At 39.2% G+C, this 57,671-nt stretch carries 41 protein-coding genes and 2 pseudogenes (1 of these 43 running past the window's edge); 22 read left to right on the top strand and 21 right to left on the bottom strand.

The annotated features are described in order from the left end of the window. The 3 genes in view from ORQ98_RS14230 to bioB are tightly spaced (at most 15 nt apart) and all read right to left on the bottom strand, a layout consistent with a single transcriptional unit that may run on beyond the window. A protein-coding gene (locus ORQ98_RS14230; RefSeq protein WP_274689476.1) for an alpha/beta fold hydrolase crosses the window boundary here: on the bottom strand, window positions 1–507 show its 5' portion. The gene continues 393 nt to the left of window position 1, outside the view; the window shows 507 of its 900 coding nt (coding positions 1–507); the start codon lies at window positions 505–507; the stop codon falls past the left edge of the window. A gap of 10 nt (window positions 508–517) precedes the next feature. Next, window positions 518–1,708 (bottom strand): 8-amino-7-oxononanoate synthase, encoded by a 1,191-nt coding sequence (gene bioF, locus ORQ98_RS14225; RefSeq protein WP_274689475.1) that lies wholly within the window; start codon window positions 1,706–1,708, stop codon window positions 518–520. 15 nt (window positions 1,709–1,723) lie between these two features. Further along, on the bottom strand, window positions 1,724–2,794 hold the full coding sequence (gene bioB / locus ORQ98_RS14220) for a biotin synthase BioB (protein ID WP_274689474.1): 1,071 nt from the start codon (window positions 2,792–2,794) through the stop codon (window positions 1,724–1,726). A 277-nt stretch (window positions 2,795–3,071) separates the two neighbouring features. Here bioB and ORQ98_RS29610 point away from each other — a divergent pair. The 6 genes and pseudogenes from ORQ98_RS29610 to ORQ98_RS14195 all read left to right on the top strand — a co-directional run. Beyond that, window positions 3,072–3,257: pseudogene (locus tag ORQ98_RS29610) on the top strand (double zinc ribbon domain-containing protein); the annotation flags it as partial. Between the two features lie 78 nt (window positions 3,258–3,335). Beyond that, the gene (locus ORQ98_RS14215; RefSeq protein WP_274689473.1) at window positions 3,336–3,794 is read left to right on the top strand and encodes a ComF family protein; all 459 of its coding nucleotides are present in this window, start codon (window positions 3,336–3,338) and stop codon (window positions 3,792–3,794) included. 157 nt (window positions 3,795–3,951) lie between these two features. Further along, a complete protein-coding gene (gene modA, locus ORQ98_RS14210; RefSeq protein WP_274689472.1) occupies window positions 3,952–4,719 on the top strand; it encodes a molybdate ABC transporter substrate-binding protein in 768 nt (255 codons plus the stop codon). Between the two features lie 54 nt (window positions 4,720–4,773). Next, window positions 4,774–5,481: a molybdate ABC transporter permease subunit gene (gene modB, locus ORQ98_RS14205; RefSeq protein ID WP_274689471.1), complete on the top strand. Its 708-nt coding sequence runs from the start codon at window positions 4,774–4,776 to the stop codon at window positions 5,479–5,481. Beyond that, complete coding sequence (gene modC, locus ORQ98_RS14200) at window positions 5,468–6,568, top strand: molybdenum ABC transporter ATP-binding protein (protein ID WP_274689470.1); 1,101 nt, start codon at window positions 5,468–5,470, stop codon at window positions 6,566–6,568. The genes modB and modC overlap by 14 nt, the downstream gene beginning before the upstream one ends. Before the next feature lie 60 nt (window positions 6,569–6,628). After that, the gene (locus ORQ98_RS14195) at window positions 6,629–8,653 is read left to right on the top strand and encodes a methyl-accepting chemotaxis protein (RefSeq protein ID WP_274689469.1); all 2,025 of its coding nucleotides are present in this window, start codon (window positions 6,629–6,631) and stop codon (window positions 8,651–8,653) included. Between the two features lie 212 nt (window positions 8,654–8,865). Here ORQ98_RS14195 and ORQ98_RS14190 read toward each other — a convergent pair whose 3' ends face one another. From ORQ98_RS14190 to ORQ98_RS14165, 6 genes are all read right to left on the bottom strand, one after another. Continuing rightward, on the bottom strand, window positions 8,866–9,831 hold the full coding sequence (locus ORQ98_RS14190) for an LD-carboxypeptidase (RefSeq protein ID WP_274689468.1): 966 nt from the start codon (window positions 9,829–9,831) through the stop codon (window positions 8,866–8,868). A gap of 148 nt (window positions 9,832–9,979) precedes the next feature. After that, window positions 9,980–12,142 carry a TonB-dependent receptor gene (locus ORQ98_RS14185; protein WP_274689467.1) on the bottom strand — a complete coding sequence of 721 codons (2,163 nt, stop codon included), beginning with the start codon at window positions 12,140–12,142 and terminating at the stop codon, window positions 9,980–9,982. 122 nt (window positions 12,143–12,264) lie between these two features. Continuing rightward, the gene (fecE, locus tag ORQ98_RS14180; protein ID WP_274689466.1) at window positions 12,265–13,029 is read right to left on the bottom strand and encodes a Fe(3+) dicitrate ABC transporter ATP-binding protein FecE; all 765 of its coding nucleotides are present in this window, start codon (window positions 13,027–13,029) and stop codon (window positions 12,265–12,267) included. Next, on the bottom strand, window positions 13,029–13,952 hold the full coding sequence (locus ORQ98_RS14175) for a FecCD family ABC transporter permease (RefSeq protein ID WP_274689534.1): 924 nt from the start codon (window positions 13,950–13,952) through the stop codon (window positions 13,029–13,031). The genes fecE and ORQ98_RS14175 overlap by 1 nt, the downstream gene beginning before the upstream one ends. 32 nt (window positions 13,953–13,984) lie before the next feature. Then, window positions 13,985–14,995 (bottom strand): FecCD family ABC transporter permease, encoded by a 1,011-nt coding sequence (locus ORQ98_RS14170; RefSeq protein ID WP_274689465.1) that lies wholly within the window; start codon window positions 14,993–14,995, stop codon window positions 13,985–13,987. Continuing rightward, window positions 14,992–15,867, bottom strand: coding sequence for a Fe(3+) dicitrate ABC transporter substrate-binding protein (locus tag ORQ98_RS14165; RefSeq protein ID WP_425347690.1), 876 nt, complete (start codon window positions 15,865–15,867; stop codon window positions 14,992–14,994). Before ORQ98_RS14165 ends, ORQ98_RS14170 begins: the two co-directional genes overlap by 4 nt. A 919-nt stretch (window positions 15,868–16,786) precedes the next feature. Here ORQ98_RS14165 and ORQ98_RS14160 point away from each other — a divergent pair. Beyond that, window positions 16,787–17,626 (top strand): type 2 periplasmic-binding domain-containing protein, encoded by an 840-nt coding sequence (locus ORQ98_RS14160; protein ID WP_274689463.1) that lies wholly within the window; start codon window positions 16,787–16,789, stop codon window positions 17,624–17,626. 26 nt (window positions 17,627–17,652) lie between these two features. On the opposite strand, the gene ORQ98_RS14155 is transcribed toward ORQ98_RS14160, so the two are convergent. Continuing rightward, the gene (locus ORQ98_RS14155; RefSeq protein ID WP_425347689.1) at window positions 17,653–19,551 is read right to left on the bottom strand and encodes an extracellular solute-binding protein; all 1,899 of its coding nucleotides are present in this window, start codon (window positions 19,549–19,551) and stop codon (window positions 17,653–17,655) included. Window positions 19,552–19,715: 164 nt separating this feature from the next. Continuing rightward, the gene (locus ORQ98_RS14150) at window positions 19,716–19,877 is read right to left on the bottom strand and encodes a hypothetical protein (RefSeq protein ID WP_274689461.1); all 162 of its coding nucleotides are present in this window, start codon (window positions 19,875–19,877) and stop codon (window positions 19,716–19,718) included. 313 nt (window positions 19,878–20,190) lie between these two features. Between ORQ98_RS14150 and ORQ98_RS14145 the strand changes: the two genes are divergently transcribed. From ORQ98_RS14145 to ORQ98_RS14135, 3 genes are all read left to right on the top strand, one after another. Further along, window positions 20,191–21,201: a serine/threonine protein kinase gene (locus ORQ98_RS14145; RefSeq protein WP_274689460.1), complete on the top strand. Its 1,011-nt coding sequence runs from the start codon at window positions 20,191–20,193 to the stop codon at window positions 21,199–21,201. A 282-nt stretch (window positions 21,202–21,483) separates the two neighbouring features. Further along, the gene (gene mscK, locus ORQ98_RS14140) at window positions 21,484–24,819 is read left to right on the top strand and encodes a mechanosensitive channel MscK (protein ID WP_274689459.1); all 3,336 of its coding nucleotides are present in this window, start codon (window positions 21,484–21,486) and stop codon (window positions 24,817–24,819) included. A gap of 243 nt (window positions 24,820–25,062) precedes the next feature. Beyond that, window positions 25,063–26,514 carry a hypothetical protein gene (locus tag ORQ98_RS14135; RefSeq protein WP_274689458.1) on the top strand — a complete coding sequence of 484 codons (1,452 nt, stop codon included), beginning with the start codon at window positions 25,063–25,065 and terminating at the stop codon, window positions 26,512–26,514. A 95-nt stretch (window positions 26,515–26,609) separates the two neighbouring features. Here the strand turns inward: ORQ98_RS14135 and ORQ98_RS14130 are convergent, their stop codons facing one another. Both ORQ98_RS14130 and nfi read right to left on the bottom strand, forming a co-directional pair. Beyond that, a complete protein-coding gene (locus ORQ98_RS14130) occupies window positions 26,610–27,173 on the bottom strand; it encodes a 3'-5' exonuclease family protein (RefSeq protein ID WP_274689457.1) in 564 nt (187 codons plus the stop codon). Continuing rightward, entirely contained in the window at window positions 27,166–27,852 is a 687-nt protein-coding gene (nfi, locus tag ORQ98_RS14125; protein ID WP_274689456.1) for a deoxyribonuclease V, read from the bottom strand. Before nfi ends, ORQ98_RS14130 begins: the two co-directional genes overlap by 8 nt. Before the next feature lie 103 nt (window positions 27,853–27,955). On the opposite strand from nfi, the gene ORQ98_RS14120 reads away from it, so the two are divergent. From ORQ98_RS14120 to ORQ98_RS14110, 3 genes are all read left to right on the top strand, one after another. Next, window positions 27,956–28,549 carry a LemA family protein gene (locus ORQ98_RS14120; RefSeq protein WP_274689455.1) on the top strand — a complete coding sequence of 198 codons (594 nt, stop codon included), beginning with the start codon at window positions 27,956–27,958 and terminating at the stop codon, window positions 28,547–28,549. A 47-nt stretch (window positions 28,550–28,596) separates the two neighbouring features. Next, window positions 28,597–30,555 (top strand): M48 family metallopeptidase, encoded by a 1,959-nt coding sequence (locus tag ORQ98_RS14115; protein WP_274689454.1) that lies wholly within the window; start codon window positions 28,597–28,599, stop codon window positions 30,553–30,555. A gap of 255 nt (window positions 30,556–30,810) precedes the next feature. After that, entirely contained in the window at window positions 30,811–32,688 is a 1,878-nt protein-coding gene (locus tag ORQ98_RS14110; RefSeq protein ID WP_274689453.1) for a ricin-type beta-trefoil lectin domain protein, read from the top strand. Between the two features lie 266 nt (window positions 32,689–32,954). Here ORQ98_RS14110 and ORQ98_RS14105 read toward each other — a convergent pair whose 3' ends face one another. Next, the gene (locus tag ORQ98_RS14105; protein ID WP_274689452.1) at window positions 32,955–34,271 is read right to left on the bottom strand and encodes a phage tail protein; all 1,317 of its coding nucleotides are present in this window, start codon (window positions 34,269–34,271) and stop codon (window positions 32,955–32,957) included. A 442-nt stretch (window positions 34,272–34,713) separates the two neighbouring features. Beyond that, window positions 34,714–36,972 (bottom strand): acyl-CoA dehydrogenase, encoded by a 2,259-nt coding sequence (locus tag ORQ98_RS14100; RefSeq protein ID WP_274689451.1) that lies wholly within the window; start codon window positions 36,970–36,972, stop codon window positions 34,714–34,716. A gap of 518 nt (window positions 36,973–37,490) precedes the next feature. Between ORQ98_RS14100 and ORQ98_RS14095 the strand changes: the two genes are divergently transcribed. The 5 genes from ORQ98_RS14095 to ORQ98_RS14075 all read left to right on the top strand — a co-directional run bounded on the left by ORQ98_RS14095 (window position 37,491) and on the right by ORQ98_RS14075 (window position 45,866). Next, the gene (locus tag ORQ98_RS14095; protein ID WP_274689450.1) at window positions 37,491–38,423 is read left to right on the top strand and encodes a GGDEF domain-containing protein; all 933 of its coding nucleotides are present in this window, start codon (window positions 37,491–37,493) and stop codon (window positions 38,421–38,423) included. A gap of 616 nt (window positions 38,424–39,039) precedes the next feature. Then, complete coding sequence (gene betB / locus ORQ98_RS14090) at window positions 39,040–40,497, top strand: betaine-aldehyde dehydrogenase (protein ID WP_274689449.1); 1,458 nt, start codon at window positions 39,040–39,042, stop codon at window positions 40,495–40,497. A gap of 16 nt (window positions 40,498–40,513) precedes the next feature. Further along, window positions 40,514–42,259, top strand: coding sequence for a choline dehydrogenase (betA, locus tag ORQ98_RS14085; protein ID WP_274689533.1), 1,746 nt, complete (start codon window positions 40,514–40,516; stop codon window positions 42,257–42,259). A gap of 50 nt (window positions 42,260–42,309) precedes the next feature. Then, window positions 42,310–44,589 carry a CehA/McbA family metallohydrolase gene (locus ORQ98_RS14080; RefSeq protein WP_274689448.1) on the top strand — a complete coding sequence of 760 codons (2,280 nt, stop codon included), beginning with the start codon at window positions 42,310–42,312 and terminating at the stop codon, window positions 44,587–44,589. Between the two features lie 137 nt (window positions 44,590–44,726). After that, window positions 44,727–45,866: a BCCT family transporter gene (locus ORQ98_RS14075; protein WP_274689447.1), complete on the top strand. Its 1,140-nt coding sequence runs from the start codon at window positions 44,727–44,729 to the stop codon at window positions 45,864–45,866. A 209-nt stretch (window positions 45,867–46,075) separates the two neighbouring features. Here ORQ98_RS14075 and ORQ98_RS14070 read toward each other — a convergent pair whose 3' ends face one another. Both ORQ98_RS14070 and ORQ98_RS14065 read right to left on the bottom strand, forming a co-directional pair. Beyond that, a complete protein-coding gene (locus ORQ98_RS14070; RefSeq protein ID WP_274689446.1) occupies window positions 46,076–46,369 on the bottom strand; it encodes a MarR family winged helix-turn-helix transcriptional regulator in 294 nt (97 codons plus the stop codon). 222 nt (window positions 46,370–46,591) lie between these two features. Continuing rightward, a pseudogene (locus ORQ98_RS14065) lies at window positions 46,592–46,969 on the bottom strand (SGNH/GDSL hydrolase family protein); the annotation flags it as partial. 432 nt (window positions 46,970–47,401) lie between these two features. Here ORQ98_RS14065 and ORQ98_RS14060 point away from each other — a divergent pair. After that, a complete protein-coding gene (locus tag ORQ98_RS14060) occupies window positions 47,402–48,436 on the top strand; it encodes a hypothetical protein (RefSeq protein WP_274689444.1) in 1,035 nt (344 codons plus the stop codon). A 481-nt stretch (window positions 48,437–48,917) separates the two neighbouring features. Next, window positions 48,918–49,691: a methyltransferase domain-containing protein gene (locus ORQ98_RS14055; RefSeq protein WP_274689443.1), complete on the top strand. Its 774-nt coding sequence runs from the start codon at window positions 48,918–48,920 to the stop codon at window positions 49,689–49,691. Window positions 49,692–49,820: 129 nt separating this feature from the next. On the opposite strand, the gene ORQ98_RS14050 is transcribed toward ORQ98_RS14055, so the two are convergent. Together ORQ98_RS14050 and ORQ98_RS14045 are read right to left on the bottom strand one after the other, a co-directional pair. Then, window positions 49,821–50,870 (bottom strand): aspartate carbamoyltransferase, encoded by a 1,050-nt coding sequence (locus tag ORQ98_RS14050; protein WP_274689442.1) that lies wholly within the window; start codon window positions 50,868–50,870, stop codon window positions 49,821–49,823. Window positions 50,871–50,972: 102 nt separating this feature from the next. Further along, window positions 50,973–51,677: a class I SAM-dependent methyltransferase gene (locus ORQ98_RS14045; protein ID WP_274689441.1), complete on the bottom strand. Its 705-nt coding sequence runs from the start codon at window positions 51,675–51,677 to the stop codon at window positions 50,973–50,975. A 506-nt stretch (window positions 51,678–52,183) separates the two neighbouring features. Here ORQ98_RS14045 and ORQ98_RS14040 point away from each other — a divergent pair. Next, the gene (locus tag ORQ98_RS14040) at window positions 52,184–52,969 is read left to right on the top strand and encodes a hypothetical protein (RefSeq protein ID WP_274689440.1); all 786 of its coding nucleotides are present in this window, start codon (window positions 52,184–52,186) and stop codon (window positions 52,967–52,969) included. 275 nt (window positions 52,970–53,244) lie between these two features. Here ORQ98_RS14040 and ORQ98_RS14035 read toward each other — a convergent pair whose 3' ends face one another. Beyond that, window positions 53,245–54,216, bottom strand: a complete 972-nt coding sequence (locus ORQ98_RS14035) for a class I SAM-dependent methyltransferase (RefSeq protein WP_274689439.1) — start codon at window positions 54,214–54,216, stop codon at window positions 53,245–53,247. Between the two features lie 378 nt (window positions 54,217–54,594). On the opposite strand from ORQ98_RS14035, the gene ORQ98_RS14030 reads away from it, so the two are divergent. After that, window positions 54,595–56,322, top strand: a complete 1,728-nt coding sequence (locus ORQ98_RS14030) for an amidohydrolase (RefSeq protein ID WP_274689438.1) — start codon at window positions 54,595–54,597, stop codon at window positions 56,320–56,322. A 71-nt stretch (window positions 56,323–56,393) separates the two neighbouring features. Here ORQ98_RS14030 and ORQ98_RS14025 read toward each other — a convergent pair whose 3' ends face one another. Then, window positions 56,394–57,314 (bottom strand): hypothetical protein, encoded by a 921-nt coding sequence (locus tag ORQ98_RS14025; RefSeq protein ID WP_274689437.1) that lies wholly within the window; start codon window positions 57,312–57,314, stop codon window positions 56,394–56,396. Window positions 57,315–57,671 lie beyond the last annotated feature (357 nt).

Below are 57,671 nucleotides of genomic sequence, written 5' to 3'. Positions count from 1 at the left end.
GGTTGGTTGAGCCATGCCAAAAGGCCAGTCTTGGTTAGCAACAAAACAAGGGTTACTGGCCAAGGTAACTAAGGCCGCTTGCCCCCTCCTCTCCCTCTGGGTGAGGGTAGATGATGCTAGATTCAGTGTCTGATATGGAATAACAGCGCATTCTTCCACCGCTCTAAAAGGCCATCCTTGGCCTTTAGAGCTAAAGCTGTTCCAGACAGCAGCTTCAGAATACCCTGTTACCCCATACCCATTGGCTTTAGTTATAAGCCCAGCCAACAAACTCGCTAGTTGCCCTCCCAATGACCAGCCCACCAATACAACTGGCCCTTCTGGTAACTGGACTGCCATCGCATCAAGTAAGCGATCTTGGTACTGCCAAACTTCCAATTCAGTAGGCCACTTTAAAACCGTTACAGGCCACTCAGCAGATAAGGAGTCAGCAAGTGATTCAAGGGTAGCTGCAGGCATTGACCAACCAGGGATTAATACTAAGGAATATGATGCTGAATAATTCACTGACATACTGCTAATTCAACCGGCTGGAAGTGGTTTTAAACTGTTTGCAGGCTTGCTCTAACGACTCCAGCAACTGATTTACCTGCTGCTCAGAATGGCTGGCTGATAAGGTTATTCTCAGCCGAGAAGTTCCCACTGGTACAGTGGGTGGGCGAATAGCTGTCACTAATATGCCTTGGGCTTTTAGTTGCTGGCTAAGCATTAATGCTGCTTCGGCATCACCCACCACAATTGGTTGAATCGCGGTAACTGACTCCATTAACTGCAAACCAAGATGGCTAGCACCTGAGCGAAACTGGCTGATGTTCCGTTGCAACTTTTCTCGCCGCCAGTTTTCAGTTTGCACCAGCTTTAAACTGGCCAAAGTAGCCGCAGCAATAGCAGGGGGCATTGCTGTGGTGTAGATGTATGGCCGAGCAAACTGGATGAGCGACTCAATTAATACCTCATCCCCAGCAACAAAAGCCCCACTAGTGCCTAACGCTTTACCAAAGGTGCCAACTAATATGGGGATATCCTCAGCCGCTAGCCCTGCCTCAGTGACTGAGCCTTCTCCATTTGGGCCAAGACAACCAAAGCCGTGGGCATCATCTACCATTAACCAGGCACTATGTTGTTTAGCCACAGTTGCAATGTCAGTAAGCGGGGCAATATCTCCATCCATACTGAACACTCCATCAGTAACGATCAGCTGTTGACCTGTCTGATGCTGCTGAAGCTTTTGGGTTAAGCTAGCCAGATCATTATGGAGGTAACGAGTAAAACGAGCCCCTGACAATAAGCCACCATCAATTAACGAGGCATGATTAAGCTTGTCTTGTAGCACCACATCGCCTTTTTCAACTAAGGCGCTAATAACCCCAACATTGGCCATATAACCAGTGGAAAACAGCAGTGCTCGCTGTCGACCAGTAAACTCAGCTAATGCTTCTTCCAACTCATGGTGTAACTTTGAGTGGCCACTAACCAAGTGTGAGGCTCCACTACCTACCCCATACTCAACTGCCGCCTGTTGCAATGCAGTAATTACCTGGGGGTGGTTGGCCAGTCCTAAATAGTCATTACTGCAAAAATTCAGCAGCTTTTCACCATTACTAATGATTTCTGCACTTTGAGCCGTTTCGACTGTATTTCGCTGACGAATAAGCTGTTGCTGCTGACGTTGGGTCAAGCGGCTAGTGAGGCGGCTCCAATCTGTCATCTATACACCAGCTACTTACTGATTTGGCTGTGCAGCGTCGTAAAACATCTCGCTATTTTGCTTGTCTTGAATCGCTTGCAAAATATTCGAGGTTTGTTCTTCATCCGACTTTTCAATACGCTGCTCTGGTTTGATACCCAACCGCTTAAACAGCATTAAGTCTTTATTCTTTTCTGGGTTAGCAGTGGTAAGCAGGCACTCTCCATAAAATATCGAATTCGCGCCGGCAAAGAAGGCCAGTGCCTGCATTTCATCAGACATTTGCTCTCGCCCTGCCGATAGGCGTACATGGGAAGCAGGCATCATAATCCGAGCCACAGCAAGGGTTTTGATAAATTCAATAGGATCTAAATCTTCGACATTTTCCAGTGGTGTGCCTTCTACTTTTACTAACATATTAATCGGCACACTTTCAGGATGTTGAGGCAGGTTGGCAAGTTGAGCTAGCAGGCCAATGCGGTCAGTTAAGGTTTCACCCATACCAATAATGCCGCCAGAACAAACTTTAATACCCGCATCACGGACATTGCCCAATGTATTCAGACGGTCTTGATAAGTACGTGTAGTAATAATACTGCCGTAGAACTCAGGTGAGGTATCTAGGTTATGGTTGTAATAATCCAACCCAGCTTCTGCTAATTGATCCGCCTGCTCTTTCTTTAACATGCCCAGAGTCATACAGGTTTCTAAGCCTAATGCCTTCACCCCCTTCACCATTTCCAGCACATAGGGCATATCCTTTTCACGAGGGTGCTTCCAGGCAGCGCCCATACAAAAACGGCTTGCGCCGCCTTGCTTGGCTTCTTTGGCCTTTTCCAGTACTCGCTCAACAGCCAGTAACTTTTCTTTTTCTAAACCTGTGTTGTAATGACCACTTTGTGGACAGTATTTACAGTCTTCAGGGCATGCACCAGTCTTGATTGATAGCAATGTACTGGTTTGCACTGCATTGGGATCAAAAAATTGCCGATGAATGGTTTGCGCCTGAAACAACAGATCATTAAATGGCAGATCGAACAGCATTTTAACTTCGTCATAGCCCCAGTCATGACGTATAAGTTTGGCGTTAGAAGCTGTGGCAGTCATTTTCGTTATCCTACATCACCGGCTGTATGAGTTAGTCTTCATAATATAATTAGCCAAAGCGAAGAGCTTTTAGGCAAGGCCGTCGAGCGATGAGTCCCAGTAGCACTTTTATATAAATTAAAGTAGCTACCGCAAGTCATACAGTAGCAGACTTGCCCCCAGGAGCTTAGGTAAAACTAAGTGACTGGGGTGAAAAGCGACGACAACAAAGCCTAAAAGTTATTCGCGAAGGGTATGGACGACATAATATAAAGGAGAGACTATCTGTCAACCCAAAATGATCAATCAGGTTTACAAATGGATAAAAAACAACCTTTCACTACCGCACTCTTGCTGGTTATGTCAGGCATCATGTGATGCATATCACCGGTTATGCCAAGACTGTATTAAGCAGTTGCCACGAATAGCGCACCCATGTCGTCTTTGTGCGGAGCCACTGCCTTTTAAAACAGAAGATATGGTTTGTGGGCGATGTTATTCACAGCCCCCCAAATTTGATCACTGTATCCCCGCCTTTTGTTACAGTTTTCCTATAGACCACATGATTCACCAGTATAAATTCAATGGTAAGCTGATTTGTGGTCAGGCATTAACCACTTTATTACGAGAAAAGCTCATTAGCACTTACACTGGTGAACCATGGCCAGAACTCATCATACCTACCCCACTTCACCGCAAACGCGAATTACAACGAGGCTTCAATCAAGCCTTATTAATTGCCAAACAATTAAGTAAGCAACTAAATATACCTTTGCATCGCCACCTTATTCGCCGACATAAAAAAACCAGTGCCCAAACTGGCTTATCAGCAAAAGAGCGGCAGACTAATATCCGCCATGCTTTTCAGTTAACAAGCCAACCTTTACCAAGCCACCTTGCCTTAGTTGATGATGTTGTCACCACAGGAACAACTGTTAATGAAGTAAGTCGATTACTAAAAGATGCAGGAGTGCAAAAAGTCGACATATGGTGTATAGCAAAAACACCAAAATGGAACTAGTGCAAATATTCAGGCAAGACGTTGACATATATTGCTTCAGCCAATTACATTACCCTTCTTACTTTTGTAAACATTACAAAAGGCAGGGAAAATACATACAGGCTAGTTACAGGGTAAAATAGGGCAGCTCTTGAATAGAAGTATAAGGTCTTAGTTCATGACTAAAATAAAAGGACTCTTCACGCTTATCCTGACTTTATTTTGTCAGCAAGCCTTTGCTGACAAAAACAACATAACTGTTGCTGTTTCATCTAACTTTAAAAATACCCTTCATCAACTCATTCGCCATTATAAGCAAAATAACCCAAAGACCTATTTTAAAGTAAGTTCTGGTGCTACTGGTTTACTATATACTCAAATAAAAAATGGTGCGCCTTATGATGTATTTCTAGCAGCCGATCAGCGCCGCCCAGTGTTGCTTGATAAAGAAAATTTAATTATACCTAATAGTCGCTTTACCTACGCCTACGGTAAATTAGTATTCTGGCACCCCAAAGATAATTTCCACTTAACTCAAGGTAGTTTAGGCCAAGCAATTACCAATAGTCGCTTTATTAGTATTGCCAATCCTGACTTGGCCCCTTATGGCATGGCTGCTGAACAAAGCTTAAAAAAATTAAAGCTATGGGAAGCAGCAAAATATAAAGTGGTAATGGGTAACAATATTGCTCAAGCCTATCAATTTACTGCCAGTGGCAATGCTGACTTAGGGCTGGTTGCTCTATCACAAGTGATTACTCTTAAAAACAATACTTATTGGGTTGTACCCCAAAAGCATTACCAGCCAATTGTTCAGCAAGCTGTTTTACTAAAAAATGCCATTACCAATGATGCAGCCGTCGACTTCATTGCATTTCTAAAAAGCTCGGATAGCCACAACATTATTCAACGTAATGGTTATGGTACCAGCTCCGACGACGATTAAAGCCTGACCATAGTTCAGCAGCAACTCAATTTATTTACTGATTAACTACTTATAATGGATGTACTCACCGAACAAGACTGGCTAGCCATTAAACTTACATTGCAGCTAGCTTTAGTCACCACCATTATTTTATTACTAATCGGCCCTGGTATTGCCTGGTGGCTTGCTCATGGTCGGAGCCGTTTTCGTAATATGGTTGAAGCACTCGTGGCAATGCCATTAATTTTACCTCCTACGGTACTGGGTTTTTATTTATTAATTGCCTTTTCACCCAACTCCTTTATTGGTAATACTTGGTTACAACTGACAGGGAGTTCACTTACCTTTACTTTTCAAGGGTTAGTCATTGGCTCAGTGTTATATTCTCTACCCTTTATGGTGCAACCATTACAGGCTGCCTTTAACCAGCTGGATATTAAGTTATTACAAGCCGCCTCCAGTATGGGGGCCAATCGTTGGGATCAATTCTTTAACCTAATCATTCCCCTGACCAAACGCAGCTTCTTAATTGCCACCAGTATGGCTTTTGCTCATACCGTTGGTGAGTTTGGTGTGGTATTGATGATTGGTGGTAATATCCCTGGCGAAACCCAGGTATTATCAATCGCGTTATTTGACCATGTAGAGTCTTTGAATTATCAACAAGCCCACTGGCTAGCAGGGATTTTACTGGTCTTTTCATTTCTGTTGTTATGGCTGTTGTACAGCTTGCAACGTAATAATCAAGCTGCTAACTCTCCAACGGCCCATGTTAAGCTTTAACGTTCAATGTTTACTGCAAAATAACCAGGATCAGTTTCAATTAAGCGCTGCTGGAAAAGTTACCAACCAGGGTATTACAGCCATTTTTGGCCCTTCTGGCTGTGGTAAAACGACTTTATTTGAAACTTTCGCTGGGTTGAATCAACAAGCAACGGGACAAATTACCTTAAGTGAGCAAACCTGGCTTGATAGCCAAAAAAAAATATTTACTCCAGCTTATCAACGGGGAGTAGGTTATGTATTTCAGGACGCACGACTATTTCCCCACTTAACTGTATTGGATAACTTGAAGTTTGCAATTAGACGTCGGCTTAATGGCTATCAGCAGTACCTTAGCCTGAATGATGCGATTAGCCTGTTAAGTTTAGATAAACTGATTAATCGCTATCCTTATGAGTTATCAGGTGGTCAGCAACAACGCGTAGCTATAGCCCGAGGCCTGTTAGCAGCCTGCCAGCTGATATTAATGGATGAACCCTCAACTGCCCTTGATCGGGCCAGTCGTCGAGAAATCTGGAGCAGCCTGCACCATCTTGCCCAACAAATAGCGATTCCCTGGCTGGTAATTAGTCATGATATTCATGAAGTAAATCAGCTGGCAGATCAGGTTATTTTAATGGAAGAGGGAAATATCACAGCCAATATTGATATTTTTCAATTAAGCCACTACCTGCCACAACAACGGCTGGATTTACACCATATGGTGAGTGTTGTAGAAGGAAATTTAACCGAACACGACCAGCAGCATCACCTGTCTTTTTTTGACCTGGACGGGTTTAGAGTATGTCTGCACCAACTACCCTATAAACCAGGCAACCGTATCCGCCTGGAAATCCCTGCCAAAGATGTCAGCCTGGCACTGCAACCCAATCATAACACCAGCGCATTAAACAGCATTCCTTGCACTATCAGCAAAATAACCAATGTTGCTGATGGATTGTGTTTGATTGAGTTAACCATCAAACAGCAACGGATATTATCACTGATCACCAGTAAGTCGTGCCAGCAGCTACAACTGGAGTCAGGCAAAGCTATCTACGCCAGCATTAAAAGTGTAGCGCTACTGTCTAGAGCCATTGCTACTTAAATCTTTGCCTATCATCTACACTTGAAGCAGTAGTAAGTGCTGATTACATGAAAACCAACAATGAAACTCACTCTCACCACAAAACTGGCAATTGGGTTTGGTATTATTATTGCGCTAATAGCAGTCACGACTGTTTTAACATTACAGCGCACAACCCAAATCAACCAGGCTAAGAGCAGCCTGATTGAGCACCGTTTTGCAACAGTTAATGCGAGTAAAGAGCTGCTTAACGGCTTAAATGCTTCAATTGCTTCTTTGAGAGGTTATTTAATTCTAGGTAGCCAGTCTGATAAAGCAGAGCACTTTAAGAAAAGACGAGCATCTGCCTGGCAAGCAATTCAGCAATCACAACAGCAGCTTAGCCAATTATCAAATCAACCCAACCAGCAAGATCAACAGCTAAACGACCACTTAAGCCAACTTAATCCACTTATGACAGAGCTGCAGCAATGGCAGGATAAAATAGAAGCTATCAGTCATACTGAAGAAAATATTCCAGCCATTACGTTGTTACTCAATGATGCCGGGCCTTTTGCCGAAACTGCTTTAGACCAGCTCAGCATTTTAATTGACGAAGAAGACCAACAAATTGCGACTCCCAAGCGCAAACATTTACTGAAATTATTTGCTGATAGCCACAGCTCTTTGAGTAATAGTATTTCAAGCATAAGAGACTTTGTGATTACCAGTGATAATGATTTTGCTGAAAAATATCAGGAAAACTGGAAGAAAAACCAGGTAAGGTTAGAGCAGCTCAAGGAAATGACCTACTTATTTACAGACACTGAGTCGCGCATCTGGAAGCTCTACCTAGAAATGCGACAAATGTTTGCACCCCTACCAGAAGAAATTATCAAACGACGTAAGGCAAAAGACTGGAATAAAGCTAACCATTTAATGGCCACAGAGGCAGTACCAAGAGTAGAACAAATAACTGAGGCAGTTAATGCAATAATCCAACAGCAAAATCAATTAACCCAGCAAGACTCCAATTTATTAGGTAAAGCCATTGAAGAAATCAGTCTTACAGTAATCACAGCAAGCATAGCAGTATTAATAGTCAGTATTCTGATTGGCTTAGTGCTAAGCAAGCAGTTAGTAAACGTATTAAAACCATTAAACCGTAAAGCAAGTGAAATTGCCGAAGGTAATCTTTCTGGAAAGCTTTTACCCGTCCACACAAAAGATGAAATAGGCCGTCTAACAAACTCTATTAATCAAATGGCTAAGCAACTGCGTCAATTAGTTGAGCAAATGAATAGTACAACTCAGGACGTCAACCAAGGCACAGCTCAATTAACCAGTGCCAATAAACAGATTGTTGATTCCATGCTTCATCAAAATGAAAAAATAACCACTATTGCCAGTGCTGTCGACCAGCTATCTACTTCGGCCAACCAAATTGCTCAAAATACAGCAGAAGCATCACACCATGCCCAAGATTCTGCCAATATTGCCAATGAAGGTGGGGAGAAACTTACTGCAACTATTGCCACTATCAACGAAATTCAACAGTCGGTATTAAGCAGTAATCGGGCGGTGGAAAACTTAAATGCCAGAAGTGAAGAAATTGGTCGTGTTACTGAAGTGATTAGTGCTATTGCCGAGCAAACTGGTTTATTAGCACTTAATGCAGCAATTGAAGCCGCTCGGGCAGGAGAGCAAGGTCGTGGCTTTGCTGTAGTAGCCGATGAAGTAAGACAGTTGGCTCAGCGTACCAGTACTTCCACAGAAGAAATTACCCAATCCATCCAATCCATTCAACTAGAAACCAGTGAGGCTGTTAAATTGATGGCAAATGGCATCAAGCTAGTCGAGCAAGGTACTGAAAATGCCCAAGCTACTGGCCAGTCAATTAAGGAAGTGGTTGACCATGTCAATGATGTTGCCAGTATGATTATATCCATTGCTACAGCAACAGAACAGCAGTCCAATGTTATTCATGAAATAGCATCCACCATTGAAGAAGTTTCTCAGCTCATTCAGCTCGCTACTGACCAAACTCAAAATAATGCCCAAGCGACAACTCAGCTACTGGATAAAGCCAGCCAACTTGATGAGCAAGTTAAGCGGTTTAAGGTATAACTTGCAGTAGATTTATTATATAAAAGTGCCGCTGAAACTCATCACTCGGTGATTTACAGCAAACACTTTTAAGTCAACTAGTGTTGTTATCGCTACATTTACAGTTGTTGGCTAACCAATAGTCCTTCGCTGAGAAAATATACCACCTTATTTTTACACCTAAACATAATTCATGATAGGTATACATAATAAAAATTAAGTATCTATTTTTATTATTGATTAATAGAACAATACTCTGACTCTTTTGTACAGTTTATAGTAGCATTAGTTCCCAGTATGAGAGGGTGATTTTTTCTTCCATGTCCGACATAAGGATAATAATATACTGGCTTATTATAATCTTCTGCAAACTGTTTAATCACAGACTTGTAAATTAGCCGCTGCTCATCTGTTGGGTCAACAGGATAAAACTGTCCAAATATTATTGCGCTGACATTTAGCTCTTTCATAAAAAGAAGCTGGTGAAGGCTGCGGTCAAGTTGGCGAAATGAAGTACCTATATCTTCTAAGAGCAGGACTTTACCTGATAAGTCTGGTTCATATATTGTAGAAAATAATGAAGACACCAAAGTAAAATTACCACCCCTTAGCTCACCAGCAATCCCTTTCTTTGCTAAAGCATTTAGAGGCAATACATTTTGATAAGATACCCCTTTAGTCATTATTTGTTCCACTGACGGGAGTGGCTCTAGGTCGTTTACTCTTGGTGTTTTATCATCTTTATCTTTATTGTTTTTATTATAGCTAGCAACAACACCATGCAAAGATTTCCATTTCAAGGTCTCATTAACAAATGAATGAATAGCTGTAACATCACTAAACCCAACCAAAATTTTAGGTTTTGCTGATAATAACCTTTCTTTTTCCTTATGAAGATAGGGTAAAAGGTTTATCCCGCCACCACCTCCTTTAACAAACCAGATAATATCTATCTCGCTATCTAATAAAGCCTTCGTTAAATTTTCTGCTCTGGCGCTATCTGTATTAACATAACCGAAGTCAGAAACCACTTGGTTTAGGTACTTTTTTGAAACGCTATACCCACTCTCCAGTAATGTTTCAGCCACGCTATCAATTTTTTCTTCATCATATTGTGATGACACTGAGATAAGAGCAACTTTTTTATAAACTTCTGCTAATACTGGCAACGAATAGAAATAACAACAAATTACTAACACATAAAAAATCTTCACTACAGACCTCACAAACCACTTATTATTAATGTTTTTGAAGTAAACCTTCATTACCAAGCCAATCAAAAATCAACTCAGAAAACAATCAGGCTATCTACTTATAAATTTATTCGAATATTTTTTTATACAGAAGCTACAAATCAAACTCATAGCTAAGGCTGAATGTACGCCCTCTACCAGAGAAGTAATAACTTGAATGGTTACGGATTTGGCTAAAATAGTTGATATAATTTTTGTTTAGGACGTTCTCAACACCAAAACCAATACGCCCATAATTTCCCATATTGTAATTCACACTAAAATCGACTAGGCCATAGCCATCAAAATTTTGTTTGGAGCCTGCACCGTTAGCTTTTTTTTCCCGACTGAATAAGTGATTATATTGAATACGACCAGACAGATTATTATTAAACTCATGATCTACTGCTAACATCAGCCGATCTGGAGATAAATTTCTAAGATCCATATCACTGTCAACATCTCCATTGCCATTCGTATCAACCTGACCTTCAACATGGGAATACATCGTCTGTAGTTTTGTTTTGGACAATGCATGATAAGTTGCTTTTAACTCATAGCCTTTAATTTCAGTACGTTGGCGCTCGACATCATAGGTTCCCGCGCTGTTTAGCTTAAGATTTGCGCCATCTTTTGCTATTGACGTATATATACTGCTAGATATAGCAAAACTATCATTGCGATAACTCGCTCCTACCTCATAATTATCAGTAACCACAGGCTCTACAGCTGGCATAGTATTGAAATTAATAGGTGCATTACCCTTATTATTTGGAGAATTGCCGCCTACCCAATTACCACGAAGAATGCGCCCTATATCAGGCAAACCAAAACCCTGATTAAAACTGACAAAAGTACTTAGCTCAGGCGTGAAATTGTATATTGCCCCCACGTTAAAGACTGTTTTTGAAAACTTTTGCTCTCCACCAATGATATCAACATTGTGCTGGCCTGCATTTCCAAATCCATAAAGTGTTTTGCCATCATCAACTTTTACCCAAGTATTTTCAAAGCGAACGCCACCAGACAAGCGAAGGTTTTCCCCTATCATGAAGTCACCTTGGATAAAAGGTGCCAAACTACGGTACTGCATCAGTGGTGTTACTTTCAATCCTGATTGGGCCAACTCCTGAGTGGTTTCGTCCTGTAACCCATCAAGACCTGCTACCCAGATATCGTCTATATCAATAAGGTCACTACGCTCGTAGCTTAGTTTAAAACCTTTTTTGGAAGACTTGATTACTCCCTGGTCTTGAGATTTATCAGGAGTTGGCCACCACAATGCTTGACCAAACACAGCATTATAATCTTGCATAAATAACTTGGCTGTTAATGAGCCTTCGGCCAAGTCATAGTGATTATACGTCAGGCTGTAGATATCCATTGAATTGCTGACTGGCTTACCTTCAGGCTTGCCTTTGGTAACAGTGCCAGGTATATCCTTTTTAAAATCACCTGGTACAGCAATATAATTGTTGTTGCTTTTAAGCCTGTATTGATTAGCAAAAAACGTTAAACGCTGACTCCCTTCATCAAATTTGTAGCCTCCTTTAAATAGCCCATTATAGGAAGTCGAGTCTTGTGTTTCCCCTTGGATTTGATTCATACCAATTGGTTTACCATTTCCATCGTAGTACAAACCTTGCTCTTGCCAGGATCCTGCTAAAAAAAGATCATAATGCTCATCAAACTGACTTAAGCTATAGTGGAGTTTATGGCCAGCCCCATCATTATGCAGGTTGGATGTAATACGAGAGCCAATCGTCTGCTTCCACTCATCACCAGGTTTAGCCCCTTTAGAGATGTAGTTAATAATACCGCCTGTTGCTCCTATCCCTTGTACGGCACTAGCGCCGTTAATGACTTCAATACGCTCAATCATCGAAGGGTCAATGGTGTATCCATAGCGATTACCATTACGTAATGGGTTATTTTGTGGTATGCCGTCAACCATAATGAGCACATTACGGCCACGCATATTTTCTCCTTGGTTAGATAGTTTCTGACGGCTTGGAGTAAAACTGGGTACTAGGTTAGCAATTACACTGGTAAGGTCATCAGCAACTAAGGTTTGCTGTTGAAGCTCTTTTGAGTCAATGACAGAAATCGCACCAGCAATTTTATCAATATCTTGCGCATAACGAGTAGCGGTAACGACAACAGAATCCATTTGATACGAAGAATCTTCTTCTGAGGACGGTTCTTCAGCAAACACTGCATAGGGTAAAAATATTACAACTCCCCAAAAGGATGAAAGAGATAAATGTGTATACTTCAAAACAACCTCACATTTAAAATTGTTGAGTGGTAGAAAATAATTTTTATTAAACGATTTTCGTCGTATTTTTAATTAATACTTCTTATGAAGAATGTTTATCATCAAAGCAAACTGCAATTGGGTTAAAGTGGAACACACATTGGTGTGGATGAAACAGGATCACTTACGACTAATGCATCCAAATTGAAAACTTGTTTGAGTAAAGACTGCGAGAAAATTTCTTGAGGTGAACCTTCAGCTACAACCTCCCCCTGATTTAATACCACCAAATAATCGCTGTAACGACAAGCCTGATTAAGATCATGCAGTACGAGAATTATAGTTTTTCCCTTCTCTTTCATGGTTTGCATCAGCTTCATGAGTTCCACCTGGTGTGACAGATCAAGATAGGTCGTTGGCTCATCCAGCATTATTACTTCAGTATCTTGTGCGATAACCATCGCAACCCAGGCCCGCTGTCGTTGACCTCCAGATAATGATTCAACTTTGTGCTCTGCAAGCTCAAAAACACCAGTTTCTTGCATAGCTTCATCCACCAAAACGCGATCACGTTTATTTAGTACACCCCAATGAGAGATATAAGGAGAACGACCATACTCAACTAGTCTACGCACCGTAATACCTTCTGGGCTATGTAAGAGTTGAGGGAGCAGGCACAAACGCTGTGCTAGTTGCCTGCTTGGATAGTTATTCAGAGGTGTTTGATCAATGAGCACTTCACCTGATTTTGCTTTATTAATTCGACACAAAGCTTTAAGTAGGGTGGATTTGCCACTGCCGTTAGGGCCAATTAATACTGTTATTTTTCCGCTGGGTATGGAAATTGACAGATCTTTAACGATATTTTTACTTCCATAAGCAACATAAAGTTTATGCGTTGATATCATTACCAGCCTTTGTATCTATGCAGCAAAAAAATAAAATAAGGAGCACCAATCAGAGAAGTTATGATTCCCACAGGTAACTCAATGGGAGGCTGAATTCCACGGGCTAATATATCTGCAACCAACACGAGTAAAGCACCTAAGAAAGCAGCAGCAGGAAGTAAAAAACGGTGGGAATGACCAAATAGTAAACGCGCCATATGAGGTGCAAGCAAACCAACAAAACTAATGGTTCCGCAAATCGATACACTAATACTGGCAAGTAATATCGCTATGATTAATGCTAAAACCTGAACTTTCGCAGGCTGTATTCCCAGTACTTCTGCACTTTCTTTACCAAGCCCCATTATATCCAGGCGCCATGCTAGCCATAACGCAGGTAAAACCAACACTATGAGGCTCCACCAAATAAAAGGCACATGTTGCCAATTTCGTCCCCACAAACTGCCTGTTAGCCAGACCATTGCAGTGTTGATTTCAACCGGATGAATTATTAGTAAAAGATCGATACCACTGGAAATAAAAACACTGACAGAAATACCAACTAAAGCCAACCTAGCTGGCGTTGGTTGGTTTATTTTAGCTATCAGAATAATCAGGATTCCTACTATCAGCCCTCCTGACATGGCACTTATTGATAGCAAGTAAAGTGGTACACCTGGCTGATAAACAAGTAGTGCTGTTGCTACAAAGCCTGCACCTGCACTAATTCCCATTAGATCTGGTGATGCAAGTGGATTTCTAATTATCCCTTGAACTAATACGCCAGATATTCCAAGGCCAGCACCAACACCAATAGCCAAAAAAATACGTGGTAAACGATATTGATTAACAATAAAATCAAATTCACCGCCATACAGCAGAGATTTCACCACTTGCATTAAATTAAGTTCGCTAGCACCAACAAATAAACCTGCAGCACTGATAGCTAATAAAAGAGTCGCTAAATAAAATATTTTTAGAGTGCGTGTGATAAGCGACTCCTTAATGACAATGCGATAAAGTAAGGTGAACCTATTAATGCAGTCATTACACCTACAGGCGTTTCTGCTGGAAACACAATGGCTCTGGAAAAACCGTCTGCCCAAATTAAAAAACTACCGCCCAGCAGCGCACAAGCAGGTAAGAGAAAGATAAAGTTGTTGCCCACCAGTATTTTGGCTATGTGAGGAGCCAAAAGGCCAATAAAAGCAATTGGACCTGCAACGGCAACACTCACAGTGGTCAATAATAGAGCTGAAATACAAGCAATAATACGCGTAAGCTGGATATTAAGCCCCAGCCCCTTTGCTACCTCATCACCTAGTGTCAGCATATTTAGTCCGCGGATAGAGTAAATAGCTAAAGCACAGCCAACCAAGCTAATAGGCCAAAGGCTTTGCCATTCTCGCCAGCCAATATAAGCGACTGATCCCGCCAACCAACTTACTCCATAAGCTGAATCATCAGCCAATATGACTGATGTACGAGTCAAACCAACAAATAAAGCATTTATAGCAATACCAGCCAGAATAATTTTAAGTGGGTGAGATCTAGTTGAAAAAAAACCGCCTAGCAGCATCACCAATACACCACTCAATGTACCACCAAGCAGTGCATTAACGGTTGTGGGTAATTGTGCTAAACCAATTACACCGATACTTGCGGCAGTTATGAAACATGCTGCTCCTGCATTTATACCCAGAATGGTTGGTGATGAAAGAGGGTTATGCGTTAAATTTTGCATGATAGCCCCAGCGATAGCCAAATTAGCACCAATCAAGAACGAGGCGAGTGCTCGTGGCGCTCGTAAAGTTGCTAAAAGTTGATGCTCTACAGAGTTACTATCAAAGGCAAATAAATAGCCATATAAGTCAGAAACGCTTAACTCAAAGCTGGACCAGGCGATCATAGAAAATATGTATCCAGCAACTGCCGTGGTTAATAAAAATAGCCATAAAGCGGGCTGAAGAAGTTTAAATGGACTCATTGGCTATTAAGTAGTGTATCTAAGTCTTTTGCAATGATTTCAGCAGCAATCATCCCTCGATTCAGCGACCATAAAGCAGGCGAAACCTTGATAATTTGTTTTTTTTGAGCAGCAGAAAGCATTCTAAACAGAGGATTTTTTTCCCATTCATCAATTACAGTTTCGTTTTTATAAGGTCCAATAAGCAGCCAGTCTGGGTTAATTTTCAGTAATTGCTCCAAGCTGGTTTCAATATAGGGTTTATTGATCTGTTGTGAAATAGGACTGCTTAGGCCCAGAGCATCAATAACCCCACCAGCATATGACAACGGGCCATGCATCCACATACCTTTGTCAGTTACCACAGCAAATTGGACTTTATCCTGCTGCAAAAATTTAGCTTGGTACTTGGACATCACTGCTTCATGCTGATTAATGCGATCTTTCATTTGTTGTTCTTTATTTAGTGCAACACCTATTTTTAGCGCCGATTGAAGATTTTCTTGATAGCTTTCTCCTCGACTCTTCAGCAATAAAGTTGAAGCAATTTTTGATAAATCTTCATAAATCGCCGAGTGACGCTGCTTATCAGCAATAATTAAATCAGGATTTAACTGTGCAATTGCTTCTATGCTAGGTTGAGATCGCATTCCAACGGAAGTCCAGGGCTTGATAATAGCCCGTACCTCGGGTATTACCCGCTCAGTATCTTTATCATCAGCTACGCCAATTGGGGATACATTGATTGAAGCTAGAGCATCAACAAAAGAAAATTCCAGTACTACAATACGCTTAGGAGATGCTGAAAGAGTGAGTGCATCATGTTGATTAGAGGCTAGAATGGAGCATGTATACAAAACTAGAAGTAAACATATAAGTTTTATTTTTTGCACAGTTCAATTCGCACTTATTACAAAGTAAAATCAAATTTTAATATAAACCCTCCAGCAAAAGCAAATGATAATCATTATTGACTATAAGCAATTATATGCCTATTTACTTTTTAATACTCTCTTACAGGTTGTAGGTATTGGATAAAGACACAGAAAACTACGCAAATAAGCGTCTATAGAGCCCAGCTTGCTCATGAATCGTTATTATTTCTTATACAGTTTTTCACTCACTAATTTATATATATCCAATGCGAAGGGTTTTTAGGTGAGGAGCGATGACAGTTAAATGCTCCTGCATAAACTGCATTCCCACCATCCTTGGTGATCATAAAAAAACCTAAAAATGATTCGCGACGGATATAAGTTAATTGTAAAGAACTCAAATCCGTTAGCTTTCCTTTATAAGATTTTTTCTAACTTATTGAAAAGTTATGGGCTGCCAATATATTAAATCAAATTAATAGTCGACAAAAATTCTTCACCGTATACGCCAGTATCTACCTATTACTCTCTCTGCTTATTGCTGCTATTTTTTGCTTCTTCAAGTTAGGTGATGATTGACTCTCAATAACCATACCACTGCTAATGAAATAGCATAACTTAAAAAGTTACGCTTATGTAACATTTTTAGAGCGCATCAGTCAATAGAAACTTATCTTTGTTGTGGAACAATTCTCTGCGGCTTTGTTGTTGGTTATCTTTTCAGCATAAATACGTTGCAGCTTATAATCCTAAACCCATAGTCAATAAAAGTAGACATGACTACATTTTAACCTATCATCTGATACTTACGTTCAATACCACAACTAATATGAAGCCCATAACAAACCTAGATAGTCACACTTTCCACACAGAGCTGCTAGGCTCAATGTATGAACAAAATGAGTAGGAAGTCAACTTGTATAAATGCTATTTTCAATTGAGTACTCTTATATGCTTTCTGCTGGTATTTAGTGCCTTTTCTGCCGAAAAAGTAATATATCCACAGTCTACAAAAAGGGAGCTTGATATTGAAGAATTACTACATATCATCATTGATGCTTCAAAAAAAGATTTTGGAGCATGCGAGTTGGTTTCACATGAAGAGAAAGTCAATGAAGCAAAGCTTCGATATTTAATAACGCATGGATCAGCCTATGATGTAATTTGGAGCAGCGCCACTCCTTATCTTGAAAAGTATTTAATTCCTATTTGGCAACCCATTAGAAAAGGCTTATTAGGTTATCGTATTTTTATCATCCGCAAACAAGATCAGCCAAAATTTTCTAAATTAAAAACGTTGAATGAGCTGAAGAAGCTTACAGTAGCCCAAGGACGCTTTTGGAATGACGTGGAAGTATTCAGAGCGAATAATATAAATGTTCAAACTAGTACAGACTATGAAAGCTTATTTGATATGGTATCTAAAGGAAGGGTTGACTACTTTTCTCGAGGCGTTAATGAAGCTCCAGAGGAATACGATGACCGGATAGAACGCTTACCAAACTTACATATTGAGCAAGATATCTTAGTATACTATCCTTGGCCAAAATTCTTCTATGTTTCCAAAAAAAAGCCACAACTAGAAAAAAGAATCAAACATGGTTTTGAGTTAATTAAAACTAATGGTCAATATGACAAGTGGTTTTGGAAACATAATGAAGAAGCTATAAAAAGGGCCAAGCTGAAGTCAAGAAAGTTATTCAGGCTACATAATCCTCTTTTCACAAAAGAGTCATTACTAAATGACACATCTTTGTGGTTTAACCCATTCGAATAAATATAAATATCAACGAAAACTAAAATTCATTCGTGAAGGATATATCCAGAATGCTGCATTTGTTGCTTTGCAATATCTTGGCTTTCTTTTAAAAATTGCTCAATACTAATTCGCCCCTTTAATACCTCAACCAACTTTAAGCTTATTTGATGTCCAATAGCAGGAAATTCTGGAATCCCTACATATTGAATTCCAATATAAGGTGATGGAGTCAAAGTAGGCTCATGTGGATCAGCAGATTGAATTGCATTGAATACAAACGTTGCAAACGGCGCTGCTTGCAAATAGTCTTTATGTTGATACGTAGACTTTCTTGTGCCTGGAGGCACAGATACCCACCCTTCTTGCTGTGCAGCCAGTTTTATATAGTCTTTTGATGTTGCCCAAGTAATAAACTTAAATGCTGCTTCCTTCTTATGAGATGATGCAGGGATAGCTAATGCCCATGACCAAAGCCAGTTTGCGCCTTTTGACGTTTTAGCTACTGGTGCATTAGCAATACCAAACTTATCATATACTTTTGAATATTTTGGATTAAATAACAAACCAGCAGCAACTGTAGCATCAATCCAGATACCACATTGGCCATTAGCAAATAATGACAAATTCTCTACAAAGTTGTTATTAATAGGCTCAGGTGGCCCATAATTTATAATTAAATTTTTATACATAGATACTGCTTCATGCCATGGAGCAGTATCCAGAGTAGGCATCCACTTGGTATTAAACCATTGGCCATTATATGTATTTACCATTGTGCTTAGCAAAGCCATGTTTCCACCCCAGCCAGCTTTTCCTCTTAAGCATATCCCGTATGTCTGTTCAGTAGGATTATGGATTTCAGCAGCAATTTGTTTTATTTCATCATAGGTAGGCTGTAGCGGCATTTTAATATTTATTTTTTTTAATAAATCAGTACGATAATAAGTCACAGAGCTCTCTGCATAAAAAGGGAGTGCATACACTATATCTTGATAAGATAGGCTTTTTTTAACATTTTCAATGATATCATCTATATCATATTCTTTTGGAAAACTATGTAGCGGTGTTAACCAATTTCGCTTAGCCCAGATTGGTGTTTCATAAGTACCTATTGTCATTATATCAAACTGACCATCTGCTATTGCCAAGTCTCCCATTAAACGCTTACGTAAAATATCTTCATCAAGAATTCGCCACTCCAATGTGATATTAGGATGCATGGCCTCAAAGTGCTTGGATAATCCTTTCATCAGGATCATATCGTTATTATTAACGGTGCCAATAGTTAATTTTTGTTTAGAGGTATCATTAGCTGCTTCAGACATCAAACCGTGCTTTAACATAATTTTTGTTAGTATTCCATTACCAGTAGCTACCTTCAATCCCTTATTGAATATTTTTATATTTTTTTTAAAATTCTCAGATTTAGTAGAAAAAGCAACATAAAAATTACTTTGAAGCAAGGGAGGCGGCATAAACTCAAGCTTCCCAATAAAATGTGGCCGTTTATTAATTAACAAGTCAGCTGCTGTATATTTATCAATTACAGCAAAATCTATTCTATTGGCGATAAGTTTATCAATATTTTGGATATCACTACTAACAAGATCAAGCTTTAAAGTTTGAGCTTCACTATAGTTTGATAGAATATCCTCTGTTCCTCGTACCGCACCAAACTTATACTTATCTGTAAATACTAGTTTATGCCAAGAACGATCTTTCAAATCAGAGAAACTTCCAATCTGTAATGATTTCTTTTTTATTAATCCAATACTGCTTCCAGGAAAAGGGTTAGATAGCTCAAATACATTACTCGTTATTTTCTGGTGATAAAAGGGCAGTAGCCCATCGACTTTACCTTGCTTTGCTAACTCTTTTGCTCTGGCTAATGGATAAAATTTTATATCAGTTTGATAGCCAGAAAGACTGTAAACTTCTTTCACCAGTTCAGCAACATAACCATTATTTAATAAGTTTTGTCCAATATAGGGCTCTTGCTCGGATGCAGCAAAACGTACTATGTTTTCTGACAGCCCCCCCTGACAAAATAAAAGCCCAGCACATAGCCAACTGTAGTTAGATAACACCAACTGTTTTAGCAAGTATTTCATTTCATCTGATAATTAATTTTGCCAAAAATCACTGGCTGTTTGCCTTTTAAAGCTGCATTTAAACCAGTCTTCATACCTCGCTCTACATCCCTTAGCTGGTCTTTCAATGCCAACACTGAACCAAAGTAAATGGTGTTATTTCCCCCTCTCCTCAGCACTACAGATCTTAGGTAGTTTAAATAGTAGAGCTAACCATACAGATGCCAAGCTTATTTTTCATTAAACGCTACTCCAAACTACTACAAATCGCGCTTAACTATAAATCTTAGCTATAAATTGTCTTAATGCCCTTAAGAAAATGAAATAAATTAGTATTTACCTATAGCTAAAGCGAATGGCTTTTAAGTGGCTATATAAAAATATTAGCCAGCTCCCCTTTCCGCCCTACTCATTCTATGGCACCCTTTATATAGTCTTTACACAGAGTAAGTTCTGTTGACTGTTTGGCTTATAGGTAAACTGTCGACGGATATGAATTATCTTTTATCGTATACAGAGGTTAGCATGAGCCATCCTTATGACAGTTTAACTCCCGACACTATCATCGAGGCTGTAGAGTCATTAGGCTATCTCAGTGATAACCGAATTTTCCCATTGAATAGCTATGAAAACAGGGTCTATCAGGTAGGAATAGAAGAAGAAACACCATTAATTGCTAAGTTTTATCGACCAGGGCGTTGGAGTAAAGAACAAATTCTTGAAGAACATGACTTCATTGCAGAGCTTGCTGAAGTGGAGCTTCCCGCCGTGCAACCGGTAAAACTAGATAACTGTACATTGCATGAACACCAAGGATTTCAATTTGCCCTATTCCCCCGTTATGGTGGCCATGCCCCAGAATGTGATGACGCAGATACCCTGCTCCAACTGGGTAGATTGTTAGGACGTATACACCAAGTAGGGGCAGTTAAACCTTTTCAACATCGCCCTGGAATCACTATTGAACAATATGCCATCAACAGCTACCAGTTTTTACTAGAGAGTAACTTTATCCCGTCAGACTTAATTAAAGCTTATCAAACTCTGGCTGAAGACTGCATCAAACAGGTAGAAGCTATTTGGCAAAGCGGAATTAAGCCGACCACTATTCGAATCCATGGTGATTGTCATTTAGGTAACATTTTAACCCGAGGAGATCAGTTTCACTTTGTTGATTTTGACGATAGCCGTATGGCTCCTGCCATTCAGGACTTATGGATGTTTCTCTCTGGAGACCGCCATCAACAGACAGCACAACTATCAGAATTGATAGATGGTTATAATGAGTTTTATACCTTTAATACCAGTGAGTTAAGGTTAATAGAGGTATTTCGTACCCTACGGTTGATGCATTATAGTGCTTGGTTAGCTAAGCGCTGGGATGACCCTGCCTTCCCTCATAGCTTTACCTGGTTTAACACTCCCCGCTATTGGGCTGATCATATTTTAGAACTACGAGAACAGCTAGCTGCCTTACAAGAGCCTCCACTCAGCTTGTTTTAGTGCTGAACCCAATAAATAAGTAGCATCTTCGCTAGATTGCCCAGAATATTTGATATCCGATGAAATATTCTGGCTAACGACTTTTACGTATAGAACTACTTAGCAAAATGCAACCAAAACAATAAGCAAGGTCTCTTAACTAGCATACAATGGATCGCTTTTAAGAGGTCATACAGCTGTTGCGGTAGTACTACTCATAATGCGAGCTAGTATAAAGACTACGACAGCATGAAGTACATTAGCAGAATGTTAACAATGTTAATGATGAATAGCTAGGTAATTATGTTATATCAATCTATACAACATATAGTGAAATGTTTTTCCGTCGGTTTATTATTGGTGTTGCTTTTAAAACCTGTCTATTTATATGCAGCAGGAGACGAAAGTGGTTTAGACATTAAGCTACCCACTACCAGCGCTTTGACCGAATCATTAAAGCGCATTGAGAAAAAAAAACTCGAAGAAAACGAAGCTGAGCTACTTCGAGATATTATTGAAAAAACAATTGATGATTTAAACAATATCGAAAAATACAAAAAGAAATATAAAGAACTTCGCATCGAGTACAAAGCTATCCCGGCCAAACTTAAGAAAGTTGAAGCCGAAGCAACCAAAATCACCATTCCAGAAAATGAAGCATTATTAAAAAAATACCAAGGCATGGACTCCAGAGCCCTTGATGAAACGATTAGCGACAAACAAGGACAATTAGCAGAGTTTCAAAGTCAACTCGATCGAACTAAAAGTTTGATCACCATTACTCAGAAGCTGCCTGAGTCTACCAAAGAAGAAATCAGAAAAAATAATGACCAAATTGCAGAGCTAAACGTACTCATTCGTGATATCGAAAGTGGCGAAGATAGCGATAGCTTTCCTGAAGAACGCTCTCAACAAAACTTGGCCCATATTGAGTTACTACAACAGAAAAGCAGCTTACTACGTCTTCAGGGTCGTAACAGTAGCAAAAGCTTAAAACTGCTCCAAGCCCAAGAAGCACTGCTTAGCGCCCAAATAAACCTTATGGATAAGCAAGTTAAAGCGATGGAAACGCTGGTTATTTATAAGCGCAAAGAAGAGGCCGATAAAGTACGTGAGTCTGCAACTAAAGTAACCGAGTCTATTACTAAAAATCACCCCATTGTACAAAAAGAAGCAGCTAAAAACCTCGATCATAGTAATGCTTTGTCACAGGTTGCAGAAAAGATTGGTGTCTATAGTAAAAAAGTTTCTAAAATCAAGCGTGACCAGGAAACCATTAAAAAAATACAGCAGGATATTGAGCAGCAAACAGCATTATTAGGAGGAAGTCATAACCTAGGCAAATTCCTTCGTAAGCAAAAACAAAACCTACCTAAAACAGAGTTTATCCAAGATTTGCCAGAAGTTATTACCAACCTACGCTTTGAGCAGTTTCAGCTAGAAGGAGAGAAGAAAAAGTTAAAAGAAAGATACATCAAAAAGCTTAGTAAAAAGCTGCCAGAAGATATCCCCAAACAAGAGCACGCATTAATTATCGATGAAGTAACCAAACTGGTTAATACCAGAAAAGAGCTTCTAGACAGCTTAATCAACCAGCATGACAAGCTACTAAAAGAAGCAATTGAATTAGCAGGTGATCAAAAGTCTCTAGAAAAGAGTCGTCATGAATTAGCAGTAAAGCTACAGAAGCAATTATTCTGGATTGCCAGTAACGATCAAATGGACCTCGACTGGTTTGGCAGCTTTAGTGACAACTTTAGTAACCAAATGAGCAAGCTAAAAGGTAACCCTTGGAACTCATTAATTCAAAATGTGCAAGCTCGCTGGCCCCTTGCCTTGATGTTTATGGCACTTATTCTGTTTTGTATTTTTCGCCGCCATTCACTGGTTAACTATCAAGCATGGCAAACAGAAAAAGTAGGTAAGGTACAACGAGACAACTTGTCAGTAACACCCAAAGTGCTGGCAGTTAGCTTTATGCATTCACTGCCCATTCCACTTGCCTTATTGGCTTTAGGCTTTTTTATGAATGGTGGTGAAACCAGTACGCTCAGTAAAACACTAAGCGACGGCTTTATTGCTGCAGCGATAGCATCGTTGTGTGTAATTTGGCTAAAAGAAATTACTAAACCTGATGGTATTAGTACCGAACATTTTAAGTGGAAGCCGAATGTCAGTCAGCATGTTCATCAACATACAAGACGACTTGCATTAGGGTTAGTGCCACTTGCATTTATTACTGCAGCCTCTTCTCATTTAATGGTAGCGCTGGATAGCGATGTAATCGGTCAGATTCCCTTTATGATTGCTTCTTTGTTATTAAGCATGGCGCTGGTCAGGTTAATTCAACCACCACTTACTTTGTTTAAATCAGTACTACTCCATTACCTGTTTGGTTACTTCTTTGCATTGACTCCACTGGCAATGGTTGTACTGACTTTAATGGGATATTTCTATACCGCACTGACAGTACAAGGCCTAGTACTCACCTCCCTTTATGTTGTATTTGGCTGGACTATTATTCACGCGTTAATTATTCGTAATTTACATGTAGCCGCTCGCCGTTTGGCTTTCCAGAGAGCTTTGGAAAAACGTGCTGCCAGCCGAGATGCCGAACAAAGCCAGGATGTATTTGAAGAGCCTACAATAGACATTGAAGCAATCAGCAGCCAGTCTACTCGGCTAATTAATGCTGCTATGCTCGCCATGCTTGTAGGTATCTTTTATCTTATCTGGTCGAGCTTATTACCTGTTTTCGAATACTTAAACACCTTTACTCTTTGGGAATACAAATCCACAACAGATACTGGGACTGAACTCGTTCCCATCAAGCTAAAAGATTTTTTGCTGTCACTGCTTATCTTTGGCATTGCCATGGTTCTAAGTCGTAACCTACCTGGTTTGCTGGAAATTGCCATTCTGTCAAAACTCAGACTTCGCCAGGGAAGCGCTTATGCATTAACCACAATGGTGCGCTATCTGATTTCAGGTTTTGGTATTATTATGGCGCTATCCACCTTGGGACTGGAGTGGAGCAAATTACAATGGCTAGTTGCAGCACTCGGTGTAGGTTTAGGCTTCGGCTTACAGGAGATTTTTGCTAACTTTATTTCGGGCTTAATTATCTTGTTTGAACGCCCCGTTCGTATTGGTGATACTGTAACCATTGGTGATCAACACGGTGTTGTTTCTCGAATTAGAATTCGAGCTACTACAATCACTGACTGGGATAATAAAGAAATCATTATTCCCAATAAAGTATTTGTTACAGACCAGCTGATCAACTGGTCATTGTCTAACCCCATTACTCGGGTCATTATCAATGTCGGTGTTGCCTACGGTTCGGATTTAGACTTAACCCGCAAGCTACTGTTAAAAGCAGCTCATGAACACCCCAAAGTGCTACATGACCCTGCACCTGATGTGTTTTTCCTAGCTTTTGGTGACAGCACTTTAAATCATGAGCTACGCATTCATGTTCAAGAGCTAAGAGACCGACTACCCGTTATAGATCAGCTAAACAGAACAATCAATCAGCTATTTGCAAAGCATAATATTGAAATTGCCTTCCCTCAACAAGATATACATATAAAAGAGTGGCCACAACAAATGCTACCCAGCCCAGAGGACGACAGTTAGTTTTAAGAGACCTTTAGTATAAAAAAAGACCCTACTGGGTCTTTTTTTATACTCGCCAAAGCGAAGGATATAGGCTACCTGCTCCACATTATGTGTACATCAAACGACTCTTTCTTGAATTCTATATTGCATTTTCTATTCTTATATTAGTGCGCCTAAAATATGGGCTTACATTGGTCATACTCAATAGATGAGTATCTCCCATAGAAAAGTATAATTAGGAGGAAAGTACTCTATAGCAAAATGAAGCATAAAATTTCTGTATCCAAACACGATACCCATAACCTTGAAATAAAGTCATTACTGATACCCAAAACAAAAAAGGAAGTATCAGATGTTGCCTTCTATTTTATAGCCCCACGCACATTGGGTATAAGCAATCTGAACAAAGAAGAAGCTTATTCATATATCAGTAGCCGGGTTCGACTGGCTCTATCTTCTAAATCACTAAAAAGCCAAATTTCAGACCAGAATTCTTTTCTCAATACTGCGATTCAAAACCAAAAATATGATTTAAAAGTTATCCGAAAGCTGGGGGCCTATTGGTGGGATATTATAAAAAAGAAAACAAAAACACATACCAAAACCATTAATCGCTTAACCCAAGAAACCAACCCAGAAATCAGATCAAAAAATATTCTTCAACTAACTAATGATATTAAGCAGATTACAGAAGTAAATAAAAAAATTTGGGGAACATGCTTGTCTCTACCAAGCTCCGAACATCGATCAAACTTCGCAACTTTCTTAAACTACGTTAATGTCCGCTATATTTACTCAATAAAAACCTATATAAATAAAAGCAACTTACATATCGACACAGATATAGCCCGGATCGATAGTTTATTAAAAAACTTAGCTTATGAGGAGTCAAGCTATTCAAAGCAAGCTCAACTAAATACTGACTTAGCGAATGAGAAAGAAGCTGAAGACTATTTAGTCAAGATCAGCAAACTCAAAAAATACTTTCAATCTGAAATGTTTGTTGACACAAAGAATAACAAAATTGCCATTAAAAAACTTAAAGAACCTATTGCTGTATTTTCTGCAATTCTAGCAGCTATCTGCGGATTTACTGTTGAAAGAGTTGCAGCATCAAACTGGGAAGCTGTAAGTAGAGGCGGATTATACCTAATGGCTCTAGCCATTATTGGTTATGCGATTAGAGATCGGCTTAAAGATAGAATTAAGCTAGTTATCAGTAATTGTTTATCTAACTATTTCCCAGATAGAAATATAGCATTAGATATTCAAAATAATAAAATTGGCTTTATAAAAGAATGGTTTCATCTAACCGACTCTTCTACACTTCCAACCTCAGTTCATCAACTAAGATACAACGAACTGGGAAGTAAAATTGACAAATATCAGCCAGAGGATATTATTCATTTCAGGTATTTATATACAATAAACCTACAAAATGAAGTTCAGAATACTGGCTATGAGCTTCAGAATATCATTAGAATCAATATGGGAAGATATTTAGAAAACCTTGATGAAGCCTATAAAGAAATACCTTCCTTTACTAAAAATAATGAAGTAGTAGCACTATCAACAAGAAGACTATACAACATCTACTTAATTGCAGAAATAAAAAAATGCGAAAAAACCAAAAGTAACGTAGCATTTAAAATCGCCATAGACAAAGAGGGAGTAAGAAATGTGGAAAAACTTAGTATTCACAAGCAATCATAGCAACAACTTATACCTAATATATATTATTCTCGACTAAAAATAATCTTCACTCTGAGTCTACCATCACAAGATAGTAGACCAATACTATTCCGGCTCTAATATGTTTTATCCGCCTCACGCATTATATTACAAAAAAGTGCTCCTTGTTCAATAGCATCGTCTAAGGCAACATGCGTATGTGGAAGCTTATCAAACCAGCGTTTAGGCATATTTTTTTTAGTGGATTCACGATAATTCGTTTTTAATACAGCCATCGCATAGGTTTTAATATCCAAACCGGAGTGAGAAAATGGACTTTCGCCAGCAAAACGAATTAAATACCAGTAAATAAACATAAAGTCGTAAGTTGCAGGATAGCCAACAAACACTGGTGTACCAGGCAGCGCTTTTAGCCACTCTACATAGTTTTTCATTGCAACATCTGGTGATTGACAGTTTTCCCGACAGGCAGCCCAAGCTTCAGGGTTCTTATCCCACCAAGCCTTGGTATTAGGGTGTGCAGCTGCCTCAGGTAATGTTTCTAAGTTTGCAGAGAATGTTTTAATCAGTTTCTTATCTGCTGTATAAGCAGCAGAAGCAAAGCTTAACATAGAGTGAGGCCCAGGAATTGGTCCATCCGCTTCTATGTCAGTGCTTACATATATTTCTGGTTTAGCCATTGTTTGCCTTTTTCATTAATTGATTTACTAGCTGGTCTGCCTGTCTTGTTGTCTCTGGTAACCGGTATTTTGGAGATAGTTTTAATACCCATTCACAAGCAGTTGCTAAGCATACACGATGACCAATAGAAACATAAATTGGCTTTACATCGCTTTGTGTCCGTAATACACAACCAATGACTTCTTCATTATCGATTAGTTCTGTAAAACTTCCCCTAGTCGGCGCTATTGTTCCAGCTTCACCTATTAGTCGAGTTTTTCCACAACCAATGGTTGGTATGTTATACAAAATCCCTAAGTGGCAAGCCAAACCGAATCGACGAGGATGTGCAATTCCTTGACCATCACATATGATTAAATCAGGCTCTGTTGATAACTGCTCTAAAGCCTTGACTAATGGCGGTAACTCTCTAAATGAAAATAATCCAGGAATATAAGGAAACTGAGCCCTACCTGTGGCTGTAGCCGTTTCAACTATTTGAAGGGTGCTTGTTGCATTTAATACAACTACAGCAGCAATTAGCTGATTGCTGTGCTTTTCATACGCAACATCTACTCCTGCAACATAGTGAATTTTACTAAAGTCATCTTCTGTTATTACCTTGGCTGCTAACTGATATTGCACCTTTAAAGCATCAGATTCAGTTATCCAAGGAGGATGGTCTATTATTGGCCTCATTAAATTCTCAGTAGTAGCATGCTATATCAAAGCGAAGAGTATATACACTAACTATAATGTCTAGAATACTAAGTGTAAGTGTCACATAGGGAGAACAAACACCATGTCTATCCCCACAATCATCACCCTTGCTATCTTAATCGGTGCAGCCTTTTATGTAATTAGTATCTACAATAATTTGGTGAAAAAGCGGAATACTTTTAAAAATGCCTTTGCTCAAATCGAAGTACAATTAAAAAGGCGGCATGATTTGATCCCAAACTTAGTTGAAACTGCCAAAGGCTACATGAAACATGAACAAGAGACCTTAGAAAAAGTCATATCTGCCAGGAATGCAGCAGCAAATTTATTACAGGATCTAGCCCAACACTTAACCCCAGATGATGTAAGAAAATTTAGTCAAGCTGAGCAATCTCTAACAGGTGCGCTTGGACAGCTTAATGTTGTGATGGAAAATTATCCGGACCTGAAAGCCAGCCAAAATATGATGCAGCTTTCAGAGGAATTAACCAGCACAGAAAATAAAGTGTCTAGAGCCAGACAATTTTATAATGACGCAGTCACTGACTACAATAACTTTCGACAGTCATTTCCACCCAATGTACTTGCCAATATGTTTGGCCACACTCAGGATATTGGCTTGCTTGAATTTGCCGATTCAGCACAAATTCAGCAAGTACCGAAGGTATCTTTTTAACTCTTTCCATAAAAGGTAAATAAACCTATTAAATATCTTATAATTTTATGAATTTCTTTGAGTGGCAAAGAACTGCCAAAAGAAAAACAAAAATACTAGTACTATTACTTATAGTTAGTGTTATTGGCATCAGCCTAATACTTTACTTTCCTCTTTTGTTTTTTTTCTACTACTTTCAAAGTGGTGCTGTTCCTTCCACAGAAAAAGCCTATCTACAAATTGACTGGGTCAATATACCTTTCTTTTTTGCTTGTTTAGCTGGTGTTGCATTTGCTGTTCTATGTGGCAGCCTATTTAAAACTTATAAATTATCTTCTGGAGGATATACAGTTGCTTCAGCTTTAGGTGGTAGAAAAGTTAATGTAAATACCACCAATTTCTATGAAAAACGTTTACTAAATGTTGTCGAAGAAATGGCTATTGCCTCAGGCACCACTGTTCCTGATGTTTATATTTTAAACTCTGAGCTGGCTATTAATGCCTTTGCTGCAGGTTTTCAGCTGGAGGATGCTGTGATTGGCGTTACTCGAGGCTGCAGTGAAAGATTAACCCGTGATGAACTTGAAGGCGTTATTGCACATGAATTCAGTCATATCATTCATGGAGATATGCGAATCAATATCAGACTAATTGGGATTGTATTCGGTATTACGATGATTGCCCATTTAGGTGAAATTATATTACGAGGTGGCCATAGTGGCCGTAGCAGAGAAGGTAGAACCTTTCTCCTTGGGCTAGCATTTGTTATTGCAGGCTCTATTGGCACTTTTTTCGCCAGTTGGATCCGATCCACCATCAGTCGAACCCGTGAATATTTAGCAGATGCCTCTGCCCTGCAATACACTCGCAACCCAGATGGTATCAGCAATGCACTAAGGCGAATAGGCGGCGCCTCTGTAGGCACTAACCTGGAGTCAGCTAATGCCAGCGAAGTCAGTCATATGATGTTTGGTAGCAGCTCAACAGGTTTTTTTGCAAGTTTGTTTGCTTCTCACCCACCACTGGAGAAGCGAATTAGAAAATTACAACCCAGCTGGGATGGCAGGTTTTTACCCCCATTAAATATAGCAGAGCTCGAAGATAAACCTGAGCAAACAACCTCTGCCCAAGAGCAATTAAATAATACCGCAGCAGTCATGGGTTTTACTTCTTCTGTTGCTGCAGTGACTCACCATCAACTAGAACAAGCGATTAATCATATTGGCCAACCCGAACCTGAACATATTCAATATGCTCAGCAGTTGTTAAAAACCTTACCCATTGCTATCAACAAGGGACTTCATTCACCCACTGATGCTCCGCTGTACATTATGGCCTTAGTTTTTGCTAAGGAAGATGATCTGCAATTACAACAATTACAGCTACTGTCTCAACATTACCCTAATACGGATACAGCCGTAAAAGTAGAGCAGTTTGCAAACCAAATCCAAATAGCGGCAATACCAGACCCATTAGCATTAGTTGAAATAGCTATGCCCACATTAAAACAAGGAAGTTTGGTACAACGTACCAAGTTAGAAAAAAGCATACTGCCGCTCATTCAAGTGGATAAGAAAATTTCATTATTTGAGTGGGCTGTTGCTGCTATTATAAAGCATTATTTTAATAAGTGGGCAGAAACTCATCGTGCAGGCAAGTTATCTAAAGAAATAAAGCAGTTTAGTAGTTTAACCTATGAAATCCCTCAAGTAATTGGCATTATTTGTCGTGTCTCGGGTATGCCTGCTGAGCAACAACAACACTGCTTTGCAACAGCGATGCTAAAACTAAATATTAATCAAGACCAGCTACCATCCCAACTTTCCTTCCAAAAACTTTACAGAGCACTAGAATGTTGTGCAAACCTAACACCAGAGCTTAAGCAGCAATTTATAAACATTTGCTGCTATTGCATTGAGTTCAATCAAAAGGTCACCTTAAAAGAGGCACAAATATTGAGAGCTATTGCTATTTTAATCGGTTGCCCAATCCCTCCTATCGTCAACACATCGTTAGAGAATCGTTAAAAATGATTTTTTATAGTTACTTTAAGCCTTGCTTAAAGTAAGTTTATACTTCCATACTACTATAATATAAAGCTCTACTCTTTCTGCTTGAGACGACTCCTTACCATGCTAACCAGGAATATTAAATAATTTTCTAGCAGTTTAATGTTTATCTATTTTTATCAATGTGTAAATATAAAAATGTAATCTTTACTCACTAAGATTATCAGTCGTTTTAAATAGACTTAAATAAAATAAAAAAGTAAGGGAATATTAATGATTAACAAACCGCTACCCTTGGCAGCTTTAACATTGGCGATGTGCTCTACCTGGTCATTTGCAGATGTAAATGAAGAAATAAAAACCTATATGGAGGAGTTTCACCAGAACCCTGCAGCCGTAATGGACAAACTGCCACCGAAAACAGGATATTCTGCCACATTATTTTCTGAAAACGCTATCACTAACAGAGATTACATTCAATATAAAGATCAAACTCGACAAAAAATCATTCAAGGAGAAAATACTAATTTAGATATCCCAAGAGCACCTATAAATTATAACAATGACAACCCTGCCCGGTTAGTTGACTTAGGCAATAATGTCATTAGCAACTTATATACACTCGATAAAAAAGCACCTAAACAGCGCTCATTAGAAGTACAACCTTGGTCAGATACTTATTGGCCACTTTATTCAGGTGCAGCCGCCTGGCGTTATGCAGATAGTGACTTATGGCGTTCATCACCATCTAGCTGGAAAGACTACTGGAATTTTAGTTATGTAACTAAACCTGTTGCTTCTTACACTGGCCAAGCTCGAGATAATTTATCCCCAGCAGAAAAATATGACCTTTTAATGGGTGATTCCAACTATACCCTTACTCAAAATGCCTGGAATAGCGGTAAAGGCTATTATGAGCGCAGTGGCAAGGTAGAACGTTGGATGGGGTTATGTCATGGCTGGGCACCAGCGGCTTATATGCTGCCACGCCCAACAAAAACCTTAACAGTAAAAGATGCCAATGGTGAAAATCTTACCTTCTATCCATCCGATATAAAAGCGTTGGCTACTTTACTGTGGGCTAATGCCCGGTTCAATACTCGCTTTATTGGCAGCCGCTGTAATATTAAAAACCCTCAGCGAGATGCTAATGGCCGGATAATTAATAATGTATGTTTTGATACAAACCCCGGCACCTGGCATATGTCTGTGGTGAATCAGATAGGCATCTCTGGTCGTAGCTTAATTATGGATGCCACCTATGATTATCAAGTGTGGAACCAACCGATCCAGTCTTATAAAGTTACCTACTTTAATCCACAAACTAACGCTAGTTATTCATCTGCCAAAGCTGCCACTATCCCTCTATCAAACTATACCAATGATAAGTTTAGTAGCTATCGTGGTAGTCAATCTACTCATATTGTTGGGGTAAGAATGGATGTGTCTTATGTTGTTGAAACGAATCCATCCCATCGACGTACCGATAGCCCTCAGTATGATGGTATTACTAAAGTCAGTTATTACTATGATTTAGAGTTAAATAACCAAGGAAAAATCTTAGGTGGTGAGTGGTATAGTAGTCGTCATCCTGATTTCCTCTGGACGCCAACACCAAAAGCCATGGCTAAATCTTGGCAAGATGGATCAGGTAAGTGGAGTGCAGGTCAATCTGTTCCTGCTAACTGGAAGAGCAAAGCCAAGCAGTCATCTCGTTATGGCCAGCCATTAACTTCTGTAGTTAATGAGTTGTTTTCTCGCGCCTCTGGTGGCAGTAGTACACCTAGCGACGAGTGGCGTCAAATAGTATCTGATGATGGTTTATGTTTAGATGTTGCTGACAATGGCACGACTGATGGTACAAACGTTCTGGCTTGGGACTGTCATTCAGGTAATAACCAAAAATGGTGGCAAGACCGCTATGGTCGACTACATCCAGCCCACGCAACCAATATGTGTGCAGCAGCGAAGTTAAACGAAGGTGGTAAGTTAGTAATTGAACGTTGCAACAATACTCGTGCACAACGCTGGCAGTGGAATGGCAACTATTTACGGAATTTAGCTAACTTTAATTTATCCCTTACTTATAACCCAGACAGCTGGCAAGCAATGATCACATCAGATCATGATATGACTTGGTCTTGGCAGTAGTTTTTTAGCAGTCTTTAACACCCTCTTCCTCTGGGAGAGGGCTGGAGTGAAGGTATTGTATAAACTGTCTGAAAGAAAAGGCAGGATTGTAACTCCTCTTTGAAAAAGGGGGGTTAGAGGGGATTTATTAGGTGTTTTGAGTAGTTTTTTATGAAATCCCCCTCAGTCCCCCTTTTTCAAAGGGGGAAGCTGGATCATGATATTTCCTCACTTTTCGCGACACTTTGCAAAGGGAGAAGGTGTTAAACAGCAATAAAAATTCTTAATTAAAATACTTCAAAAACAATAGTTGCAACTTCAATATTTGTGTATGTTAATGGCAAACCTTTCTTAAGCTCTTCAGGAGTAAGTTCTCTAATTCCCATTGAGAATAACTCTTCATCTGTATTATTGTTTTTTACTGAATATTCACTTTGATGGTTTTGCAAATATAGTTCATTTCCTACTAAGTCACCACTAACTGTACTTATAGACACTTCACCTGGCGCATTGTTACTTGTTACTGCAAAGCTTGGAGTATCATCACTACGGGCTGTTGTTTTACTCTTTGCACCATGATTTTCCATTAAAAAATATGCATGATGCCCTATTGCAACATTATCAACTTTAATATTTCCATTAGAGTTTTTACTTCGAATTGTAATCATTATCCTAAACGAACGATCACGATATCCAAAGGGTAGCCATAGTGTGCCATTTCCATTAATTTGTGGGCGATAAACCCGCTTTGCCGCTATAATCGCTGGATAAAACTCGCCTTTTTCAAGCTTACCCATGAGCACATCATCATAACTCGTATCAAACTTTTGATCATGCTCTGCTAAGCTATTTGGATTGTAAGTGTTGTCAGCAACATCATATAGTTTAAAAGCGTCAGTAGGACTCCATCTTAAGTGATAAGTTTTTGCTGGTTCGTAATTAAATGTTCTTTGCTCTTTTTTATCATAGTCAGCTGTATTAAAGTTCTTCCAGCCTCGCCAACGAATGATTTGGTCTTTTTGAACCACTAGTTTATTTTCATTATTTTTAATAGTAACTTTAAGCCGATTATCACCACCTACGATTTCAGGCGGAAAAGGTAAGTTGGCTAATTGTTCCTTATAAACCCTATCAACATACTCACGCGAAGCCAATACAATAGCTGGATCAATCTTAAGTTCTATATTTTTAGCATTTGACACTTCCAGCACCACTTTTAAATAAAGGCTGCTGGCACTGCCACTGTTTTGCTGTACTTTTGGTTTATAGGTTTTCGGATATTTACCAATGCAAATTAAGTCGCCTTGACCATCATATAAACCAAACTCGGTAATATAAAAACCACCTGCATCAACAGGTATTACAGCCTCTGCCACTACCCAGTTTTTATTTTCTGGGTCAATGGATAGATTGGTAATATTGCCAGACCAGCGTTCTCGCACCAAGGCTGTTGCTGATTCGTTAGGGAAAGTTTCTTTGCCCTCTTCAGTTCCACCATCACCGACTTTAATTGTGGTTAATTTAAGGGTATCACCCATTAAAGTGGCATTTGTCAGCTTTGCAGTGCCCACTTCTGTTAGTAAGTTGTAGTATTGTTTATTCATAGCTCCATTTGATTATCACTGTCAGTTCTTTGGTTTGTAAATTTATCATTGTTAGCACCTTGTCATCAGGTGAAATATTTCACCCTTCTTTGCTAGTTGATAAGTATTGGTTATTTAGTAGCTATCAAAAACATTGCCCTAGTGGTAGCTACCCAAGTAATATGTTGTTTTAGTCATTTTATTGTTAAAAATTATTTGAGTTATAAAGCTTAAGCTGTGTAGATATACTCATCGCATAGAATAAAGGGAAAAAAGCCAAATGAGTCATTTTCAAGGTGAAGGTTCACAAAACTATGATGAAAGAATTGTTAAGCTTATTCCCGGCTATCATTTGTTGCATAGAACTATTAGCACAAGCCGGCTTTTGTGGTATGCACTCATATTTTCAGGCATTACGGTTTCGTGCTTTTCACACCACAAAAGCCGAATAATCATACTATGACTAGTGTTTGTGCTTGTTCTTCACACCTGCGTGTCTACCTGGCCTGGTTTTTAACTGGCTTAAATAGCTAGCAGTAAAATAGTCGACCTCTATTGCTTTAGTAACAGCCTGTTCTGCTGCTTTTAGCCGTTGTGCTTCAAGGTCGGTAATAATACCTTGCGCAACCGCTTGTTCAATAGTCTTCAATTGGTTTGCTTTGATTTTATCCCGTAATGGTTGAGTGTTAATAACCTGCTCAAATGCTGCCTCAACCCTTCCGACACCAGTATTTGCATCACCCACAAAAACACCTTCTGTTAATCGCTGCCTAGTATCTGAAGGCGATAACAACAGTTCCGCACAAGCCTGGGTTAATTTATCTGATGGAGGTTTACGACTAGCGCCTCTTGGTAATACATAAAAACGCATTAGCCAAGCCAATGGCCGTGATGGAAAATTCGCAATTACCTCTGCCAAGCGCTGTTCAATAACCCATAAGCTATTTTGTACGCACCAATCCACTAGAGGTAAATCGGTTTGTTGACGGCCATCATCATCAAAGCGCTTCAACACACAGGAAATCAAATAAAGCTGGCTGAGTACATCGCCTAACCTGGCAGAAAGGAATTCTTTTCGCTTTAATTCACCACCAAGAGTTAGTAATGCAACCTCACTCACTAATGTCAGTGCAGAGGCATAACGTTCAACCTGTTGATAGTGCCTGCGCAATGTACCATCTTTATCAGGGTTATTGGCAAAATAGCCACCTGTCCAGGCATGGAACCAAGCACGACCAAATGTTTTTAATTGAAAAATTAAATGCTTAGCAATTAAAGCATCAAATTTTTCTAAAGCAACCGCTTCATCTTTAATTTCAGCAGTATGCAGTTCATCCAATAAATAAGGATGACAGCGCATGGCGCCTTGCCCAAAAATAATCAAACTGCATGTAAGGATATTTGCACCTTCAACCGTAATAGCAACAGGAATTGATCGATAAAAATTACCCAAGTAATTACTTGGCCCATCACAAATCGATTTTCCTCCATGGACATCCATCGCATCATTAATAGATTCTCGTAAGCAGTTTGTAGAGTGTGCTTTTAATATTGCTGATATAACGGCAGGTACTTTACCTTGGTCTAACGCCCAAGTAGTGGTTTTTCGGGCAGAATCTAACATATAGGCATAGCCAGCTATTCGCGCTAGACGCTGTTGCACACCTTCAAACATTCCAATTGGCACATTAAATTGCTCACGAATACGCGCATAGGCACCAGTGGAACGTGCAGCGAGTTTGGCACCACCAGTACTGAGTGATGGCAAAGAAATACTCCGGCCAGCAGCCAAGGCTGACATTAGCATTTTCCAACCTTCACCAATTCGCTCTTGACCTCCAATAATCCAGTCCATAGGAATAAACACATCACGCCCCCAGTTAGGGCCATTTTGAAATGCTTGAAACGCGGGATAATGGCGTTCGCCAATTTCAACTCCAGAAGTATTGGTAGGCACTAAAGCCACTGTTATTCCCAGCTCTTCTTTCTCCCCAAGCAAGTGGTCTGGGTCGTACAGTTTAAAAGCCAACCCTAATAAAGTAGCAACTGGGCCCAAGGTAATATACCGCTTATGCCAGTTTACTCGCATCCCTAACGTTCGTTTACCATTGTAGTCTTCATAACAGACCACTCCCTTATCAATCATTGCTGCTGCATCTGATCCTGCTTCTGGGCTAGTGAGGCCAAAACAAGGAATGTCACGGCCATCGGCTAAGCGAGGTAAATAGTGCTCTTTCTGCTCATCTGTTCCGAACTCCATTAACAGCTCACCAGGCCCTAGCGAGTTTGGCACCATCACTGTTACTGCAACCGTTGTACTACAGGTAGCAATTCGCGTTACCACTTCAGAATGGGCATAAGCTGAAAACTCCAAGCCGCCATAGCACTTAGGAATTATCATGCCAAAAAAGCGCTTTTCTTTTAGAAACTGCCAAATGGGCGCAGGAATATCACGGTGTTCAAAGGTAATCTCCCAGTCATCTATCATTTTACAAAGCTCAGTAACTGGGCCATCTAAAAAAGCCTGTTCTTCTTCAGTTAACTTCGGTTTACCAATACTATGTAACACTGACCAGTCAGGCTTCCCAGACAATAGTTCTGAATCCCACCAAACACCGCCAGCTTCCAATGCTTGACGCTCAGTTTCAGAAATGGGGGGCAAAACTGCTTTCAAGTGCCGCAAAAGTGGGCCACTGACCCAACGTTGACGAAAGGTGGTCATGAGCTAGCCTCCTGCACACATAGGATATCTATCAAAGTAGGCTAGATAATTCAAAATTAATAAAGTTAAAACTGAAATAAAACCATTAATAGTTATAGTTTTTTATTGTTTGTCTGTACTGAATTAAACCAGGTTTAACCTTCGCTACAATTTTATCTTAGCAACTACTCCAGAAAGAAAGGCTACTATAGTGACGGCTATACAAACTTAGCATCAATATAAGGTCACTTATAGATAACTTGCAACCTATGTATGAAACAAAAAGAGCTAAAATAAAAGGAGCAGCAAAACCAGCTCAAGCTGTTAAACCTATCTCAAACAACACTGTTCCGTATTTAGGTTATTTATTAGATAGTTTTGAATGCTGGAAACTATAGTGTTAATCAATACTCAATTCAAAGTATATTGTTATTAAAGGCACGAAAAATGCGGCCAATCATTCATTTAAAATCAAAGTTTCAGATATAATTAAACCCTGGATTTACAAGCAAACTTAAAAACTAGGATTGGTGTAAAAAGTGGCTCAAGGTAGTAAAGACTATAATATCGGCAAGGGCAGCAGTATAAAACATACTAATAATCATAACGATAGCAATAACAATGCAATCAGCCCTCTAGACGATAGTGAACAGCAGTTGGAAGATATTATAGAGGTTGATGAAAACACGCTATCATTAGCCGAGCTTGAATTTATTGCTAATGATAAAAAAATGCATAAGTGCTATGAAGAGAAATATAAAAACCACCTTTATTCTAACATTCTAATGTCCCTCACCCATGAGTCCTTTCCTGAAAATGAAGCCAAAGCCCTTTGGTATGAAATAATCGATCATATGCAAAAGTTAAATCATACCCTGGGTAGATATGTAGGGGTATCAGTAGCCTCGCTAGACTATCTTGCCAATATTAAGTGCACGTTAATTGAACCTAAAATAATTGAAGAAGATAAAATTAACTATGCTGCTCAAGCAACAACGAAAGATGAGTTAACCAGCTTATATTTACGAGAAGTATTCAATGTAGTACTTAAAAAAGAACTTGGTGAGGCCAGACGAAACAACTCAATGTTGTGTTTATTAATGATAGACATCGATGACTTTAAAAGCGTCAATGATACCTATGGTCACCAAAAAGGTGATGAAGTGTTAAGTAAAATTGGCGATACCATCAATGACTCTATAAGAGAGATGGATTTAGCCGCTCGCTACGGTGGTGAAGAACTCGCCATCATTATGCCTAACACCACTATGAAAGATGCCTATCAAGTGGGTGACCGTATTAGAAAAAAAATTGAAAACTTAACCTTTTGCAGTTTTAATGTCACTGTCAGTATTGGGCTTGGGGTAACCAGTAAAACAGTCAATACCATAACCAAACTGATTGATGTTGCTGATGCAGCTTTATATAAAGCCAAGGAAAATGGAAAAAACCAAGTGGTTATGGGGGATTAAATATACCCTTATCAAAGGGTATACACACCAAAATTTTATTGATTAAAAAATGTTGATACTTACTCAATCGATATAACTTAAATTTCCTGTTTTATATGCCTAATATCAGGCTCCAGACTACTCAGTGAAATAATTTGTTTAGAGTGATCTATGTAAATCCACCCAGAAAATCTGCCTTCTTAATTTAACCTCTTTTCAAATAGTTTCAATAGTTTATTGTGTATTTTAGTTAACTTATTTATTCACGCCATAAATAAAGTTCATTTACGACAGTTACTACAAGCTATTTATCTGAACACGACATATCCACCACATATTAATAGTGCCAACCGATCATCTTTATCCACAGCAATCATTGCTAAGGTTTCTTTGAAATCAAATATCAGGGTCTAAAAGCAACATTTTGTCCCACCGCCCTTGACTTCTGAATAAAAAACAGTCAGAATTATTTTTAATTGAACAAATAATTAAATTAAGCCGTATAAAAATCAAACATCAGGCTTGGCTAATACAGCATCTCATCTACTTCATAACACTGCCTTTACTACCAAGCCTGCATAACCAATCAATGCTGCATCACTGAATACTTAAAACAGAATTATCAGGATAAAGTTCTATGCAACACTCACTGTACATCAATGGTCGCTATCAAGATGCCACTTCAGGAGAAACCTTTGTTACCCGCAACCCCGCAACAGGTGAGTTATTAGCTGAGGTACAACAGGCCTCATTAGCCGATGTCGATAGCGCTGTAGCAGCTGCCAAAGAAGGCTTTAAAGTGTGGTCTGCAATGAGTGGTGCCGAACGTGGGCGGATTTTAATGAAAGCTGTCGCGATCTTGCGAGAACGTAACGATGAACTTGCCATGATCGAAGTACAAGACACCGGCAAGCCACTGCAAGAAGCTATCTGCGTTGATATCGCTACAGGTGCCGATGTGATTGAGTATTACGCTGGCCTGGCAGCGACTATTCACGGCCAGCAGCAAGACTTAGGTGGCACCAACTTCTTTTATAGTCGACGCGAGCCATTAGGCATCTGTGCTGGTATCGGTGCTTGGAATTACCCTATTCAAATCGCTATGTGGAAGGCTGGCCCAGCCCTAGCAGCCGGTAATGCGATGATCTTCAAACCCTCCGAAGAAACCCCTTTAGGTGCAATGAAACTGGCTGAAATTTTCACTGAAGCTGGCTTACCTGATGGGGTATTCAATGTGGTACAGGGTGACTATCGGGTAGGTCAGGCACTCTCCCGCCACCCCGAAATTGCCAAAGTGTCGTTTACCGGTGAGTGCGGCACAGGCAAAAAAGTCATGGCAGACGCCGCTGGCTCACTAAAAGAAGTCACCATGGAGCTAGGAGGTAAATCCCCCCTCATCGTTTTTCCAGATGCCGATTTAAATAATGCAGTATCTGGTGCATTACTCGCTAATTTCTACACCCAAGGTGAAGTCTGTACTAACGGCACTCGGGTGTTTGTTCATGACAGCATTTATGACCAATTTGTCAGCCAAGTAGCAGAGCGTACTCAACGCTTAGTTATTGGCGACCCCACAGATATCAACACCCAAATTGGTGCGCTAATCTCCAGCCAGCATATGGAAAAGGTGTTGGGCTTTATTGAAGCAGCCAAAGCCAGTGGTGCCCGGTTAGTCTGTGGTGGTGAGCGAGCAACCGAAAGTGGCCTGGATCAAGGCAACTTCGTAAAACCTACCGTATTTGCTGACTGCACTGACGAAATGCCCCACGTCAAAGACGAAATCTTCGGTCCTGTTATGTCCATCCTTCGTTTTAGCGATGAAGATGACGTCATTCAACGGGCTAACAACACTCAATACGGCCTGGCCGCCGGTGTGTTCTCTACCAATATTTCTCGTGCTCACCGCGTAACTGCCCAATTGCAAGCCGGCATTTGCTGGATCAATACCTGGGGAGCCTCCCCTGCTGAAATGCCTGTAGGCGGCTACAAGCAGTCTGGTATTGGTCGTGAAAATGGCATCGAAACCCTCAACCAATACACCCAAACCAAGAGCGTGTTTGTGGAACTGGGTGATCTTGAGTGCCCATACAGCTAAGGGAGGGAAGCAAACCATGAATGAAGATAGCCAATACGATTACATCATAGTAGGCGCGGGCTCTGCTGGCTGTGTACTAGCAGACCGACTCACTGAAGATGGTCGCCACAAGGTTCTGATTCTGGAAGCCGGTGGCAGTGATAAAAGCATTTTTATTCAAATGCCCACCGCCCTCTCTTACCCCATGAATACTGAAAAGTACGCCTGGCAATTCCACACAGAACGGGAGCCATATTTGGATAACCGCTCTATGCACTGCCCAAGGGGCAAGGTACTGGGTGGCAGCTCTTCAATTAATGGCATGGTGTATGTACGCGGCCATGCCTGTGACTTTGATGAATGGGAAGCACAAGGAGCCAAAGGCTGGGGATATCAACATTGTCTGCCCTACTTTAAAAAAGCCGAAAGCTGGTACAAAGGTGGTGATTCTTACCGAGGTGGTGACGGCCCATTAGCCACGTGTAATGGCAATGACATGAAACTCAACCCCCTGTATCAGGCTTTTATTGATGCTGGTGAACAGGCAGGCTACCCCACCACTGATGACTACAATGGTTATCGCCAAGAAGGCTTTGGCCCCATGCACATGACAGTCGATAACGGTGTGCGCGCTTCTACATCTAATGCCTACCTACGCCGCGCCTTAAAACGCAGCAATCTCACCTTGATCAGCAACGTCACTGTTCACAAGGTTGTGTTAGAAGGCAAACGAGCCACCGGGGTTAAATACGAATTAAATGGTGAGCTGGTTGAAGTACAGGCTAGTCAAGAGGTTGTTCTCTCAGCCGGCTCTATAGGCTCACCACAGCTACTGCAACTATCAGGTATTGGCCCTGCCAAGGTGTTGCAAGATGCCGGTGTAGAAATTGTAAAAGACTTACCAGGCGTAGGTGAAAACCTGCAAGACCATTTGGAAGTGTATTTCCAGTATCACTGTAAGCAGCCTATTACCCTGAATGGCAAGCTGGACCTATTCAGCAAAGGAGTGATTGGCACCCGCTGGATTCTGTTTAAAGATGGCTTAGGAGCCACCAACCACTTTGAGTCCTGTGCCTTTATTCGCTCTCGTGAAGGGCTGAAATGGCCCAATATCCAATATCACTTCCTGCCTGCTGCCATGCGTTATGACGGTGGTAAAGCCATTGATGGCCATGGTTTTCAGGTTCATGTCGGACCAAACAAACCAGAAAGCCGCGGTCGGATCTGGATTAAATCAGCAGATCCCAAAGCCAAGCCAGGCATTCTGTTTAACTACATCAGCACCGAGCAAGATAAACAAGACTGGCGCGATTGTATTCGGTTAACTCGAGAAATTCTCAACCAACCAGCCATGGATGAATATCGAGGAGAAGAAATTCAACCTGGGGTAGAAATCAGTAGCGATGAAGAAATCGACCGCTGGGTAAAAGCGAATGTAGAGAGTGCCTACCACCCTTCTTGTAGCTGCAAAATAGGCGCAGCAGATGACCCCATGGCAGTGCTTGATGAGCAGTGTCGAGTACGTGGCATTGAGTCACTAAGAGTGGTGGATTCCTCCATTTTCCCCACTATCCCTAACGGCAATCTGAACGCCCCTACCATCATGGTGGCGGAAAAAGCAGCTGATTTAATTTTGGGTAAACAGCCCCAGCAGGCTGAGCAAGTAGACGTGTGGATTGACTCAGAGTGGCAACAGCGTCAACGACTTAACTCCCCCATGCGAGCAATGGCTATTGAGCTTAACCAAGAACAACAAGAAATCATTACCAACGCAAATAACTAAATAAAAACACGGCAGTGGACGCCTAAAAATTAAGGATTTTGGAGCATTTTATGAACAAAAAAACCGCGCAGGCACTAGCACTAAGTCTAGTGCTTGGTGGGTTAGCCTCAACTCATGCCACTGCTGATGTTTCAATTAAGGTTGGTCCTACCCCTATTCCTCAGGGCAATGCTACTGGCAAACGAGATATCACTCTACAAAACAGTAAGCTGGCTATCGCCATTGCTGTAGAAACCGCTCCTCCCTGGGGGGTAGCCCGCGGTGGCATCATTGATATTGCGACCGTTAAGAATGGCGTTATTGGGTCCGACAAAGCTTCACTGATGGACTTTATTCCCAACAACTGGTCAAGCTGGCCAACCACTTACCAGAAAGTCAAAGTAGTAAAAAATACCCCAAAAGAAGCAATTGTTACCACCGAGCGAGACTGGGAAGGCGTTACCCTGCATACCCGCTACCAGCTTAAAGCCAACGACAACAAAGTCCATGTTGTCACCAAAATGAAAAACACCACTAAAGAAGCCTATGACAAATTACTTTCTGGTTATGTGTTATGGCCAGACGGTGGCTACCTGTTTGGTGTACCAGGCATGAAAGGCGCCAAACAAGGTAAAGCGACTCATGCTCTTACAGATTGGATGGCTGCCTACGATGAAAACTGGAGCCTTGGCCTTCACGCACCTTATTTTAATTTTATTAATTATGGCTCTCGGGATTTGTATCTTTCCCATCAATTAAAACCAGGTGAAGAAAGAAGCTTTGAGGGCTGGTTACAAGTTGGAGCTAGTGGCGACTTGTCGCCTATGGTAGCCAGTGAAATTAAGTTAAAAAATCTACCTGCCGGCACTATTCAAGGCACAGTAACCACTGCTTCAGGAAAAATGGTAGAAAAACCTGCAATTGTCGTAGCAAAAAATGGTCAACCTTATACTTGGGTGATTGGCGACAAAGGAAAATACAATTTACGTCTACCTGCAGGCAAATATAGCTTATATGCCACAGCAAAAGGTCACGCCAACAGCACGCCAATCAACGTCGAATTAAAGAAAAAACATACAGTTACCCAAAATTTTAACGACTTACAAGCACCCGGTGAGCTGCAAGTAAACGTTAAATCTACTGTTTCAGGCCAGCCACTGGATGCTCGTATAACCATTGAAGAAGGTGATAAACCGCTTATTAAGTATTTTGGTAAAAAAACATTTTTTACTCAATTACATCCAGCAGGCCAGACAAAAATTACCATTGCACCTGGTCAATACAAATTAAAAGTCGCTCATGCCGAAGGTTTTCTGGCTAAAGCAAAAATATACGATATCAATATAAAACCAGAAGCCAGTCAAACCTTAGTAGCAGCAATTAGTCCTCAGGCTAATCCTAATGCTGGCAAATGGTATAGTGCAGACTTACATCACCATTCTGATGTATTAGATGGTTTTACCCCACCAGAGTATGTACTGCGCTCACAATTGGCAGCAGGGCTGGATGTCAGCTTTTTAAGTGACCATGATACAGCTAAAAATCATTATACAATGGCAGACTTATCCCGCAGCCGAAATGTGCCATTTATCCCCTCTATGGAAATTTCTCCCTCATGGGGACATTTTAATGCCTACCCATTGCAACTGGGTAAACCATTAACAATTGATCCAGGTACCGCCTCTGCTCACGAAGTATTGGCTGCTGCCAAAGCGCTCGGTGCAAATGCGATTCAAGCAAACCACCCAATGATTGCTTATGGTTATTTCAAAAATACTGATAAGAAAAAAGTGCCTGGCGGATTTAATCCCAACTTTGAACTGCTAGAAATAAACTCTGCTGTAGAATACGACAAAACAATTAAACGTGTTTGGCAGCAATGGAATAATGGCAACCGTTACTATCTTTCTGCAGGTTCTGACACTCACGACGTTTGGAATGAATTATCAGGAAAGGTGAGAATTTACACTCAAATTTTTGGAGAGGTAACAGCAGACAGCTTTGTTAAAGCAATCAAAACTGGCAATGCATACGTCACTTTTGGCCCTCTTATTTACCCACACCAAAAATTGGGAGAAGAAATTAAAGCGATTCCTGGCACCGAAGTTACACTCAGCTTTGATGTACAGGCGGTAAATGGACTGAAGTCCGTTAAATTAATTGAACGGGGAGAAGTAAAAAATGAAAAAACATTTAACAATAGTCAAGAATTAACTAAGGTATTATTTAAAGTCAGCTCCCAACAAGACAGTTGGTATAGCCTGGTAGTAGAAGATAGTCAGGGAAAACGAGCTTTTACCAACCCTATTTGGCTTAATGTGATTAACCTGGCCATTAATCAGCAAAAGTAAATACTAAATTACTAAGTAGTTGATATTAAGTTACTCAACACTTGAGTAATAAAAAATATCTAATGCACATGGGTAACATATACCCAACATACCCAAAATGAAGGGTATATATAAAAATTATAAGGAGTAGATAACCAATGACTAGCATCCTCTCCGTCGCCATCGTGGTGACCCTTATCACATCAGCGTTTATTATAATTCGCGCAGGAAACGTGAACTGCAAAGGTACAATACCCAGTTCATTATTTGCGTTTATGGCTATTTTATTTACTTCAGGGTTAGATGTGGGGCTGATTATGTTCCCACTAACAGAGTTTCCTACTTACGCGAAAGAAGAAGCCTACCAATTTACCAACCCGCTTGCCATTGAGTTTGGTTTTTGGGGCTTTTTAGTCTGGGGATTTTACTTTTTAACAACTTTTTATTTCTGTGTAATAGAGCCAAAAGTTAAATTATTTGAAATCCCCTTAGTCAAAATTATTAATAACTTAGTTATTATCAGTACATGTGCTTTTACTGGCTATTTGTTCCTTTCTTATTTACCCAGCTATATCGAAGGCATTCCAGATTGGGTGCGATTTGGTTTGGTTGCAATAGTGGTAGCCGCTGCAGTATTTTCCAGTACTGACATTAACTATGTCAAAATACTAAGCATTTCATCAACATGGGTATTTTTTGCATTAATTGCTGGTGTTATGTTTTTTGCACCTGGTTTAGGTGTAAAAGAAATGTTTGGTACTATGGCTAATATTGGCGGTTATTTTACTAATTTAGATAAATTTGTTACCCCAATCTCAGATTATCATCAATTCTATTTATTCTGGTGGTTTAGCTGGAGCATCATGATTGGACAGTTTGTCGCCCGTTTTGTTGGTGGCTTAAAAACCTGGCAGTTATGTATCGCTCTATTAGTTATCCCTTCGATCCCATTAGCCATCTGGTTCTCAGTTCTTTATTACTATCACGCCAGTGCCATCGAAATCGTACAAATCATGAAAATCGCCATGGTGTTTGTTGGAGTAGTCTTTGTTATCAACTCATTGGACTCATTAATCCGTTTGTACACGTCTAACATGGGTATTACTGTGGAACGATTTGGTAAAGTCCGCTATATGGTGGGTAATTTCATTGTAATGTACGGTTTAATCTTGGCCTACCAGTTTACTCCATTTGATATTGAATGGGTTGGGCTACTGGTAATCGGATTATATGCAATTATTTATTTCTTATTATTCAGGCAGCGGGAACGACTGGTGGAAGCAGTTCAGCCAGCTTAAAATATTTTCTCATGATAGCCCCCTCTCTTTTGGAGAGGGTATAAAAAATAAAGAGAATACTCTTCTACGAGTGCTTGAAGGACCATAAAGAAGGTACTTCAAGCACAAACCTACCCTACCCAGCAATAAGGGCACCGGCCTTCACAAGCACTTTACTAACCTGATAAAGCAGCTACAAATTTCTGAAAATGACTAAACCGCTGCAGTCGCTACAACCTTTGCAACAAGGATTTACCTTTTGCTGTTAGCCATATCAGCTTAAAGCGCTTATCATCTTTGTTCTGCTTGACCTTAATTAGCTTCACATCTCCACTTCCTTCCCTACCCTCTTCCAGTCGGCGGATTGTGGTAGCCACATTTTTCTCATTTACACCCATAAACTGGGATAACTCTGAAACCGAACAGCCTTCGTTGTCTTTGATAGCCATTAGAGTGGCCAGTGTCCGTACAGTTAAACGAGGGTGCTGTTTTGACAGTTTGGTAAGCTTTTTGGTGTTCATCATTGATACTTCTTTTTTTATTTCAACTTGAAGTACCAATAAGAATGGCAAAAAGCCCAAAAATATCAAGGTTTTCGACCTATATAACTGCAACATAATGCCCAAAGAGCTCAGAGTATGGCAGGTCAAACGTCTAAGACCACCTTATCAAGCCATTAGTGATGCAATGAAACAAGCGACTGTGGTTGCATTAATCTTCAATCCTGAATATAAAGAGCGCTCAACTTACGCACTTAACACGCTTTCAATAGAGTTACCTATAAACTTGCCCACCACTCGGTTAGCCTCTGTATTAAAATGAATACCATCATCAAGTAGTGACCTTGCAAGATCAGTTGATATCATTTTTCCATACATATCGTTAACTATAAAATTATAAGTTCTAGCAATTTCAATTGATGCCTGATTGTATTGTTGAAGATCCGCTTCATACCGTCTAGAAGCTTTTGCAGTATTGTGAATAATCTCATCTACTGGCGTACTTGTAGCCCAGATAACTTTGGCACCAGCGCTAACTAAAGCCTGGCAAATAATATGCAAATTAGTCTTATATTTGTGCAAATTTGAAACAGGATAGTTTTTTCCTGGATCATACCTAATATCGTGAAATCCAAACTTCTATCACTTAAAGCTATCTTCATTAGCTACTACCAACTTTATCGGATAGTTCCTTAAATCCAAACTCAGCCTCTAGAAAATCAACATGTTCTTTAATTATTAATGGAATCATAAAGTATACCTCACTCTGAATATATAAGACTTGGCCAAATCGTTTTAAAATATATATTCTTATAAAAACTATTATACATCATGACAAGCTCTACCAAAGCGTTATATATTGCCTCACGGGATTTATAATGTTGTTTCACTTTTTTAATGTTTTTATTTAAAGCTTCAGTTTACTTGTTGCAAATTGAACGGCAAAGCCAATTCATAAATGATAATAACTAGATTCTGACAAGTTGCTAAGAATTGACTATTTTATAGCTCAAAGCATCAGAAATAGTTTTTGCTATTAAGGGGGTTGCCAAGGATATGAGCAAACTACTAGTGCAAGGTAAGGCGCCAGCCACTACATCACCCAGGAGCAAGTCTAGCTCAGTGAGTACTTTACAGACACAGTTTATAGATAACCGTCAGTCAACTATATTGCAGCGTGAACTGATTAAGACTATCCAGTGTTCCTCATCTAAGCACCCAATAGGCAATACCGTTATACAAAGGCGAAAGCTCGATGATGAGATATTAAAAGAAGATATACAAGCAACACGAAAAAAAGTAGGTACCGGCAGCCTGACAATTTTTGAAGTGCTAAAGTATATAGCAGATGCGTTTCGGGTTATCTATGATGATAGTGATAATGAACCAAGCCTGCTTATCAAACTCAAAACTGACAGTGTCATGGATCAGGAGGATTATCTACGCCTGAAAACAATTTACCCCGAAGTGGCTACTATTGATAAAACAACTCGCCATAGTGACATCATGGAATCTATCAATGCACTGACTAATCGTGGTGAGCGAGATTACCCTTCAGCAGGAGAGCTGCGCTTACATCTCGTTAAATCGCTTGGAGCAAGTTTTTTATCCGAAGACAATGCTCCTTATACCACAGTTGGTAAGTCGCAACAGGATATTATCAATGAACTAAAAGCTGCCAACGTGCTAAATGACTTGGATATGGAAATTTTTGATAAAGATATGGTTAATGTCTTGTCAAAAGAAAATAAAAAAGTTCTACTGCATCAAAATGAACTTGGCACTTTAGCTAGCTATGGCGCAGCAATGGTACAAATTGTATTTGGCGGTAGTACAGGGCGTTCATCACCTGATTACAGTGATGTATTTCATTTACACGTCGGGGGCAATGCTCAGGATAACTTGATATTTAAGAACCATGGTGGGACTTATCTATTCTTAGGTGTAATACCTTTCCACATGGAACGAGGGTTAAGCTCAAGTAAAAAAGAGCGAATTAAAAAAGTCCATGACCGCGGTTCAGATAGCTCATCAAGCTTTTCAAAATATAAGCTATTTAAACGCTCCAGGAACTTGGAGTTAGATGGATAAACATAGATGGTCTAATTTATCCTAGCATTCTATTTTTTGAAATATTGCAACAAACTAATTATGAAAATTTAGTTTGCAGTATAATTTATTAACAAAGTAAAATGTTTTTTGCACACCTCTTAAACTGTTTTTCTTTCGTCTTTAAGCCAACCCTATATTCATCTAAAGCCTAACAATTACTATACAACAAATGCAAACTTGCTTGATACAATAAATTAAAAATTTTAACAAAGTTATTTATCAAATAATGGCATACAATTCTTCAGATTATTAAGACCTTAGTCCCAAAACCGATATAGGTTATATTTTAGCCTATATCAACTATAGATGACTAGAATATAGTTTTGAGTTATTTGTTGATAAAGAAAAGAAGCTATATAGTTAACTCTAAGCAAATAATAATAGATGAAGTAAATAATGGAGATGATATATGAGCCAGGATAAATATTTAATTAAAGGTGGAGTGCAGGGTAGAGAGCGTTTGAAGCTGTTATCTAAAGTTATGGGCCCTTCAACTCAGAGCTTAATTAATGAGTTGAAGTTATCCCCTGGCTTAGTCTGCCTAGATGTTGGCTGCGGCGGTGGTGATGTAAGCTTTGAATTGGCAAAGATAATCGGTCCAACTGGACAAGTCATTGGTGTTGATTACGACCAGATAAAAATTGATCTGGCTGCTAAAGAGGCAGAACAACAAGGCCTTAACAATATTACGTTCTTGACACACGATGTGTATAAATGGAAGCCAGAAGAGACTTTCGATTTAATTTATTTAAGGTTTTTACTTACACACTTAAAAGAACCAGATGCTTTAATTGAGTCATTATATCTCAATCTTAAACCCGGAGGGGTTATAGTTGTTGAGGACATAGACTTTCGTGGCCATTTCTCAGAGCCTCACTGCCCAGCAATGAGTAAATTTGTAGAACTTTATAGTAAAGCTGTTCATAACCGTGGAGCCGATCCTAATATTGGGCCACGCCTGCCTACATTGCTTCAAAAATCAGGATTAAGTAATGTAGCAACAAAACTAGTACAGCCAGTTGATACTGAAGGTGGAATCAAGTTACTCAGCTATATGACTCTTGAAAGTATTGCTAAACCCATTTTAGATGACAAACTTATTGAAGCAGAAGAACTCAAGAAAATAAGTAATGAGCTTTACTCATTTGTATGTGACCCTACAACCATGATTGGAGGTCCGCGTGTTTTCCAGGTTTGGGGTCACAAAAGTATTAGCCCTAACTTACAAGCCTAACCATAGACAACTGAAATACTCATAAAGCTGTTATACACAGCTTTATGAGCCTAATAATCCTTCGCTGTGAGTATATACCACTTAATTTTCACACCTAAAAATAACTCATGATGGGTATAGTTTATAACATTAACTATACTGGCTTCTAATAGATAAGGGGATTCCCACCACTGCAGCAATAAGTGCCATCCGTAAAGGTACACTTAATTTAACTGTTTTAAAATACAGCTCAAACTCTGTATTATCAATGGCATAATCAAATTGATTTTTATTTCTTGGTAGCGGGTGCATTGCACCTATTACTTTCCCTGTGCTTTTCTTTATACTCTCCAGGTCTGCTAAACTAATAAAGTGTTGTTGAATTCTCTTTAAAAACAGCTCTCGTTCAACGTCATCCGTAGCCAATGAAGTGATTGGTAAGTAAACCAAGTCACTCCTACTTAGTAATTCCAAGTTTTCTATTCGACTTAAGTCAGTAAACTCTTCAAATTTAGCACCCAAATCTATTAATGTCTCCCGCACATTAGAAGGTATCATATGCTCAGCTGAGCCTGTATAAACTATTCGTGCTCCTAATTTTGCCATACCAATTGCAAATGCATGCCCTGACCGATAGCCACGTGAAAGGTCAGGGGAAGTCAAAAGTACGACAATATCTTTAAATGGTTTGTTAATAAACCGCCAAACTGTATAAATATCAGCCAGTGCCTGAGTTGGGTGATAACAATGACCAAAGCCACCAGAGATTATAGGGGAAACTCTACTCCCCAATAGTTCTACTGCTTCTAGTACTTCATTTTCATTTCCATGACGCAATACAATTAAATTAGCGAATTCTGAAACTACCCGTAGAGTATCTTTTAAAGATTCCCCACGGGTAACAGCTGAATGACGTAATGGATCAACTTCATTAATAACCTGCCCACCCAACTGCTTCATAGCATATTCATAACTGGTACGAGTGCGGGTACTTGGCTGAAAAAATAGATTATATATTACCCGACCTAACATTAACTGGCAGCCACTATTTTTTAATTCATCCATTAAGTCTGCCATTTTAAATAACGTAATGAACTGATCCTGGCTCCAGCCACTCAGATCAAAAAGATGCTGATGCAATATTCCTAATTCATCGACTTTCTGAATGATCTCACTATACAACGCACCATGTTGATTCATCACAAATTCCATCTTTTAAAAAGATTTTTTTTGGACAGTTCTAAATTGGTTATATAAAGAACAAAAATTCCAGTATAGCCAGTTCAACGTCAAAGGTAACTGTTATATGTATTTTACTGAAGGTACAGGCAAGGTATCATATCGGTATTTACAACCTTCACCTGGCACTACCTTAATGATTTCATAGGTAACATTGTTAAAGCCAAGTTTGTTAAGTTCAGGCATTTGTGTTTTCTCAAATAATTCACCAGCATCTTGATATTCAGCCATTAAGTTACCCCAAGAGGTCACATTACAGTAAGTGAACACTCCCTCCCTTTTTAATAGCTTCCCAGCACATTCTAAAAACATAAATTGTCTTCTATGGAGCTCGACTTCAGATAAAGGTGATGCATCGAATAAAATGGCATCAAAACTACCAGGAGCGAATAGGTCAATTACTTCCTGCCATTTTCCCATTATAGGTATTACCTTACTTTTTGCATGATGACTAAATGCCATCAGTTGTTTGAAAACCTCTATATTAGGCTCAACAATCACATGTTCAGTAACACCAAATTCCTGGATAAAGCTACTGGAAAGTCCCAAACCAAATCCTAATTCCAACACTCGCCCACCATTACTTGCTGCTACTTTCGCCAATTCTCTCATATACTCAGTTTGCCAGCGCTCCATCACTGGGTGGCCACAGATTTGTAGTGTTCCTTCTTGAGTATTATAGGTAGCCTCTGCAGACTCCCAAGCATTGTAATAGTCATAATCCTTTTCAAGAGTAAAGCCAGCTGCTAACTTATTCCTATCAGTCATGGAAATTTCCTTTTTGATCGAGCCTATTCTTTTAACTCAAAAACACCCTACAAGAAAAAGTCAAGTTTTCTAGCTAAAAGTCCTGTATTGCTATTAATTATAAAAAGCTTGTTAGCTTTCGTTTGCACGGTTATATTCGATAAAGTTTACAATTAAACAACAGAAACGACTGTATGCTATAACTATGCAAAGATAAGGTTACTTCAAATTGTACATAAAATAAAATACAACATAAGTTTTCTTGTTCATACTGGTAAGCATAAAACAATGAACCATCTTCAGCTCAAATAATGACTCCAATAGCCTTAAGTTAACCCATCCAATACGAAAAATAAAGTTTAACACCACATTGAGTAAAGTTGTACAGTTAGCTTAATAATTTTATTAGCGATATATTAACTCGCAGGTAAGTACTCATGAACAAGCCATTTATATTTATCTGTCGTATAGTAATTTTCTAAGCCTAGAATTACTATTAATATCTGTTAAAAGAGGAAAATCGACAAATGAACAGTGTTCAGGATATCTATGCGTTTCTAAATAAACTGGATTTTATTGATCTTGGAGAGCGTGAAAATAAGAACAAAATATCCCTGCAACACATATCTCCAGAAGTAAAGAATAAAAGTTCGTTATACAAAGAACCCGTGTTTGTTGCAGTTAGTTTAGAAAGCTTAGCCTTTCTTAATAAAAAATTTTCGGCCATTATAAAGTTTCTAGAGAACTTCAAAAACACAGCCTTGTATATTTGTGACTCACCCTATGAATACACACTACAAATAAAATATGGAATCTCAAAAAAACAGTCAAGAGAGCTAGCCTTGTTAGTTGCAGCTAAAACCATTGCTCATCAAAAAGAAGTTTGTAGAAGAGCAAATCACCCAGAACCAATATACATTCATCACTCTAAGTTAGAATTTCACCCAGAGTATGAAAAACTTTATACTCATTTGAATGAAATGCTTTTAGAAAATAGCTCATTTCAAAATCTTGTCAATAATTTCAGCGAGTTTTATCTATTACGAATTAGCGAAAAAGTGAGCTGTACAAAACAACATGCACTTTGTCTGTCAAAGCAGTACTTATTATCAGAACTAACAGCTGCAGGAATTTTGAACACACAAGGATACTATGCGATGCTATATCCTGGAAATATTAATTCTATTTCAGGATTTTTACAGCTTTCACTAAACAACGAAGTAGCAAAATTTTATCAAGGATTTAAATTTGTCTCTTTGAGAAATAATCGCAAGAAAAAGAAACGAGGTCGCATAATACAAAATGTAGCATAACCAGTATAAGAGCATTTTTTTTCTAACACTCTACATCAATATGTAAAAGGTAGAGTGTTAGAAAGCATTACAACTAACGAAAAATTTAAATGGCTTTACATCAGAGCATGAAGTGACATGTCCATCCAGCAAGTAGGTAAACGGCGTTTAGTGGTTTGTAAAGTCCAATAAGCATCCACCTTTAAATAATGACTATTTTTCATTAACAATACTCTAATCCCATTAAATATAAAACCAACATCAAAAAGCACACCCACTTAGAAAAATATTTATATTTAAAGAGCACATTTTTCTATCACACATACTACCTGAGGTTGATTAGCCTTCCACATATTCTGCCTCTCACCTGGAGCCTGCTCTTGTTTTAAACCTATAAAATCAGCATTTTCTTCAATAAACTGTCTAGTAAAAATGAGCTTGCTAATATCAAAAGGCTGTTCATTAAAAGGTATTATCCCACTAATTAAGGCCATAGCAGCTAAATCATCCTTTGTTTCTCCAAAAAATACAGAGTCAAACTTATGTATATTTAACTTTGGCTTAAACATCGGCCACTCTTCTGTCAAATACCTTGCTACTCCTTTTTCTGCCAGCAGTTGATTTCTTGTCTTATATAAGATATTTAGCCTATCAGTCAACACTTGGTTATAGTTTTTATTATAATAATCAACAGTTGCTTGTCCCACATACCCTTGCTCATCATCAGCATAAGCTAAAAATATCTTCCCTCCCAGTTTCAACTGTGAGTATAAAAACTTAACAAACGTAACCAATCCCTTTTCTGGCAAAAAATTAGTCTTATGCCAGTCAACTAAGTGATAAATTACATGAGAAGCGATGACTAAATCAGCAGGCCTTTCCAGTTTTTTCTCAAAAATATCCTCGACAGGAGACTGAATACACTCACCAATCGTTATATTCGCATTTTCTAGCCGATGAATATACTCTTGAAGCATCTTTGAGTTAGGCTCATTTATTGTAAAATATGCATTTTGTGGGATATGTTTTTTAATAAGCAAATCTATCATTTCCCCACTACCACCACCAACATCAAAAATATGGGACTCAGTAGGAAGCTGCTTAATCAACTGACTAAGTAACGGGATAAAGTCTTTTCTTTGAGTATTACCAACGAAAGGATCCAAAGGGGCTGAACTGAGCTTCATCACTCTTTTGCAAAAGGAGTTAAGGTATGCTTCATTATTTGTTAACTGATCAAACTCCATACGAATTGACTGAGATATCACCTTCAACTAACTCCATTTTTTTAACAAGATATTTCCTATCTTTTAATAACAATTACAAAAAACAACTATATATTTATTAATTACTTACAACAGATAGTTTACACTCTTCTCTATTACAATGGTATCAGTTCACTACGATATGAGCTATTTTGCATAGTGTAACAAACTATAATTTTCTAGAATTCTGACAATAATTTCAACAGTACCTATATAATCCCTTGCAAACAAGTAGCACCAACTTACTAAAATACCTCCGACTTTTGTACTGATTGATTCGACAGTTCACCCTAACCATGCAGAGTGTCGTGTTTAAGTAAACAAGCTAAAGCCTCTATGAGACAATTAACAAGATTTATGACTGAATTATAGGGAAAGAATATGAAAAAACATTTAGTATTTTATCTTTTTATTTCAATCGTACTACCATATACAACTTATGTGAGCCCTGGCTTTGCTTCTAATACTACCATTTATTATGGTGGCGATATTATAACAATGAATGATTCATCTCCAACAGCTGGTGCATTGGTTGTCAAGGATGGTATTATCGAATCTGTTGGCTCTCAAAGTTTGCTTTTTAATCAATATCACACCAAAACCACCAAGCTAGTTAATTTGAATGGTAAGACCCTATTACCAGGCTTTATAGATGCCCATGGTCATTTCACACTTGTTGGTTTTTTAGCTCAGTCAGCAAACTTATTACCACCACCTGACAGTACTGTAAGCAACTTTAAGAGTATGGCTGATAAGCTATTGTCTCATGTCAATAGCCCCCAAGCCATTAATACTGGTTGGGTAATTGGTATGGGTTATGACAATGCTCAGCTGGAAGAACAACATCACCCGACAGCTGCAGACCTAGACAAGATTATTGCTGATAAACCTGTTGTTGTTATTCATCAATCTGGTCATCTAGCTGCTGTAAATAGCAAAGGTTTAGCGCTAATTGGTTACAATGCATTAACCCCTAACCCGCCTGGTGGCATCATACGACGAGTTAAAGGCACTAATCAACCTAATGGTGTACTGGAAGAATCGGCATTTTTTAACATATTGGTTAAGCTGCTATCTACAGGCCACCAGCAAAATCCCTTTGCGATGATTCAAAGTAGTCAGGCAGCCTATGCAGCAGCAGGGTTTACCACCGCACAAGAAGGCCGCGCCACTAATAGCGAGATGAAAGGCTTAATCCTTGCAGCTCAGCATAAAAAACTACAAATTGATGTAGTTAGCTATCCAGATCCTACCTTTTATCAGGATGACTCATCATTCCAGTTAATGATGTCACAAAGACCAATATCTTATTTTAACCATTACCGTGTTGGTGGAATCAAGCTTTCCTTAGATGGTTCACCACAAGCTAAAACGGCTTGGTTAACTCAGCCTTATCATATTCCACCCTATGGACAAAACAACAATTATCGTGGTTACCCTGCCATGCAAACAGAAGATGTACAAAAATATGTAAATATGGCTTTTTCCAATAATTGGCAATTGCTGGTACATAGCAATGGTGATGCAGCATCAGACCAATTCATAACAGTAGTTGATAATGCTATTAAAACCTTAGGTTCATCAGATTATCGGTCTGTTATGATTCATGCCCAAATTATTAGAGAAGACCAATTAGATGTATTATCAGCTTTAAAAGTGATCCCATCATTTATGTCAGTACATACTTTCTACTGGGGCGATTGGCATCGAGACTCTGTGCTTGGCTCTGAGAGAGCAGCTAGAATATCACCTGCCCAGTCAGCTCTTAAGCGGAATATCCTTTATACCAGCCATAATGATGCACCTGTCACTCTACCAAATGCAATGATGATTTTATCCAGCCAAGTGAACCGCACAACACGAAGTGGAACAATATTAGGTAAGGAACAACAGGTTTCTATAATGGATGCACTTAAATCAATCACCACTAATGCCGCTTATCAGTATTTTGAAGAAGACCGAAAAGGTAGCCTAGAGCCTGGTAAATTAGCCGATTTGGTTATTCTTGATAAAAATCCTTTAGAAGTTGACCCTGAAAAAATAAATACAATAAAAGTAGTTGAGACACTTAAGCAAGGTAAAACTATTTATAAGGCAACTTCAATGTAGTCTATAATTAAGGGCACCTCTAACTTATGCTATGCATAGAATAAGTTAGATCGCCTGGATGTTATGCTGTTTTATGAAAGTAACCCTATGTCTTTAAGAGCTTGTTTTAATTCCTTTTCTCTACCCTCTTTTGGCCACCCAACTATTTGCTGTCTTAGTTTACCATCTAAGTAAAAGTAAAATGTGGGTGTTCCCCAATAGCTAATCTCAGGCCAGTCAGACTCCTTATAGGTATAAGCCATTTTTATCGATGCATTTTTCTTATTACTCTCTACTACCTCATCTATATATAGCCGGCCAGTAACAGGCATTATCCAGGTTGAGTAGCTTTCAAACACTGATAGGAGTTCTGGTTTAGTTTGCAGCCAAGACAAATAAGCGCGTGAAGAACCACATATAGGAGAACTGATAACAATTATTTGAGCACCTTGAGAAAAAATATATGGCTTTTGTGCCAAAACTTTTCCATCTTGCTCAATAAATAAAAGACTACGCTCTTCCACTTCATTACCTTTTATAGTCGGTAATTGTGAAAGATCTGTATCTGGGTGCTGTTTTTTTAGTTGATTAGCTTGTTTAAACTGGCGTATTTGAACATAGGCTCTATACATTTCATTTAGCTGACTTTTATTTTTTTCTCCACGCTTGATTGCTTCATCCAGTACTGCCTCCATGTAGTTTACATGAGCAATATTACTAGTATAGAAAGCTATAGTGTGGATACTTTTATAAACTTTGTGCAATTCTTGTGTGCTGAGCTCCCTGAATGATTGCCGGTTATCTATACAATTTTTAAATAGTTTTTCATAAGTCTTTGACTTGCTAGATACTAATTTTCCATTAATTAACAAGCTATCATTTTGGCTCTCAATTTGGCTTATATAAGAAGTTATTTTATCGGTATCTATCTTCTTAGAGTTTTCACAATTGAACTGAAGGGCTGCTATAGGGAAACTGACAAAACAACCAAAAATCAAAATATAAAAATACATAGTTAACTCCTTTTAGTAAGCTCCTCATTCTAACCTAATAATTTCATATTTATTACAATCTCATACCAATAGCACTCTTATTCATATAAGTTGGGAATATAATGAATATTACTGCCTCACCACAAAGTTAGAAACAAAAAAGCCAGTTTAAACACTGGCTTATCAGTTTTTTGGTCCTAAAATAATAAAATCAATTACTTTTTTCCTCCAAATACTGAATAACATTTTGACTACAAACTTTTTTAGCTAAACTAACAGCAGAATATCCATAGCTGTCTTTTATATACCCATAACGAATCATTTTTAGGTGTAACTGAGTACCTAATCTGCAAACTCAGCTAATCCATTACCCATGAT

It is taken from the genome of Spartinivicinus poritis, from assembly GCF_028858535.1.
GTDB lineage: Bacteria > Pseudomonadota > Gammaproteobacteria > Pseudomonadales > Zooshikellaceae > Spartinivicinus > Spartinivicinus poritis.
This window is presented reverse-complemented; position numbering and strand designations above follow the sequence as displayed.

Excerpts from the sequence above, each read along its gene's own strand:
- bioF (WP_274689475.1), bottom strand. The coding sequence starts at position 1,708 with ATGACAGATTGGAGCCGCCTCACTAGCCGCTTGACCCAACGTCAGCAG.
- bioB (WP_274689474.1), bottom strand. The coding sequence starts at position 2,794 with ATGACTGCCACAGCTTCTAACGCCAAACTTATACGTCATGACTGGGGC.
- ORQ98_RS14215 (WP_274689473.1), top strand. The coding sequence starts at position 3,336 with ATGATTCACCAGTATAAATTCAATGGTAAGCTGATTTGTGGTCAGGCA.
- modA (WP_274689472.1), top strand. The coding sequence starts at position 3,952 with ATGACTAAAATAAAAGGACTCTTCACGCTTATCCTGACTTTATTTTGT.
- modB (WP_274689471.1), top strand. The coding sequence starts at position 4,774 with ATGGATGTACTCACCGAACAAGACTGGCTAGCCATTAAACTTACATTG.
- modC (WP_274689470.1), top strand. The coding sequence starts at position 5,468 with ATGTTAAGCTTTAACGTTCAATGTTTACTGCAAAATAACCAGGATCAG.
- ORQ98_RS14195 (WP_274689469.1), top strand. The coding sequence starts at position 6,629 with ATGAAACTCACTCTCACCACAAAACTGGCAATTGGGTTTGGTATTATT.
- fecE (WP_274689466.1), bottom strand. The coding sequence starts at position 13,029 with ATGATATCAACGCATAAACTTTATGTTGCTTATGGAAGTAAAAATATC.
- ORQ98_RS14170 (WP_274689465.1), bottom strand. The coding sequence starts at position 14,995 with ATGAGTCCATTTAAACTTCTTCAGCCCGCTTTATGGCTATTTTTATTA.
- ORQ98_RS14145 (WP_274689460.1), top strand. The coding sequence starts at position 20,191 with ATGAATTATCTTTTATCGTATACAGAGGTTAGCATGAGCCATCCTTAT.
- mscK (WP_274689459.1), top strand. The coding sequence starts at position 21,484 with ATGTTATATCAATCTATACAACATATAGTGAAATGTTTTTCCGTCGGT.
- ORQ98_RS14135 (WP_274689458.1), top strand. The coding sequence starts at position 25,063 with ATGAAGCATAAAATTTCTGTATCCAAACACGATACCCATAACCTTGAA.
- ORQ98_RS14130 (WP_274689457.1), bottom strand. The coding sequence starts at position 27,173 with ATGGCTAAACCAGAAATATATGTAAGCACTGACATAGAAGCGGATGGA.
- nfi (WP_274689456.1), bottom strand. The coding sequence starts at position 27,852 with ATGAGGCCAATAATAGACCATCCTCCTTGGATAACTGAATCTGATGCT.
- ORQ98_RS14120 (WP_274689455.1), top strand. The coding sequence starts at position 27,956 with ATGTCTATCCCCACAATCATCACCCTTGCTATCTTAATCGGTGCAGCC.
- ORQ98_RS14115 (WP_274689454.1), top strand. The coding sequence starts at position 28,597 with ATGAATTTCTTTGAGTGGCAAAGAACTGCCAAAAGAAAAACAAAAATA.
- ORQ98_RS14110 (WP_274689453.1), top strand. The coding sequence starts at position 30,811 with ATGATTAACAAACCGCTACCCTTGGCAGCTTTAACATTGGCGATGTGC.
- ORQ98_RS14105 (WP_274689452.1), bottom strand. The coding sequence starts at position 34,271 with ATGAATAAACAATACTACAACTTACTAACAGAAGTGGGCACTGCAAAG.
- ORQ98_RS14100 (WP_274689451.1), bottom strand. The coding sequence starts at position 36,972 with ATGACCACCTTTCGTCAACGTTGGGTCAGTGGCCCACTTTTGCGGCAC.
- betB (WP_274689449.1), top strand. The coding sequence starts at position 39,040 with ATGCAACACTCACTGTACATCAATGGTCGCTATCAAGATGCCACTTCA.
- betA (WP_274689533.1), top strand. The coding sequence starts at position 40,514 with ATGAATGAAGATAGCCAATACGATTACATCATAGTAGGCGCGGGCTCT.
- ORQ98_RS14080 (WP_274689448.1), top strand. The coding sequence starts at position 42,310 with ATGAACAAAAAAACCGCGCAGGCACTAGCACTAAGTCTAGTGCTTGGT.
- ORQ98_RS14075 (WP_274689447.1), top strand. The coding sequence starts at position 44,727 with ATGACTAGCATCCTCTCCGTCGCCATCGTGGTGACCCTTATCACATCA.
- ORQ98_RS14070 (WP_274689446.1), bottom strand. The coding sequence starts at position 46,369 with ATGATGAACACCAAAAAGCTTACCAAACTGTCAAAACAGCACCCTCGT.
- ORQ98_RS14060 (WP_274689444.1), top strand. The coding sequence starts at position 47,402 with ATGAGCAAACTACTAGTGCAAGGTAAGGCGCCAGCCACTACATCACCC.
- ORQ98_RS14050 (WP_274689442.1), bottom strand. The coding sequence starts at position 50,870 with ATGAATCAACATGGTGCGTTGTATAGTGAGATCATTCAGAAAGTCGAT.
- ORQ98_RS14045 (WP_274689441.1), bottom strand. The coding sequence starts at position 51,677 with ATGACTGATAGGAATAAGTTAGCAGCTGGCTTTACTCTTGAAAAGGAT.
- ORQ98_RS14040 (WP_274689440.1), top strand. The coding sequence starts at position 52,184 with ATGAACAGTGTTCAGGATATCTATGCGTTTCTAAATAAACTGGATTTT.
- ORQ98_RS14030 (WP_274689438.1), top strand. The coding sequence starts at position 54,595 with ATGAAAAAACATTTAGTATTTTATCTTTTTATTTCAATCGTACTACCA.
- ORQ98_RS14025 (WP_274689437.1), bottom strand. The coding sequence starts at position 57,314 with ATGTATTTTTATATTTTGATTTTTGGTTGTTTTGTCAGTTTCCCTATA.